Origin of the sequence: Bradyrhizobium sp. Ghvi (assembly GCF_900115265.1) — a bacterium.
Lineage (GTDB): Bacteria > Pseudomonadota > Alphaproteobacteria > Rhizobiales > Xanthobacteraceae > Bradyrhizobium.
In genome coordinates this window covers 574,993-631,468 of record NZ_FOVU01000004.1, presented here as the reverse complement: position 1 = coordinate 631,468, position 56,476 = coordinate 574,993, and the positions used below count along the sequence as shown (strand labels likewise).

Annotated in this window: 56 protein-coding genes and 1 pseudogene (2 of these 57 running past the window's edge); 33 read left to right on the top strand and 24 right to left on the bottom strand. The window is 64.2% G+C overall.

The genetic code is table 11. The features are described from left to right. From BM374_RS18545 to BM374_RS18525, 5 genes are all read left to right on the top strand, one after another. Positions 1 to 2,064, top strand: partial view of an RNA degradosome polyphosphate kinase gene (locus BM374_RS18545; protein WP_177248409.1) — the 3' portion only. Its footprint begins 126 nt before the window's first position; only the last 2,064 of its 2,190 coding nucleotides appear in the window; its start codon lies beyond the left edge, outside the window; it ends in the stop codon at positions 2,062 to 2,064. A gap of 15 nt (positions 2,065 to 2,079) precedes the next feature. Next, positions 2,080 to 3,582: an exopolyphosphatase gene (gene ppx / locus BM374_RS18540; RefSeq protein WP_092294613.1), complete on the top strand. Its 1,503-nt coding sequence runs from the start codon at positions 2,080 to 2,082 to the stop codon at positions 3,580 to 3,582. A gap of 104 nt (positions 3,583 to 3,686) precedes the next feature. Beyond that, positions 3,687 to 4,814, top strand: a complete 1,128-nt coding sequence (locus BM374_RS18535; protein WP_092294611.1) for an efflux RND transporter periplasmic adaptor subunit — start codon at positions 3,687 to 3,689, stop codon at positions 4,812 to 4,814. A 2-nt stretch (positions 4,815 to 4,816) separates the two neighbouring features. Continuing rightward, positions 4,817 to 7,891, top strand: coding sequence for an efflux RND transporter permease subunit (locus BM374_RS18530; RefSeq protein ID WP_092294608.1), 3,075 nt, complete (start codon positions 4,817 to 4,819; stop codon positions 7,889 to 7,891). Then, complete coding sequence (locus BM374_RS18525) at positions 7,888 to 8,199, top strand: DUF3240 family protein (protein WP_092294605.1); 312 nt, start codon at positions 7,888 to 7,890, stop codon at positions 8,197 to 8,199. The genes BM374_RS18530 and BM374_RS18525 overlap by 4 nt, the downstream gene beginning before the upstream one ends. A gap of 4 nt (positions 8,200 to 8,203) precedes the next feature. On the opposite strand, the gene BM374_RS18520 is transcribed toward BM374_RS18525, so the two are convergent. Next, positions 8,204 to 9,067 (bottom strand): TerC family protein, encoded by an 864-nt coding sequence (locus BM374_RS18520; RefSeq protein ID WP_092294603.1) that lies wholly within the window; start codon positions 9,065 to 9,067, stop codon positions 8,204 to 8,206. Positions 9,068 to 9,108: 41 nt separating this feature from the next. Then, the gene (ndk, locus tag BM374_RS18515; protein ID WP_092294601.1) at positions 9,109 to 9,531 is read right to left on the bottom strand and encodes a nucleoside-diphosphate kinase; all 423 of its coding nucleotides are present in this window, start codon (positions 9,529 to 9,531) and stop codon (positions 9,109 to 9,111) included. Here ndk and BM374_RS18510 point away from each other — a divergent pair. From BM374_RS18510 to BM374_RS18500, 4 genes are all read left to right on the top strand, one after another. Then, the gene (locus tag BM374_RS18510; protein WP_143270214.1) at positions 9,524 to 9,715 is read left to right on the top strand and encodes a hypothetical protein; all 192 of its coding nucleotides are present in this window, start codon (positions 9,524 to 9,526) and stop codon (positions 9,713 to 9,715) included. The two genes, ndk and BM374_RS18510, sit on opposite strands and share 8 nt — an antisense overlap. 140 nt (positions 9,716 to 9,855) lie before the next feature. Beyond that, positions 9,856 to 10,119: a sulfur globule protein precursor gene (locus tag BM374_RS18505; RefSeq protein WP_092294597.1), complete on the top strand. Its 264-nt coding sequence runs from the start codon at positions 9,856 to 9,858 to the stop codon at positions 10,117 to 10,119. A gap of 213 nt (positions 10,120 to 10,332) precedes the next feature. Further along, positions 10,333 to 10,506, top strand: a complete 174-nt coding sequence (locus tag BM374_RS38645) for a hypothetical protein (protein WP_177248386.1) — start codon at positions 10,333 to 10,335, stop codon at positions 10,504 to 10,506. 57 nt (positions 10,507 to 10,563) lie between these two features. Continuing rightward, positions 10,564 to 12,426 (top strand): ABC-F family ATP-binding cassette domain-containing protein, encoded by a 1,863-nt coding sequence (locus BM374_RS18500; protein WP_092294594.1) that lies wholly within the window; start codon positions 10,564 to 10,566, stop codon positions 12,424 to 12,426. A gap of 120 nt (positions 12,427 to 12,546) precedes the next feature. Here BM374_RS18500 and BM374_RS18495 read toward each other — a convergent pair whose 3' ends face one another. The 4 genes from BM374_RS18495 to leuC form a co-directional block, all read right to left on the bottom strand. Beyond that, positions 12,547 to 13,581 carry an alpha/beta fold hydrolase gene (locus tag BM374_RS18495; protein ID WP_092294592.1) on the bottom strand — a complete coding sequence of 345 codons (1,035 nt, stop codon included), beginning with the start codon at positions 13,579 to 13,581 and terminating at the stop codon, positions 12,547 to 12,549. A gap of 48 nt (positions 13,582 to 13,629) precedes the next feature. Beyond that, positions 13,630 to 14,967, bottom strand: a complete 1,338-nt coding sequence (locus tag BM374_RS18490) for a 2-hydroxycarboxylate transporter family protein (protein ID WP_244552625.1) — start codon at positions 14,965 to 14,967, stop codon at positions 13,630 to 13,632. Positions 14,968 to 15,039: 72 nt separating this feature from the next. Further along, complete coding sequence (gene leuD, locus BM374_RS18485; protein WP_092294590.1) at positions 15,040 to 15,648, bottom strand: 3-isopropylmalate dehydratase small subunit; 609 nt, start codon at positions 15,646 to 15,648, stop codon at positions 15,040 to 15,042. Then, complete coding sequence (gene leuC, locus BM374_RS18480; protein WP_092294588.1) at positions 15,645 to 17,072, bottom strand: 3-isopropylmalate dehydratase large subunit; 1,428 nt, start codon at positions 17,070 to 17,072, stop codon at positions 15,645 to 15,647. The genes leuD and leuC overlap by 4 nt, the downstream gene beginning before the upstream one ends. A gap of 126 nt (positions 17,073 to 17,198) precedes the next feature. Here leuC and BM374_RS18475 point away from each other — a divergent pair, with 126 nt between their 5' ends. Beyond that, positions 17,199 to 18,119, top strand: a complete 921-nt coding sequence (locus BM374_RS18475) for a LysR family transcriptional regulator (RefSeq protein WP_092294586.1) — start codon at positions 17,199 to 17,201, stop codon at positions 18,117 to 18,119. Positions 18,120 to 18,163: 44 nt separating this feature from the next. Here BM374_RS18475 and BM374_RS39430 read toward each other — a convergent pair. Beyond that, positions 18,164 to 18,478: pseudogene (locus BM374_RS39430) on the bottom strand (hypothetical protein); the annotation flags it as partial. Here BM374_RS39430 and BM374_RS18465 point away from each other — a divergent pair. Together BM374_RS18465 and BM374_RS18460 are read left to right on the top strand one after the other, a co-directional pair. Continuing rightward, entirely contained in the window at positions 18,411 to 19,394 is a 984-nt protein-coding gene (locus tag BM374_RS18465; RefSeq protein WP_244552624.1) for a class I SAM-dependent methyltransferase, read from the top strand. The pseudogene BM374_RS39430 and the gene BM374_RS18465 sit on opposite strands and share 68 nt — an antisense overlap. A 115-nt stretch (positions 19,395 to 19,509) precedes the next feature. After that, entirely contained in the window at positions 19,510 to 19,965 is a 456-nt protein-coding gene (locus BM374_RS18460; protein WP_092295025.1) for a GDSL-type esterase/lipase family protein, read from the top strand. A 167-nt stretch (positions 19,966 to 20,132) separates the two neighbouring features. Here the strand turns inward: BM374_RS18460 and BM374_RS18455 are convergent, their stop codons facing one another. The 3 genes from BM374_RS18455 to BM374_RS18445 all read right to left on the bottom strand — a co-directional run bounded on the left by BM374_RS18455 (position 20,133) and on the right by BM374_RS18445 (position 22,742). Then, a complete protein-coding gene (locus BM374_RS18455) occupies positions 20,133 to 20,627 on the bottom strand; it encodes a hypothetical protein (RefSeq protein WP_177248407.1) in 495 nt (164 codons plus the stop codon). A gap of 166 nt (positions 20,628 to 20,793) precedes the next feature. Beyond that, complete coding sequence (locus BM374_RS18450; protein WP_092294582.1) at positions 20,794 to 21,246, bottom strand: DNA polymerase III subunit chi; 453 nt, start codon at positions 21,244 to 21,246, stop codon at positions 20,794 to 20,796. Then, complete coding sequence (locus tag BM374_RS18445; RefSeq protein ID WP_092294579.1) at positions 21,243 to 22,742, bottom strand: leucyl aminopeptidase; 1,500 nt, start codon at positions 22,740 to 22,742, stop codon at positions 21,243 to 21,245. Before BM374_RS18445 ends, BM374_RS18450 begins: the two co-directional genes overlap by 4 nt. Before the next feature lie 338 nt (positions 22,743 to 23,080). On the opposite strand from BM374_RS18445, the gene lptF reads away from it, so the two are divergent. The 12 genes from lptF (at position 23,081) to BM374_RS18390 (ending at position 34,679) form a co-directional block, all read left to right on the top strand. Then, on the top strand, positions 23,081 to 24,250 hold the full coding sequence (gene lptF, locus BM374_RS18440) for an LPS export ABC transporter permease LptF (protein WP_092294577.1): 1,170 nt from the start codon (positions 23,081 to 23,083) through the stop codon (positions 24,248 to 24,250). Then, positions 24,247 to 25,344: an LPS export ABC transporter permease LptG gene (lptG, locus tag BM374_RS18435; protein WP_092294575.1), complete on the top strand. Its 1,098-nt coding sequence runs from the start codon at positions 24,247 to 24,249 to the stop codon at positions 25,342 to 25,344. Before lptF ends, lptG begins: the two co-directional genes overlap by 4 nt. Beyond that, positions 25,344 to 27,830, top strand: a complete 2,487-nt coding sequence (locus BM374_RS18430; protein ID WP_177248385.1) for an LPS-assembly protein LptD — start codon at positions 25,344 to 25,346, stop codon at positions 27,828 to 27,830. The genes lptG and BM374_RS18430 overlap by 1 nt, the downstream gene beginning before the upstream one ends. A 69-nt stretch (positions 27,831 to 27,899) precedes the next feature. Beyond that, complete coding sequence (locus tag BM374_RS18425) at positions 27,900 to 28,832, top strand: SurA N-terminal domain-containing protein (protein ID WP_177248384.1); 933 nt, start codon at positions 27,900 to 27,902, stop codon at positions 28,830 to 28,832. Continuing rightward, positions 28,832 to 29,854, top strand: a complete 1,023-nt coding sequence (gene pdxA, locus BM374_RS18420) for a 4-hydroxythreonine-4-phosphate dehydrogenase PdxA (protein ID WP_092294569.1) — start codon at positions 28,832 to 28,834, stop codon at positions 29,852 to 29,854. Before BM374_RS18425 ends, pdxA begins: the two co-directional genes overlap by 1 nt. Further along, complete coding sequence (gene rsmA / locus BM374_RS18415; RefSeq protein WP_092294567.1) at positions 29,854 to 30,708, top strand: 16S rRNA (adenine(1518)-N(6)/adenine(1519)-N(6))-dimethyltransferase RsmA; 855 nt, start codon at positions 29,854 to 29,856, stop codon at positions 30,706 to 30,708. The genes pdxA and rsmA overlap by 1 nt, the downstream gene beginning before the upstream one ends. A 25-nt stretch (positions 30,709 to 30,733) precedes the next feature. Further along, positions 30,734 to 31,792 (top strand): alcohol dehydrogenase, encoded by a 1,059-nt coding sequence (locus tag BM374_RS18410; protein ID WP_092294565.1) that lies wholly within the window; start codon positions 30,734 to 30,736, stop codon positions 31,790 to 31,792. Between the two features lie 74 nt (positions 31,793 to 31,866). Beyond that, on the top strand, positions 31,867 to 32,094 hold the full coding sequence (locus BM374_RS18405; RefSeq protein WP_092294563.1) for a hypothetical protein: 228 nt from the start codon (positions 31,867 to 31,869) through the stop codon (positions 32,092 to 32,094). Between the two features lie 277 nt (positions 32,095 to 32,371). Next, positions 32,372 to 32,563 (top strand): hypothetical protein, encoded by a 192-nt coding sequence (locus tag BM374_RS18400; RefSeq protein ID WP_092294561.1) that lies wholly within the window; start codon positions 32,372 to 32,374, stop codon positions 32,561 to 32,563. Between the two features lie 36 nt (positions 32,564 to 32,599). Continuing rightward, on the top strand, positions 32,600 to 32,776 hold the full coding sequence (locus BM374_RS38640; RefSeq protein ID WP_177248383.1) for a hypothetical protein: 177 nt from the start codon (positions 32,600 to 32,602) through the stop codon (positions 32,774 to 32,776). A gap of 56 nt (positions 32,777 to 32,832) precedes the next feature. After that, complete coding sequence (locus tag BM374_RS18395; RefSeq protein WP_244552623.1) at positions 32,833 to 33,000, top strand: hypothetical protein; 168 nt, start codon at positions 32,833 to 32,835, stop codon at positions 32,998 to 33,000. Between the two features lie 383 nt (positions 33,001 to 33,383). Beyond that, positions 33,384 to 34,679, top strand: coding sequence for a hypothetical protein (locus tag BM374_RS18390; RefSeq protein WP_177248382.1), 1,296 nt, complete (start codon positions 33,384 to 33,386; stop codon positions 34,677 to 34,679). Here the strand turns inward: BM374_RS18390 and gmk are convergent. The 9 genes from gmk to BM374_RS18345 form a co-directional block, all read right to left on the bottom strand. Further along, positions 34,612 to 35,271, bottom strand: a complete 660-nt coding sequence (gmk, locus tag BM374_RS18385; RefSeq protein ID WP_092294557.1) for a guanylate kinase — start codon at positions 35,269 to 35,271, stop codon at positions 34,612 to 34,614. The two genes, BM374_RS18390 and gmk, sit on opposite strands and share 68 nt — an antisense overlap. Before the next feature lie 3 nt (positions 35,272 to 35,274). Continuing rightward, entirely contained in the window at positions 35,275 to 36,162 is an 888-nt protein-coding gene (locus BM374_RS18380; protein ID WP_092295021.1) for a YicC/YloC family endoribonuclease, read from the bottom strand. A gap of 132 nt (positions 36,163 to 36,294) precedes the next feature. Then, the gene (gene mltG / locus BM374_RS18375) at positions 36,295 to 37,557 is read right to left on the bottom strand and encodes an endolytic transglycosylase MltG (protein ID WP_092294555.1); all 1,263 of its coding nucleotides are present in this window, start codon (positions 37,555 to 37,557) and stop codon (positions 36,295 to 36,297) included. A 126-nt stretch (positions 37,558 to 37,683) separates the two neighbouring features. Then, positions 37,684 to 38,949 (bottom strand): beta-ketoacyl-ACP synthase II, encoded by a 1,266-nt coding sequence (fabF, locus tag BM374_RS18370; protein WP_092294553.1) that lies wholly within the window; start codon positions 38,947 to 38,949, stop codon positions 37,684 to 37,686. 108 nt (positions 38,950 to 39,057) lie between these two features. Continuing rightward, on the bottom strand, positions 39,058 to 39,297 hold the full coding sequence (locus tag BM374_RS18365) for an acyl carrier protein (RefSeq protein ID WP_008130699.1): 240 nt from the start codon (positions 39,295 to 39,297) through the stop codon (positions 39,058 to 39,060). Positions 39,298 to 39,608: 311 nt separating this feature from the next. Then, positions 39,609 to 40,346 (bottom strand): 3-oxoacyl-[acyl-carrier-protein] reductase, encoded by a 738-nt coding sequence (fabG, locus tag BM374_RS18360; protein ID WP_092294551.1) that lies wholly within the window; start codon positions 40,344 to 40,346, stop codon positions 39,609 to 39,611. An 11-nt stretch (positions 40,347 to 40,357) separates the two neighbouring features. Further along, positions 40,358 to 41,317 (bottom strand): ACP S-malonyltransferase, encoded by a 960-nt coding sequence (fabD, locus tag BM374_RS18355; RefSeq protein ID WP_092295019.1) that lies wholly within the window; start codon positions 41,315 to 41,317, stop codon positions 40,358 to 40,360. Between the two features lie 172 nt (positions 41,318 to 41,489). Then, a complete protein-coding gene (locus BM374_RS18350) occupies positions 41,490 to 42,515 on the bottom strand; it encodes a fatty acid desaturase family protein (protein WP_092294549.1) in 1,026 nt (341 codons plus the stop codon). A 3-nt stretch (positions 42,516 to 42,518) separates the two neighbouring features. After that, complete coding sequence (locus BM374_RS18345; RefSeq protein WP_092294547.1) at positions 42,519 to 43,226, bottom strand: TetR/AcrR family transcriptional regulator C-terminal domain-containing protein; 708 nt, start codon at positions 43,224 to 43,226, stop codon at positions 42,519 to 42,521. A gap of 328 nt (positions 43,227 to 43,554) precedes the next feature. On the opposite strand from BM374_RS18345, the gene rpsF reads away from it, so the two are divergent. The 4 genes from rpsF to rplI all read left to right on the top strand — a co-directional run bounded on the left by rpsF (position 43,555) and on the right by rplI (position 46,032). After that, positions 43,555 to 44,022: a 30S ribosomal protein S6 gene (gene rpsF, locus BM374_RS18340; RefSeq protein WP_092294545.1), complete on the top strand. Its 468-nt coding sequence runs from the start codon at positions 43,555 to 43,557 to the stop codon at positions 44,020 to 44,022. Between the two features lie 5 nt (positions 44,023 to 44,027). Beyond that, a complete protein-coding gene (gene rpsR / locus BM374_RS18335; RefSeq protein WP_007592020.1) occupies positions 44,028 to 44,267 on the top strand; it encodes a 30S ribosomal protein S18 in 240 nt (79 codons plus the stop codon). A gap of 133 nt (positions 44,268 to 44,400) precedes the next feature. After that, a complete protein-coding gene (locus BM374_RS18330) occupies positions 44,401 to 45,378 on the top strand; it encodes a DUF2232 domain-containing protein (RefSeq protein WP_092294543.1) in 978 nt (325 codons plus the stop codon). 48 nt (positions 45,379 to 45,426) lie between these two features. After that, positions 45,427 to 46,032: a 50S ribosomal protein L9 gene (rplI, locus tag BM374_RS18325; protein ID WP_092294541.1), complete on the top strand. Its 606-nt coding sequence runs from the start codon at positions 45,427 to 45,429 to the stop codon at positions 46,030 to 46,032. A 35-nt stretch (positions 46,033 to 46,067) separates the two neighbouring features. On the opposite strand, the gene BM374_RS18320 is transcribed toward rplI, so the two are convergent. From BM374_RS18320 to BM374_RS18310, 3 genes are all read right to left on the bottom strand, one after another. After that, entirely contained in the window at positions 46,068 to 46,535 is a 468-nt protein-coding gene (locus tag BM374_RS18320; protein ID WP_092295017.1) for a PaaI family thioesterase, read from the bottom strand. Beyond that, on the bottom strand, positions 46,528 to 47,136 hold the full coding sequence (locus BM374_RS18315; protein WP_092294539.1) for a TetR/AcrR family transcriptional regulator: 609 nt from the start codon (positions 47,134 to 47,136) through the stop codon (positions 46,528 to 46,530). Before BM374_RS18315 ends, BM374_RS18320 begins: the two co-directional genes overlap by 8 nt. Positions 47,137 to 47,242: 106 nt before the next feature. Beyond that, entirely contained in the window at positions 47,243 to 48,205 is a 963-nt protein-coding gene (locus BM374_RS18310) for a hypothetical protein (protein ID WP_177248381.1), read from the bottom strand. A gap of 273 nt (positions 48,206 to 48,478) precedes the next feature. On the opposite strand from BM374_RS18310, the gene BM374_RS18305 reads away from it, so the two are divergent. The 3 genes from BM374_RS18305 (at position 48,479) to alr (ending at position 53,332) form a co-directional block, all read left to right on the top strand. Continuing rightward, positions 48,479 to 49,729: a cyclopropane fatty acid synthase gene (locus BM374_RS18305; RefSeq protein WP_177248380.1), complete on the top strand. Its 1,251-nt coding sequence runs from the start codon at positions 48,479 to 48,481 to the stop codon at positions 49,727 to 49,729. A gap of 754 nt (positions 49,730 to 50,483) precedes the next feature. After that, positions 50,484 to 51,992 carry a replicative DNA helicase gene (locus BM374_RS18295; protein WP_092294537.1) on the top strand — a complete coding sequence of 503 codons (1,509 nt, stop codon included), beginning with the start codon at positions 50,484 to 50,486 and terminating at the stop codon, positions 51,990 to 51,992. A gap of 56 nt (positions 51,993 to 52,048) precedes the next feature. Next, the gene (gene alr / locus BM374_RS18290) at positions 52,049 to 53,332 is read left to right on the top strand and encodes an alanine racemase (protein WP_092294535.1); all 1,284 of its coding nucleotides are present in this window, start codon (positions 52,049 to 52,051) and stop codon (positions 53,330 to 53,332) included. A 12-nt stretch (positions 53,333 to 53,344) separates the two neighbouring features. Here the strand turns inward: alr and BM374_RS18285 are convergent, their stop codons facing one another. Further along, entirely contained in the window at positions 53,345 to 53,563 is a 219-nt protein-coding gene (locus BM374_RS18285; protein WP_057758000.1) for a cysteine rich repeat-containing protein, read from the bottom strand. Between the two features lie 41 nt (positions 53,564 to 53,604). On the opposite strand from BM374_RS18285, the gene BM374_RS18280 reads away from it, so the two are divergent. Both BM374_RS18280 and BM374_RS18275 read left to right on the top strand, forming a co-directional pair. Next, positions 53,605 to 54,375, top strand: a complete 771-nt coding sequence (locus BM374_RS18280) for an exodeoxyribonuclease III (RefSeq protein ID WP_092294533.1) — start codon at positions 53,605 to 53,607, stop codon at positions 54,373 to 54,375. 256 nt (positions 54,376 to 54,631) lie between these two features. Beyond that, positions 54,632 to 55,363, top strand: coding sequence for a sulfite exporter TauE/SafE family protein (locus BM374_RS18275; protein ID WP_092294529.1), 732 nt, complete (start codon positions 54,632 to 54,634; stop codon positions 55,361 to 55,363). Here the strand turns inward: BM374_RS18275 and BM374_RS18270 are convergent. After that, positions 55,360 to 56,476 carry the 3' portion of a putative bifunctional diguanylate cyclase/phosphodiesterase gene (locus tag BM374_RS18270; RefSeq protein ID WP_244552622.1) on the bottom strand. It continues 917 nt past the right edge of the window, so the window shows 1,117 of its 2,034 coding nt (coding positions 918-2,034); its start codon lies off the right edge, out of view; its stop codon occupies positions 55,360 to 55,362. The two genes, BM374_RS18275 and BM374_RS18270, sit on opposite strands and share 4 nt — an antisense overlap.

Genomic DNA, 56,476 nt, shown 5'->3' with positions numbered 1-56,476 from the left:
GTTCTGGAGGAATCGGTCAACGCCAGTCATCCCATGCTGGAACGGGTGCGATTCCTGTCGATCTCGGCCAACAATCTCGATGAGTTCTTCATGGTCCGCGTCGCCGGCATCAAGGCCCAGGTACGCGAGGGCATTGCCGAACGCGCTCCTGATGGCCTGACCCCGTCCGAGCAGCTCGCATTGATCAACCGCACCGTTTCCCGGCTCGCCTCCGATCAGCAGGCTATCTGGCGCGACCTGCGTGGCACACTTGCCGAGGTCGGCATCGGGTTGATCGACGGCAAGGACGTCACCAAGGCGGAACGAACCTGGCTCGAGGATTATTTCCTCAACAACGTGTTTCCATTGCTGACCCCGCTCGCGATCGATCCCGCCCACCCCTTCCCGTTCATCCCGAGCCTCGGTTTCACCATCGCGCTCCAGCTCACGCGCGAGGTCGACGGCAAGCCGATGAACGCGCTGATCCGCATGCCCGGCAAGATCGACCGCTTCATCCGCTTGCCGGCCGAAGGCAAGGTCCGGCTGATCTCGCTGGAACAGGCAACGAGCCTGTTCATCAACCGCTTATTCCCCGGCTACAGCCTCCACGGCCAGGGCGCCTTCCGCATCATCCGCGACTCCGAGCTCGAAATCGAAGAAGAGGCCGAAGACCTCGTCCGCCTGTTCGAGACCGCGCTGAAGCGCCGCCGCCGCGGATCGGTAATCCGGCTCGAGATCGACGCCAAGATGCCGGAGGAGCTGCGCAGCTTCGTGCAGCACGCGCTGTCGGCGTCCGATGACGAGGTGTTCCTGGTCGACGGCGTGCTCGCCATGAATGAGCTGTCGCAGCTCACCCGCCTCGACCGGCCCGACCTCGAATTCACCCCCTACGTGCCGCGCCATCCCGAGCGCGTGCGCGAGCATGGCGGCGACATCTTCGCCGCTATCAGGCAGAAGGACCTGATTGTCCATCACCCCTACGAATCCTTCGACGTCGTGGTGCAGTTCCTGCAACAGGCAGCGCGCGACCCTGACGTCGTCGCGATCAAGCAAACGCTCTACCGGACCTCGAACAACTCGCCGATCGTGCGCGCGCTGGCGGAAGCCGCCGAAGCCGGCAAGTCCGTCACCGCGCTGATCGAATTGAAGGCGCGCTTCGACGAAGAGGCCAACATCCGCTGGGCGCGCGATCTCGAACGCGCCGGCGTGCAGGTCGTCTATGGCTTCCTCGAATTGAAGACACACGCGAAGCTCTCGATGGTGGTGCGCCGCGAGGGCGGTAGCCTTGCCACTTACGTCCACACCGGCACCGGCAACTATCACCCGGTGACCGCGCGTATTTACACCGACCTCTCCTACTTTACCTCGGAACCGACCATCGGCCGCGACGCCGCGCGCGTGTTCAACTTCATCACCGGCTACGCCGCGCCGAGCGATCTGGAAAAGATGGCCGTGTCGCCGCTAACCTTGCGCAAGCGGATCATCGAGCACATCCAGGGCGAGACCGAGCACGCGCGTCACGGCAAGCCCGGCGCGGTCTGGATGAAGATGAATGCATTGGTCGACCCTGATATCATCGACGCGCTCTACGAGGCCTCGCAGGCCGGCGTGCAGGTCGAGCTCGTGGTGCGCGGTATCTGCTGCCTCAGGCCCGGTATACCGGGCCTGTCGGAGAACATCCGCGTCAAGTCGATCATCGGGCGCTTCCTGGAGCACGGCCGAATCTACTGCTTCGGCATGGGCCAGGGCCTGCCGAGCGCCAAAGCGGCTGTGTATATCTCGTCGGCCGACATGATGCCGCGCAACCTCGACCGCCGTGTCGAGGTGCTGTGTCCGCTGCAAAATCCCACGGTGCATCAGCAGGTTCTCGAACAGATCATGGTCGCGAATCTGAAGGACAACGAGCAGAGCTGGCAATTGTTGCCGGACGGGTCTTCAACGCGTATGAAGGCCGCGAAGGGCGAGGAGCCCTTCAACGTGCATAACTACTTCATGACAAATCCGAGTCTGTCTGGCCGTGGAAAGTCGCTCAAGGAATCTTCGCCGCGGCGTCTCACACGCCGGAACGAACGCCATCAGTCTTGACCGGAGATTTTTGTCGTGAAACGGCCGCGCAAGCGTGGCGCTAGCGTCGCGGTCATCGACATTGGCTCCAACTCGGTTCGCCTCGTCGTCTACGAGGCGCTGGCGCGGAGCCTGATTTCGATCTTCAACGAGAAGACGCTGTGCGGCCTCGGGCGCGAGGTACAGAGCACGGGCCTGCTTGCGCCGGACGCCGTCGACAAGGCGCTGACGTCGCTGAAGCGTTTCCGCGCGCTGTGCCGCGTGATGCAGGTCGGCCGCGTGTTCGCGATCGCAACTGCGGCCTGCCGTGACGCCTCCAACGGCCCCGACTTCATCGCGAAGGCGGAGCGCATCTGCGCTGTGAAGATCGAGATCCTCTCGGGCCCGCGCGAGGCCAAGCTGTCCGCACTCGGCGTGATCTCGGGCGTCCATAATCCCGACGGCATCGTTGGCGATCTCGGCGGTGGCTCGCTGGAATTGATCGACGTACGCAGGAACAGCGTGCGCAGCGGCGTGACGTTGCCGCTCGGTGGTCTCGCGCTGCAGGACCTCGCCCATAAATCGCTCAAGCGGGCTGACCGCATCGTGCGCGAGTCGCTCGATGAAGTGCCGCAGCTCACGGCCGGCCGCAGCCGCACCTTCTACGCCGTCGGCGGCACCTGGCGCGCGCTGGCGCGCATCCACATCATCCAGAGCGGCTATCCGCTCCAGGTGATGCACGGCTATTCCATACAAGCGGCCGAGGCGCTGGACTTTGTCCGCCGGCTGCGGCGCCTCGCCGCCGCCGACATGCTCGCCGACATCGAGGTCGTTGCGGATGCGCGGCGCCCTCTCCTCACCTATGCAGCGCTCGTGCTCGAGCACATCATCCGCGTCGCAAAACCCAAGACTATTGTTTTCTCGACTTTCGGCGTGCGTGAGGGCCTGCTGCACGAGAAGCTGCCGGACTCCGAGCGCAACAAGGACGGCCTGATCTGCGCGGCCGAGGAGCTGAACCAGCTTCTGTCACGCTCGGCGCAGCACGCGCGTGAGCTGATCGCCTGGACCGACCGGCTTGCGCGCGTCGTGAAGCTGCGCGAGACCGAGGAGGACCGCCGCCTACGCCACACGGCTTGTCTTCTGTCCGACATCGGCTGGCGCGTCCACCCTGATCATCGCGGCGAGCAGACGCTGAGCCTCGTGGTCAACGCCAATTTCGGCGCAATCGACCACCGCGAACGCGCTTTCGTCGGACTGTCGGTGTTTTATCGCTATGCGGGCCTCAGCGAGGAGAACCAGCCGCCGCTGACCATGCAGGAATTGCTGACGCCGGCGCAGCTCGAACGCGCCCGTCTGCTCGGCGCTGCATTCCGCGTCGCGCATCTGATCTCGGCCGCGCGTCCGGGCGTGCTGCCGGCCACGCACTTCCGCAGCCGGGGGCGCAATCTGATGCTGGTGTTCGAGCACAAGCTCGGCGATCTCGTCGCCGACCGCGTCGGTAGTCGTTTCAAGCAGCTCGCCCGCCTGATCGGACGATCGGGCTCGATCGTCAGACGCTGAGCAGCGCTGCATTCTGTCGCAGACCGACGCCGGTTGATGCAGATCAACTCGAACGCGCCGTGCCGGATTAACGTGCCGCCACGTTGTTTCGGACCACCTCTACCATGCAACATGAGCTTCGCCTCCCGATCAGTGCTCGGAAAGTGGTTGTCTGCGTCCTGTTCGCGCTCGCTTTCGGCTTTTCGCTGCCGGTCTTTGGAGCGCAGGACGAGGTCAAGCTGAGCGAGCCGCAGGCGCGAAATCTTGGCGTGCGCGTCGCTCATCCGATCGCGAGCAGGACCGATCTGACGCTGCCCTACCCCGTCCAGATCGTGATCCCCACGCCGCAATTGTGGGTCGTCAGCGCACCGGTGGCCGGCATGGTCGCCAGCCTTCCCGTCGGCCGCGGAGATCGCATCTCGGCCGGCCAGCCGTTGGTCATCCTGGAAAGCCCAAGCTTCGTCTCCCAGCAGCGCGACTACCTGCACGCGACAGCGCAGGAGCTGCTGGCAACCCAGCAACTCAAACGCAACATGGATCTGTTCGAAGGCAAGGCCCTGCCGCAACGCGTGCTCGAGGCGAGCCAGGCCGAGGCCCGCCAGGCCACGCTCGTCGTCGCTGAACGCCGGCAGATGCTGCGCCTGAGCGGGATGTCCGACGAGGCAATTTCGCGGCTGGTCGAGGAAACCGCGATCAGCGCCACGCTGACGGTCAACGCGCCGCAGACCGCATCCGTGGTCGATCTCGTGGTGTCGCCGGGGCAGCGGCTCGAACAATCCGCGCCAATGGTCAAGCTGGCGCGGCTCTCGCCGCTTTGGGCGGAAATTGCGGTTCCTGCGGCCAGCATTCGAGCGATCCGCGCCGGCGCGAAGGTCGAGATCGAGGGCTATTCCACTCCCGGAAAGGTCGTTCTGGTGTCCGAGACGATTGATCCCGCCACCCAGACCATCCTGATCCGCGCGGAAGTCCCCAATGACGGCGAGCTGCATCCCGGCCAGACGGCCGCGGCTCGCATCGGCTTCCTCTCCGCCGGCGAAAGCGCCTGGGAGATTCCTTATGCCGGTCTCGTCCGGCGAGGTGAGCAGACCTCGGTCTTCGTCGCTTTCGATGGCGGCTTCCGGCTCGTTCCGGTCACGCTCCTTGCCGAAGACCAGGACCATGTCGTGATATCCGGCCCGATCACCGAGCGCGACGAGATCGCGATCGGCGGCATCTCGGCGCTCCGCGGCATTATCTCGGGATTGGGGCAATAATAATGCTCCGGCGCTTGGTCGCATTCGCGCTTTCGCAGCGACTGTTCGTTTTGCTGAGCGTATTGCTGTTGATCGGCGCCGGTGCCGTCCTGTTGCCCAGCCTGCCGATCGATGCGTTCCCCGACGTTTCGCCGGTCCAGGTCAAGATCATTATGAAGGCGCCGGGCCTCACCCCCGAAGAGGTCGAGCAGCGCATCACGGTGCCCGTCGAGCTCGAGCTGCTCGGATTGCCGAACAAGAAGATCCTGCGTTCGACCACGAAATATGCACTGGCCGATATCACCGTCGATTTCGAAGACGGCACCGATATCTATTGGGCGCGCAACCAGGTTTCGGAGCGGCTGTCGAACATCTCGCGCGATTTTCCTGACGGCGTGAGCGGCGGCCTTGCCCCGATCACTAGCCCCCTCGGCGAAATGTTCATGTTCACGATCGACAGCGACGAGCTTTCGCTCGCCGAGCGCCGCACCCTGCTCGACTGGGTGATCCGACCAGCCCTGCGTACAGTCCCCGGCGTCGCGGACGTCAACGCGCTGGGCGGTTACGTGCGCGCCTTCGAGATCGTTCCGCGCAACGACGCGCTGGCCGCCCGTGGCATTTCCTACGACCTGTTTCGCCGGGCGATCGAAGCGAACAGCCGCAACGATGGCGCCGGGCGGGTGAACCAGGGCGAGGACAGTGCCCTGGTGCGGATCGAAGGCAGCATCCGCTCGATCGAGGATATCAAGGCCATCGTCGTGGACACGCGCCAGGGGGTGCCGATCCTCGTCAACGACGTCGCGAGCGTCAAAGCCGGGACGCTGACACGTTATGGTGCGGTCACGTCGAATGGACGCGGCGAAACCGTCGAGGGGCTCGTACTCGGTTTGCGCGGCGCCAACGCGGGCCAGCTCGTCCGCGACGTGCGGGCTCGCCTTGCGGAGCTGCAACCCCCGCTGCCGAAGAGCGTCTCGATCAACGTGTTCTATGACCGCAGTCGCCTGGTCGATCGCGCCGTCGGAACCGTCGTGCGCGCGCTCGGCGAGGCCACCGTCCTCGTCATTGTCCTCTTGCTGCTTTTCCTCGGCAACTGGCGGGCCTCCCTGGTGATCGCTCTCAGCCTGCCGCTCGCCATCGTCATTGCGCTGATCGTCATGCGGCTGGTGGGAATGTCCGCCAACCTGATGAGTCTTGGCGGACTTGCGATCGCGATCGGCATGTTGATCGACGCGCTTGTTGTCGTGGTCGAGAACATCGTCGGCAATCTCGGCAAGCACGAACCCGGCAAGATGGCGCCGCTGATCCACCTGGTCTACCGCTCGGTCTGCGAAGTCCTGGAGCCGGTCGCCTCGGGCGTTCTCATCATCATCATCGTGTTCGTTCCTCTGCTGACGCTCCAGGGCCTCGAGGGGAAGCTCTTCATCCCCGTCGCGCTGGCGATCATTTTCGCGCTCGCCGGCTCGCTGCTGCTTGCGCTCACGGTGATTCCGGTCGCGACGTCCTTCCTGCTCAAATCGGCCTCACATCGCGATCCCCTGATCATTCGTGCGACCCAGCGCGTCTATGCGCCGGCGCTGGACTGGGCCTTGAGCAACGAGCGCAAGGTGATGACTGCGGCGCTGGTCGCCCTGCTCGCTGCAGGCTTTGCCTATGCAAAGCTCGGCAAGACCTTCATGCCGACGATGGACGAAGGCGATGTCATCGTCAGCGTTGAGACCCTTCCCTCCGTCAATCTCGACGAATCGCTTGCCATGAACCGAAGGCTGCAGGCCGCGCTCCTCGCAGTGCCTGACATTGCCGGCATTGTCGCGCGGACCGGATCCGACGAGCTCGGCCTCGACCCCATGGGCCCCAATCAGACCGACACGTTCCTCGTGCTGAAGCCGGCTGCCGAGAGACAGACCCACGATCGAGAGGCCCTGCTGCAGAATTTGCGTGAGGTTCTCTCCGGCTTTCCCGGCATCTCGCTCAGCTTCACCCAACCCATCGATATGCGCGTCCAGGAGATGATCAGCGGCGTGCGTGGCGACGTCGCGGTCAAGATCTTCGGCCCCGATATCGGCAAGCTGAACGAAACCGCGGCAAAGCTGTCGACCATGCTGTCCAGCATCGACGGCGCCGAGGACGTCTACACCACGCTCAACGAGGGCGCGCAGTACTATACGGTGTCCGTCAATCGAATGGAGGCCGGACGTCTCGGCCTGACGGTGGACGCCATCGCCAATTCGCTGCGTACCCAAATCGAGGGGCGAACGATCGGAACCGCGCTCGAGGAAGGACGCCGCACACCGATTCTCGTCCGTGGCAGCGAGACGACCAGGGAAGCGCCGACGCTGCTCGCGAGCCTTCCGCTGATGCTCGCATCCGGACAGCACGTCGCGCTGTCGCAGGTTGCCCGCATTCAGCGCGTGGACGGCCCGGTCAAGATCGACCGCGAAGATGGCGCTCGCATGAGCGTGGTTCGGGCCAATGTCCGAGGCCGTGACATGGTGGGCTTCGTCGAAGCGGCCCGTCAGAAGGTTGCGGCGGAACTGCAGCTGCCGGACGGTTATCGGCTGACCTGGGGCGGACAGTTCGAGAACCAGCAGCGTGCGTCTGCCCGCCTGTCGGTGGTCGTCCCCGTGGCGATCGGACTGATCTTCGTCCTGCTCTTCACCACGTTCGGCGCGATCCGCCAGGCCTTGCTCGTGCTCGTGAACATTCCCTTTGCCCTGATCGGCGGCGTTTTCGCGCTGGTCGTCGCCGGCGAATACCTTTCAGTGCCGGCGTCGGTCGGATTCATCGCGCTGCTCGGGATTGCCGTCCTCAACGGCGTCGTTCTGGTCTCCTACTTCAATCAACTGCGCGCCCACGGTCTGAGCGAGCATCGGATCGTGGTCGAAGGCGCCATGCGCAGGCTGCGGCCGGTGCTGATGACCGCGAGCATCACGGCGCTTGGCTTGATCCCGCTGCTGTTTGCCTCGGGTCCGGGATCTGAGGTCCAGCGACCGCTTGCCGTCGTCGTGATCGGAGGGCTGTTGTCCTCGACGGTGCTGACGCTGATCCTTCTGCCGATCCTGTACCGCCGCTACGGCGGCACGTCGAAGGTAGCCAAATGACCGACCAAAAGGTCTGCCTCACGCTGATCGTGCCGCATCGGCTTCGTGAAGAGGTGTTCGACTATCTCGCCGAACAGAGCGACCTTGTCTCGGGCTTCACGGCCTCGCACGCGGCCGGCCACGGCGGCGAAGTCAGACTGCACACGGCGGCCGAACGCGTCCAGGGCCACGCCGATCAAGCCATGGTGCAGGTGATAATGTTGCGGGATCATTCGACGCGCCTGCTCGACCGGCTCAGGGCTTCGTTTGCGGGAACCAGGCTCGTTTATTGGGCGACGCCCGTGACGGAGTTCGGCATCATCGACTGAACAATCAGCTTTCAGCCGACGCCTTGGCGTGCTGTTCGGAGGCCTCGAGTGCAGCCGCGCTCAGCCTGCGCCGGCGCCAGATCGAGCCGACAGACAGCACGACGATGACGCCGAGCGCGGCGCAGAAATATTCGGCGCCACCGCCGCCATGAGCGAATTGCGCCGGGATGTGCAGGCTACCGAGCATCTTGTCCACTGAAGCGCCGAACGGCCCCTCCGACAGGGAATGCAGCTTCGGTGCGATGCCGGGATCGGTCGCGATCACCTCGCCCGCGATCCAGCCGAGCAGCGCCGCACCGGCCCAAACCAGGATCGGCAGCTTGGAAAGCAGAGCCATGATCAGCGCCGCACCGGCGACGATCAGCGGCACGCTGATGGCGAGGCCGAGCACCAGAAGCGGCACGCTGCCATTGGCGGCGGCTGCTACCGCAATGACGTTGTCGAGGCTCATAATGATGTCGGCAATGACGACGATCTGCACCGCCTGCCACAGATGCGAGGCCGACTCGACGTCATCCTCATCCTCGTTTTCCGGCACCAACAGCTTTGCCGCGATCACGATCAGCGCGAGGCCGCCGATCAGCTTGAGGTACGGCAGCCCCATCAGGCTCGCGACGATGCCGGTGAAGACGATCCGCAGCAGCACGGCGGCGCCCGCACCGAGCACCATGCCCCACAGCCGGTGCCGCGGCTTCAGGCCGCGGCAGGCGAGCGCGATCACCAGCGCGTTGTCGCCGGACAAAAGGACGTTGATCCAGATGATCTTGCCGACCGCAATCCAGAAGGTCGGTTCGGCCATCTCATTGCGGAACTGGGTGAAGAATGCTCCGATCGTGGCGGGATCGAAGATCTGCCAGAGCCAGTTCACAACAAGTCCTTTCGCCCCGTCGACTTAATTCACGGGTTGGATCAGCCGACGATCTCGTTGCCCGAGAAGAACTGCGCGATCTCGATCGCAGCGGTCTCAGGAGCGTCCGAGCCGTGCGCGGAGTTCTCGCCGATCGACTTGGCGTAGAGCTTGCGGATGGTGCCATCAGCCGCCTTGGACGGATCGGTGGCACCCATGACGTCGCGATATTTGGCGACGGCGTTCTCGCCTTCCAGCACCTGGACCACGACCGGGCCCGACGTCATGAACTCGACGAGCTCGCCGAAGAAGGGACGCGCCTTGTGGACGGCGTAGAAGGTCTCGGCCTGTTCCTTGGTCATGCGGATGCGCTTCTGCGCGACGATGCGCAGGCCCGCCTTCTCGATCACGGCGTTCACGGCGCCGGTCAGATTGCGCGCGGTCGCGTCGGGCTTGATGATCGAGAAAGTGCGTTCGATGGCCATGATCTTGTCCTTGAAAGAGAAAAACGGTGGTTCGGAGTTGCGGGGCTTATATCGGCGCCTTCGCGATCCGGCAAGCGATCGCCGGAACGGGCTTCACGGGCGCTTCGCCGCAGGCCAAGGCCCGAATGGCTGTCCGAATTCCAACATGGATTACAACGATTTCACCCAGATGAACCCAATCTGAAGGCCCTGTCAGGGTTTGGTTCAGCCTCGCTGGCGTAGCGTCAGGCCCATCGAAACCAAAGCCTCCTGGCGAGGCGGACCGTTTCGGCGGCCTTTCCATCGGCGCGATAGCCCCGCGCCGGCAGTCTTGAGGAGATCACCATGTTGAGGAAACTTTCGCTCGCTGCAGTCGCCGCGGTCGCTCTGGGTGCCGCGCTGGCTCCTACCTCCGCCTCCGCTCACTGGCATGGCGGCTGGGGCTGGCACGGTGGTTGGGGTGGCTGGCACCACGGTTACGGCTACGGCTGGGGCGGACCGCGCTTCTATGCTGCGCCCGTCGCTTACGGTTACGGCGGCTGCTATGTGCGCCGGCTGGTCCCGACCCCCTGGGGACCCCGCTGGCGGCTGGTCAATCGCTGCTATTGAGCCCCCAAAGAACTTCCTGAGGTGCCGTTCCCCCCTGCGGCACCTTCCAAGAGAGGCCCCGGCGATCCCCCCGCCGGGGCCTTGTATTTGGACAGAGACGACGGATTCATACAATTTTTACTAGAATGCCGGGCATTTCCACGGCCGGCGAAACCATTTCGGGGGCCTATGACTTGGTAACGTGTCGTTATTTTGAAAACACGGAACCCTGCAATGGCTGGTTTTTCTGCCAATGACAGCGAACAGATCGACCGGCGCACCAGCCGCTCGATTTGCGATGCCGTAGGCGAGCGGCTGCAGCAGAGTCTCCGTCCCGAACCGCGCCTGCCGACGCATCTCGAGCAGCTCTTGAACGAGTTGCAGAAGCGCGAGCGCGATACGCACTAGTTTATTGATGACAGAAAAACGGGTTGCGTTCACCGCGGCTTGCGGTGACAAGGCCGCATGCTCACCATCACCGACCTCTCCGTTCGCCTTGCCGGACGCCTCCTGATCGACAGTAGCTCCGTGCAGATCACGCCCGGCTCGCGCGTCGGCATGGTCGGGCGCAACGGCACCGGCAAATCGACGCTGTTCAAGGTGATCCGCGGCGAGCTCGCGGCGGAGCACGGCTCGGTGACGCTGCCGCCGCGCTGGCGGGTCGGCAGCCTGGCGCAGGAAGCCCCTGATGGCCCGGAAAGCCTGATCTCCGTTGTGCTCAAGGCCGATCTCGAGCGCGACGCGCTGCTCGCTGAAGCCGAGACCGCCACCGATCCGCACCGGATTGCCGAGATCCAGACCCGGCTGGTCGACATCGACGCGCATTCGGCCCCGAGCCGTGCCGCCGCGATCCTGTCCGGCCTGGGCTTTTCCGCAGCCGACCAGATGCGTCCCTGCGCCGAATTCTCCGGCGGCTGGCGCATGCGCGTCGCGCTGGCAGCGACCCTGTTCGCGGCGCCCGACCTGCTGCTGCTCGACGAGCCCACCAACTACCTCGACCTCGAAGGCACGCTGTGGCTCGAGGATCACCTCGCGCATTATCCACGCACCGTGATCGTGATCAGCCACGACCGCGACCTGCTGGAGAGCTCGGTCGACCAGATCCTGCATCTGGAGCGCGGCAAGCTCACGCTCTACAAGGGCACCTATTCCTCGTTCGAGGAGCAGCGCGCCGCGCGCGAGCTGCTCGACGCCAAAGCCGTCAAGCGCCAGGAAGCCGAGCGCGCCCGCCTGCAGGCCTTCGTCGACCGCTTCAAGGCCAAGGCCTCGAAAGCGCGCCAAGCGCAGTCTCGCGTCAAGATGCTGGAGCGGTTGAAGCCGATCACGGCGCTGGTGACCGAGGACGTGCGCGAGATCACCTTTCCGGCGCCTGAAAAACTACTGTCGCCGCCGATCATCGCGGTCGACAACGCCTCAGTCGGCTACGATCCGGCAGCGCCGGTGCTCACGCGCATTACCTTGCGCATCGACAATGACGACCGCATCGCGCTGCTCGGCGCCAACGGCAACGGCAAGTCGACGCTGGTCAAGCTCCTCGCCGGACGCCTCGCGCCGTTCTCGGGCAAAGTGACGCGCGCCGACAAGCTGTCGATCGCCTATTTCGCCCAGCATCAGCTCGTCGAGCTGAACGAGGACGCCTCCACCTACGATCATGTCCGCAAGCTGATGGGCGATGCGCCCGAAGCAAAAGTGCGGGCCCGCGCCGGCGCGATCGGCTTCTCCGGCAAGGCGGCCGATACCAAGGCCGGCAAGCTCTCGGGCGGCGAGAAGGCTCGGCTGCTGCTGGGGCTCGCCACCTTCTTCGGACCCAACATGATCATCCTGGACGAGCCGACCAACCATCTCGATATCGACAGCCGCGCAGCGCTTGCCGAAGCGATCAACGAGTTTCCCGGCGCTGTCATCATGGTCTCGCACGACCGCTATCTGATCGAGGCCTGCGCCGACCGGCTCTGGATCGTCGCCGACCGCACCGTCACCAATTACGACGGCGACCTCGACGACTACCGCCGCATGGTGCTGTCTTCGCGCAATGCCGAACCCGCTCCGCGCGAGCGCAGCGTGCCAGGCGAGAAACAGCAGCGCCCGAGGTCGGACAATCGGGGCTCACTGAAGAAGCGCATCGCGGAAGCCGAGAGCGAGATCGCACGGGTCACCGAGATCATCGCCAAGATCGACACCGCCCTCGCCTTGCCCGACATCTTCACGCGCGATCCCAAGCAGGCCGCGCAATTGTCGAAGGCGCGCGCCAATGCGGCGGATGCGCTGGCGCGCGCGGAGGAGCAATGGCTCGAGGCGAGCGCGCAGTTCGACGAGGCGGCGGGGTAACCGCATCAAAATCCGCAAAACAACCCCATGCACAGTACCGGTGTTATGACACCGCACTCTTAAGCATTGATCTGAATGCCTTTTGCGGAGCGGCCGGCTCTGCCGACGCGCTCCCACACATCACGTGAAAAAGGCGTCGAGCTTCTGCAGCAGAAGCTCCGGCGCTTCCTCCGGCAGGTAGTGTCCGCAGGGCAGGCTTCCGCCTTGCACGTTGTTTGCTTTGGCGCGCCAGGTATCGAGCACGTCATAGGTGGACCCGACCACGCCCTTTTCGCCCCAAAGTACGAGCAGCGGGCAACCGATCCTCTTCTCCGAATCCGCCTCGTCGTGGATCAGGTCAATTCCGGCAGCGGCACGATAATCCTCGCACACGGCGTGCAGAGTTTCGCGGGTGTAGCACCGGCGGTACTCCTCGAGCGCGTCCGGATCGATGGCTCCCGGCGTCTTGTTCTGCTTGTTGATGTGGGTCTGAAGATAGAATTCGAGATTGTTGCCGATCAGGGTCTCAGGAAGCGGCGCCGGCTGGATGAGGAAGAACCACCACATGTAGCGCGTGGCGAATTCCTTGTTCGTCGTCGCATACATCGTCGCCGTCGGTGCGATGTCGAGCATGACCGCCCTGGAGACGGCCTGCGGATGGTCAAGCAGCAAACGATGCAGAACGCGCCCGCCGCGATCATGGCCAACAGCGTGAAAATGGTCGAAACCGAGCGCGCGCATCACTTCGACCTGGTCCCGCGCCATCTCGCGCTTGGAATAGGCAATGCTGTCCTTGCCGCCATCCGGCTTGCTCGAATCGCCATAGCCGCGCAGATCGGTCAGCACCACGGTAAAGCGCTCCGCCAGCCTGGGCGCGACCTTGTGCCAGCATGCGAGTGTCTGCGGATGGCCGTGCAGCAAGAGCAGCGGCGGTCCCTCGCCTTTCACGAGCGCGTTGATCTCGGCACCACTGGTCTTGACGCGCCTCTGTCGAAATCCCGGCAGCAGCTTCTGAAGCGCACTGGTATTCACCGTATTATTCTCCTGTTGTGCAAAGGCGCCTTGCGCCGCGATGACTGGACCGATGGCTCCCGTTGTCAGCGCCAGTGACACCAGACGGCGGCGTGTCAGGCCCGGCGTCGAAGGGCTCGGCAGATCTTGTTCATTTTCGAGCATTGAAACCTCCCTGGAATATTCGTCTGGCGCGGAGTCGATCCGTGCGGATCAAGACAACGACTTCATCAACAGCGCCGCGATCACGATCATGATCGCGCCGCCGACGCGCGTTGCGATCTGGGCAAACGCCATCAGGCCCATGCGATCGGCCGCCCCGAGAATGGCGACGTCGCCGGTGCCGCCGAGACCCGAGTGGCAGGCGGTCACGATTGCCGCCTCGACCGGATACATGTTGAGCCACTTGCCGACATAGAAGCCTGACGCGATCATGGCCAGCACCGTCGCGGTGCAGATCGCGATGTAGCCCGGGTTGAAGGATGCCGCGAGCTGCTCCCATTTGACCAATAACGTGCCCATCGCAACCAGGATGGCAAACGTCAGGTTCGTCGACATGAACTTGTTGATCTGATAAGCGCCGAGCTCCATCTCGACCGGCAGCATCTTCGTCAGCTTGAGGGCGACCGCCGCGATGATCATCATGATCGGACCTGGAATTCCCGTGAATGGCGCCAGGGTCATGCCGAGCACGAACAGCACGCAGGACAGCACGATTCCTGCGCCAAGCAATCCGAGGTCGATCGGCTGGTCGGATCGCGCCTCGCCAAGAATGTCGTCATCGCCGGTTCTGACCAGCATGCCCTGACCGCTCAGATCCCGACGCTTCTCGCCGAGGCGCGCGAGCAGGCCCGCACAAACGATCGCGACCACGTTGCCGAGCAGCGCCGCCGGTACCATCTGCGCAACGAGGTCGCCCTGCGGCCGCTGCAATATCTCCGAATAGGCGATGGAAAGCGGCAGCACGCCCTCTGCGAGGCCGCCGCCGATGATCGGGATGATGATGAAGAAGAACGCCTCCTTGGGGCTATGGCCGAACAGCATAGCGATGGCGATACCGGCCGATACGGCCGCGAGCGTCCCGATCAGAAGCGGAACGAACATGCGGATGAAGCCCTGGACCAGCACACGATAGGGCATGCCGAGGATCGAGCCTGCGACGAGACAGGCGATGAAGAAATATTGGAAATTGGCTGTGCGGAAGGTCGTGGCGATCGCTTTCAGCGCCGCCTCGGGCATCAAGCCGTAGCTCACGATTGCCGCCGGAACGAACAGACAGAGAATCGCAGTGCCGCCGATCTGCTTCAGCACCGGAATGGTCTGGCCGAGCTTGCCAAGCAGGAAGCCGAGCAGCATCAGGAGCGACAGACCGCCGATCACGTCATTGGGCAGTTTGCCGGAATACACGGCAGCCGCACAGACTACCGCAGCGGCAATGTAGACGCCGATCGGCAACGGACCGATCCTGAGGGCGGCGCGTGTTGCCGGCGTTCTGATCTGTGACGAAGCAGCCGGTGGCGCAACCGAAGCTCGGTATGTCGTATCAGCCAAGAGTCCCTCCACTGTTTGTCATTTTTCGTTGGTGACGCGGTCCGGCACGCGTCGAAATGTTCGATCCGGAGTTCAGAACATCCAGGGGCTGGCCGCGCGATGGCGCGCCTCGAACGCGCGGATGTCGTCGGCGTGAATCAGTGTGGACGCGATGAAATCGCGGCCGGTCAGAAAGGCTTCCTTCCTCGCCGGCTCGATCTCGAACGGCATCCTCCGGCGGCCGCAATCAAAGCGGATCGTCTGGGCCGCAAGGTCCACGGCAACGTCATTGCGGGTGCGATCGGCGATGACCGAGGCGAGCGCCGTCACCCTCTCGGGATCGAGCGAGATCGTCAGGAGGCCGTTATTGGCGCAATTGTCGTCGAAGATGCCGGCAAAACTGGTGCCGATCAGCGCGCGAATACCGAGCTGCTGGAGTCCCCACACCGCATGCTCGCGGCTCGAGCCGCAGCCGAAATTCGGGCCGACGACCAGAAAGCAGGCGTCGCGATAGCCGTCCTGGTTCAGGATGAAATCCGGATTGGCCTTGCCGCCACTGAAGCGCAGCAGGTTGAAAGCGCCCTCGCCCAGGCCGCTGCGGTCGACCCCCTTAAGAAACATTTTTGGCATGATCACGTCGGTGTCGACGTTCGGCGCCATCATCGGTGCGGCAATCCCCGCGACTTGATCGAACGGCATCATTGGCGTGATCCTCCCAGCAGCGAGCGTACGTCGGTGATGCGGCCGGTGACGGCCGCGGCGGCCACCATCGCCGGGCTCATCAGATGCGTCCGGGCGCCCGGTCCCTGGCGCCCCTCGAAGTTGCGGTTGGTCGAGGACGCGCACCGCTCTCCCGGCTTCAACACGTCGTCGTTCATCGCAAGGCACATCGAGCAGCCGGATTGCCGCCATTCGACCCCGGCGTCGGTGAACACCTTGGCAAGGCCTTCCGCCTCTGCCTGGGCCCTGACCTGCGTCGAACCCGGCACCACGATCGCCCGCACGCCTGCCGCGACGCGGCGGCCGCGAAAGATCTCGGCCGCATCGCGCAAGTCTTCGATCCGCGCGTTGGTACAGGACCCGATGAAAGCGAAGTCGATCGGAACGGATTGAATGGACGTCCCCGGTGTCAGGCCCATGTAGCTCAGCGCGCGCATGGCCGCGGCCCTGCGATCGGGCGCTGCCTGTTGCACAGGATCGGGCACATTGTCGGTCACCGCGATCGCCTGATCGGGGCTGGTGCCCCAGGTCACCAGCGGCGCAACCTCGGAGATGTCGAGCGTCACTTCGCGGTCGAATTTGGCAGCGGGATCGGAAGACAGTGTGAGCCAGCTCGCTGCGGCGCGCTCCCACATTTCCCCCTTGGGGGAGCGCGGACGTCCTTTCAGATAGTCCAGCACCTTCTGATCCGGCGCGATCACCACACCGCGCGCGCCCGCCTCGACAATCATGATCGACATCACGATCCGGCCCTCGACGCTCATGTCGGAGACGACGGGACCGCTGAATTCCACGGCATAGCCTGTCGCGCCGTCGGCCCCGATCCGCCGGATCACCTCCATGACGATGTCCTTCGGCGTCACGCCGAACGGCGCCGCCGTTCCGGACAGGTGGATGCGCATCGTCTTGAGGCGGCGATAGCGCACCGTCGAGGTTGCGAGATAGTGCTCGATGTCGGACGTTCCAATGCCGTAGCCGAGGGCACCGAACGCCCCATAGGCCGTGCTGTGGCTGTCGCCGGCTGCGATCACCATGCCCGGCATGACGAGCCCCTGCTCGGGGGCAACGACGTGCTCGATGCCCTGGCGGGGATCGAGAATGTCGAAATATTCGATGCCGAATTCCCTCGCGTTCTCGGCGAAGTAGTCGACCTGCCGCGTCGATGCATCATCGGGCATCGCGCGGACGCGCCGCGCCGCCGTGGGGTTGACGTGGTCAACCACCATGAGTGCCGCCCTGGGATTCCAGACCTTGCGTCCTGCCGCGCGCAGGCCGGCAAAGGCTTGCGGGCTGGTGTATTCGTTCAGGACGGTGCGATCGACATAGAGCAGCACGAGACCGCTGTCATCGAGATTGCGGACGACATGGGCATCCACCAGCTTGTCGTACAGCGTGCGCGCGGCCATTTGCGCTTCCTCCGGAAAAATCTCGCTGCACGGTGCCGCCCGCGGCACTGGAAATCCAATGTCGTGTTCTGATATCGTTATGCAAATCGTGCATAAGCATGGTTTATCCTGTCAGGAGGCCGTACAATGGAGATCAACTGGCTGCACGATTTCATCGCGGTGGCGACCACGCGCAGCTTCTCGCGCGCAGCAGAGCAGCGCAATTGCTCGCAGCCCGCGCTGAGCCGCAGGATCCAGGCCCTCGAGGTCTGGACGGGCGCGCCGCTGCTGGATCGCACCACGCACAGCGTCAATCTGACGCCGGCTGGCGAAGGCTTTCGCGAAACGGCCGAAGACGTGCTGCGCCGGCTGGCCGCCGGCCGGCTCGACGCCCAGGAGCGGGCGCGCGGCGCATCCGACGTGCTGAAATTCGCATCGACCAACGCTTTGTCGCTAACCTTCTTTCCCGATTGGCTGCGCGGCATCGAGACCGAGCTGTCATTCGTTCCGAACGTGCAGCTCGTGGCAAATCACATGGAGGCCTGCGAACGCATTCTGCTCGCGGGCGATGCGCACTTCCTGCTCTGTCATTACCATCCGTCGGCAACGACGACGCTGGCCCCGTCGCATTTTCGCTCGCTGCATGTCGGCGACGACAGGCTCATTCCCGCATCGGTGCCGGTTTCAAATCGCAGCCGCAGGCCCCGCTTCCGGCTTCCGGGGACGGACAATGCTCCCGTCCCGTTCCTGAGCTTTCGTCCGGAGTCGGGCATGGGCCGCATCCTGGAAGCTGTGCGCGCGACCTCGCCTCGGGACGTGCATTTGCGCACGACATTCACCTCGCATCTCGCCAAGCTGCTGGTAACGATGGTCCAGGCCGGTCGCGGCATGGCGTGGCTGCCGGAAAGCCTGATCACCGATCAGCTCGCCTCCGGCGAGATCGTCGCAGCGGGCGGCGAGGAATGGTACGTGCCAATCGAAATCCACGTGTTCCGGCCGAAGCTTCGCCTTGCGAAGGCCGCAGAGGCGTTCTGGCAGCACATAGTGAAAGGCGGTCGTCAGGCCTGACGCGGACTAACGGCTGGTGCTCCTGCATTGGCTGAGCCGCAGGACTAAACGGCCGGCATAGGCGCATTTGTGGCGCCGCTGGAAGCGCGAAAGGCCGCGTCCGCGCCTTCGGCTGCGGGCCCAAAGTCACCTCTCAGCGCCATCAATGCTCGGCGCTCTTCTTCGATTTCGTACAAGGTGCGAAAGCCCAGCTTTCTCAACACCGGAACCGGAGGGCACCATCCTTGGATCGCGTGTTGAAATAGAAAGGTAGTCACCAGCGCCGGAAGCGCGAGCCAGCGTCGACTATTTGTGGTCGCCAATGCAATGCCTGCGAATCCGATCACCGCGGCATTGGCTTCGATCGCTCTCTCGATGTCCTTGGGCTTTGTCGGTATGGCCACGAGCAGTGTTCACGGGAATCTGTGCGCCTTCGTGCTAGCAAGTCCATGCGATATTTTCGAAAGAAGCATATTCATAGAGAAAATTTTTGAGGGAGATCGAGCGATGTCGTCACCCGAACCGATCAAATTCACCGATGGCGCGGCTTACGAGCGCTTCATGGCGCCGTGGAGCCGATCAGCCGGCACGTTTTTCCTCGACTGGCTGGCGCCGCGTCCGGGACTGGCCTGGGCGGATATCGGTGCCGGCAATGGCGCGTTCACCGAGCTCCTTCTTGCGAAATCCGCCCCTTCCTCCGTCTGCGCGATCGATCCATCCGACGCCCAGATTGCGACCGCGCGGCAAAAGTTAGCGGCAAAGCAGGTCGAACTGTCGATCGGCGACGCGATGTCCCTGCCCTACGACACAGGCCGCTTCGACGTCGCAGTGATGGCCTTGGTGCTGTTTTTCGTCCCCGACCCGCGCAAAGGCGCCTCGGAAATGGTTCGCGTCACCAAACCCGGCGGCATGGTTGCATCCTATACTTGGGATGTTATGCGCGGCGGCACGCCGACGCAGCCGCTGTGGGAAGAGCTGGATGCCCTTGGCATCCCCGCAGCGCGCCCGCTGAGCGCCGACATCTCTCGTTTCGAAATGCTCAAGGCGCTCTGGGCCGAGCTTGGTCTGCGCGATATCGAAACCCGCGAGCTGGTCGTCGAGCGGACATTCGCCGACTTCGACGATTACTGGCTCTCCATGGTGGTCAGCAGCCCGGCGGGCGTGTCTGCAAAGCTGTCGGACACCCAGCGCGAAGAGCTGAAACGACGGCTTCAGGCGCGACTGCCCGCAAGCGCGACCGGAGCGATCACGGTTCATGCCTCCGCCACTGCGATCAAAGGGCGCAAGGCTGCTTAAAGCTTGCCCAATTGGGTGATGCGGTAGAGTGTGCTTGCGGCTTAAATGACCACCTCAGGGGGATATGAAAAAGATGCGCGTGAATGCCAGACTGCTTGCTTCGATTGCGGCTCTCATGATGCTCTTGCCCGTTGGCATCGCTCATGCCGCAACCGTCGTCGCCCTTGGCGCCAGCAACACCGCCGGCAAGGGCGTCTCGCCGAGCGAAGCGTACCCGGCCCAACTCGAGGCCATCCTTCGCGCGAGAGGACTTGACGTCACCGTCATCAATGCCGGCATCAGCGGCGACACCACCGGAGGAATGATGGCCCGGCTCGATAGCGCAGTGCCAAAGGGGACGCGGGTGGTCATTCTCCAGCCCGGCGGGAACGACCTGAGAAAGGGCGCGCGCAACTACACGACTGAGCTCGTAAGCCGCTTGAGGACCATGGGTGTCAAGGTCGTCATGCTGCCAAACACGATGTTGCGCGGCAAGCCGCACCAAGTCGACGGGCAACATCTCACGCCGGAAGGCTACCGCATGCTGGCGCAACAATTGGCCGGGCCCGTCAGCAGTGCATTGCGTAACTAGCTGACTGTTCCGTTTCGACGGGAGCCGATTAGACAAGGGGCGGTTCGCGCGAAGCGCCTACCGCGTCATCGAACGGACGTGGTGACCTTCGGCCCAGCGATTTTCGACTAGCGTTCCGGAATCGTCGCATTAGCGATCCGGAACGTAGCGTAGCGGGCGAGGAACGCCTACGTCGCCGCCTTCTTCTTCGCCTTCGGCTTCACCGGCTTCGCAACGACTGGCGGCTCGGGATTGCCTTCGATCGCCGACAGCCGTCCGGAGGTGAAGGTGTAAATGCCCGCGCGCGGTCCGGTGGTCCAGGTCACCACCGCGACGCGCCGGCCGGCGGCGTCATTGGAGATGTTGACGTTCGAGGGCGCGCCGATGCCGCGCACCACGTCGCATTCGGTATGACCGAGCGCGACCGTGCCGCCGACGGGCGCCGTCGTCGAGGCATTGGCGTCGGCGGGTCCAGGCGGCGGCGCCATGCCAGGACAGGCACCATCGGCGCTGACGAGATCTTCAGGTCCCACCGGCTTGTCCGGCGTCAATGGCGGCGACTCGATCGAGATGTTCTTGATGAACAGGCGGCTCGGCTTGTTGAACCATTCAGCGTCTTTCGCCGACGCGAGCATATCGGATGCGCCCGAGCAGCCCGCCAGCAGCGGCGCAACAGCGGCCAACGCAACCATGAGCGACTTTGGAAGCTTTTGATGTCGCACGATAAACCAAATTCCCCGCATGAAGGAGCAGCCCTAAGCGATTGTCCCAACATCACTTTGCGGCACGAAGGTGGCCGAAACCAATCTGCCCGAGAAAGTCCAAATTATCATTAATTGCGAATGGTCGCTAATTCCGGCGCTGCCACCGGCCCCGCTCGTCGGCCTGCCAATAGGTGACCTCAAATCCGCGCGTCTTGCAATCGGTCCAGGTGCTGCGGGCGGCCGCGAGCGCGTCCGGATCGTCGCCGTTGAACAGCAGCACCATGCGCTCATAGGCTTCCGCGTCCTCCGGCAAAGCGGCGTTGTCGACGAGGAAACGGACGTTGGCCCCGTTCGGATTGTCCGCCTCGATCGCCAGCACGATGGGCTGCTCGGCCACATCGTTCACCCGCCATGTCGCATGCGGCAGGAAGGAATCGTCGCGATAGGTCCACAAATGCGCGTCGAGCGCATCGGCGCGCTCCGGCGAGGTCGACTGCACCACGACGCACCAGCCGCGCTCGAGCGATTTCTCGAGAAGCGGCGGCAAGACGTTCTCAACCGTCATGTTTTGCAGATGGTAAAACAGCACTTCCGTCATTTGCGCTCGTAATGATCTGCCACCAGACGATCGAGCAGACGGACGCCATAGCCGGAGCCCCAGCTCTGATTGATGTCAGTCTTCGGCGCGCCCATCGCGGTGCCGGCGATGTCGAGATGCGCCCAGGGCGTGCCATCGACGAAGCGCTGCAGGAACTGCGCGGCGGTGATCGAGCCGCCATGCCGTCCGCCCGTGTTCTTCATGTCGGCAAACTGGGAATCGATCAGCTTGTCGTATTCGGGGCCGAGCGGCATGCGCCAGACCTTCTCGCCGACCTCGATGCCGGCCGTCAGCAGGCGTTCGGCGAGTTCGTCATTGTTGGAGAACATGCCGGCATGCTCGGTGCCGAGCGCGACCATGATCGCGCCGGTCAACGTCGCCAGATCCACCATGAATTTCGGCTTCAGCTTCTTGGCGACGTACCAGAGTACGTCGGCCAGCACGAGGCGGCCCTCCGCGTCGGTGTTGATGATCTCGATGGTCTGGCCTGACATCGAGGTGACGATGTCGCCCGGCCGCTGCGCGTTGCCGTCGGGCATGTTCTCGACGAGTCCGATGGCGCCGACCACGTTGACCTTGGCCTTGCGCGCCGCGAGCGCGTGCATCAGGCCGACGACGCAGGCCGCGCCGCCCATGTCGCCTTTCATGTCCTCCATGCTGCCGGCCGGCTTGATCGAGATGCCGCCGGTGTCGAAACAGACCCCTTTGCCGACGAAGGCGACCGGTGCCTCGCCCTTCCTGCCGCCGTCCCAGCGCATGATCACTGTACGGCTCGGTCGCACCGAGCCTTGGCCGACACCGAGCAGCGCGCCCATGCCGAGCTTCTGCATCGCCTTGACGTCGAGCACCTCGATTCTGACGCCGAGCTTGCGCAGCTGACCGGCGCGGCGGGCGAACTCCTCAGGGTACAGCACGTTCGGCGGCTCGTTGACGAGATCGCGCGCGATGATGACACCGTCGACGACCGCTGCTGCCGAAGCAAAGGCCTTCTTCGCCGCGGCCGCATCGCCGACGGCGAGCGAAACATCGGCGCGCAAGGCGCCCTCCTCGCCGTCCTTCTTCCTGGTCTTGTAGCGGTCGAACTTGTAGGCGCGCAGGCGCACGCCCGAGGCAATCGCGACCGCCTGCTCGCTGCTCATGGCGCCGGTGGCGAGTTCCGCCACGATGGTCATGGCCGCAGAGCCGGCCTTGAGCTTGCTGGCGGCCAAGCCGCCGAATTTGAGGAAGTCGTTCCCCTTCAAGCCGGAGGCCTTGCCGGTCCCGATCACGATCAGGCGATCAGCCTTCAGGCCCTCGGGAGCCAAAATGTCCAGGGCCGCGCCGCTTTTGCCTTTGAATGAGGCGGCAGCCGCCGCCCGCTTCACGAGCTCGCTCGCGGCACCGAGCGCCTTGGCCGTCGCCGGGCCGACCTTCAGAGCCTCATCACAGAACACGACCAGAATGCCACGGGCGGCGGACGCCATTGGGACAAAGCCGACCTTGATGGCATCGGACATGGGTAACTCCTCAAAAACATGGGGCTTTTTACCGATCAACCGGGACGGCCGCGGGCCGGAGTTGAACGGCGATTCACTCGTCTTTCCCCACTATGGGCCAGAGGCGCGGTCAAAGCCAAGCACCGCCCGTGGCAGGGACGCCACATTGAGGGAAATATTAACCATATGATGAGGGCGCCATGGGTCAGCCATTTTGTTGACGGATCAAAGGGATGCTAGTGAGAAAGTAAGCCTCCGGAAGAGGCGGTTGGCCGGCCTTGGGGATCCCTGTCAGGGATTGGTCGGAGAGTCCGAATTCCGGTGTGCGCTGGGGCTTGGTGGGAATCGTGCGGTAGCGCATGGGGTCGATCGACAGGTATATTTTCCGCACGACGCTGGCGTCGTTTGCGCTCGTCCTGGTCAGCCTCACCGGCGTGATCTGGATTACGCAGGCGTTGCGCGGCATCGACCTGATGACGAGCCAGGGTCAGACCATCATGACCTTCCTCGGCATTACCAGCCTCGTGATCCCGGCGCTGGTGCTGATCATCTCGCCGATCGCGCTGATGATCGCGATCTCGCACACGCTGAACAAGCTGGCGACCGATTCCGAGATCATCGTGATGAATGCCGCCGGCCTCTCGCCGTTCCGGCTGTTCTATCCGTTCTTCTGCGCCACCTGCGTCGTGGCGCTGCTGGTCGCCTTCATCTCCGCCTATCTCGCGCCCGACGGCATGCGACGGATCAAGCAGTGGGATGCCGAGATCACCGCCGACGTGCTCACCAATATCCTGCAGCCGGGCCGCTTCGCCCAGCTCGACAAGAATCTGACGATCCGGATCCGCGAACGGCTGCCCGGCGGCATTCTCGCCGGCATTTTCATCGACGACCGCCGCGATCCGAACGAGCGCGTCTCGATCGTCGCCGAGCACGGCGAGGTCGTGAAGAACGAGAATGGATCGTTCCTGGTGCTCAAAGACGGCAATCTGCAGCGCTTCGAGGCCGGCAAGCGCGACCCTGCGCTGGTGGCATTCGGCCGCTACGGCTTCGACATGTCGAAGTTCGGCAACCAGGGCCACGATGTCACCCTCGGCATTCGCGAGCGCTATCTGTGGGAGCTGCTCTCGCCGTCCGAGGACGACCCGGTCTACAAGCAGATCCCCGGGCAGTTCCGCTCGGCGCTGCATGACAGCCTCCTGGCGCCGATTTATCCCTTCGCCTTTGCCGCGCTGACCTTCGCTTTTCTCGGCGCGCCGCGCACGACGCGACAGAGCCGCAACTTCTCGATCGGTGGCTCGGTGCTCGCCGTGTTCGGCCTGCGCATGGCGGGATTTGCCTGCTCGGTGATGGCCGTGAAATCGCCGGGTCCGGTGTGGGTCCAGTACGCGATGGTGCTTGGGGCGATCGGCGTCGGCTTGTGGATGATCATCGGCGGCATCGTGGTCGAGCCGCCGCCGGGCCTGATGGAGGCCATCAACAGGTCGAATGCGCGCATCGCGCGGCTGTTCGGACGGCCGGCCGCCGCATGAGCATGCTCACCAACACACTGGGGCGCTATTTTGCCGGCCGCTTCGTGGTCGCCGCACTCGGCGTGTTCGCGAGCATTTTCCTGCTGCTGGTGCTGGTCGACTACATCGAGATGGTGCGCAAGACCTCGGGGCTCGCATCCGCCTCCGCGATCATGGTGGCCGAGACCTCGCTATTTCGGGTGCCGCAGCTGCTGGAGAAGCTGACGCCGTTCTGCATGCTGATCGGCGCCATGATCTGCTATCTCGATCTCTCCCGTCGACTCGAGCTCGTGGTCGCGCGCGCCGCCGGCATCTCGGCCTGGCAAATTGTCGCGCCGGCGCTCGGCAGCGCGCTGCTGATCGGGGTGATCGCCACCGTCGCCTACAATCCGACGTCGGCGAATCTGCGCGAGCTCTCCAAGCGCATGGAAGCCGAGCTGTTCGGCTCGGCGCCCGGCGGCGGCATCCAGGACGCCTCGGGCTTCTGGCTCAACCAGGTGACCAGCGACGGCCAGACCATCATCAACGCGGCACGCAGCGAGCAGCAGGGCGTCCGGCTGACGGGCCTGACCCTGTTCCGGTTTGACACAGAACAGCACTTCAAGGAGCGAATCGAGGCGCGCGAGGCAATGCTCGAGTCCGGCCATTGGCTGTTCAAGGGCGTGCGCCGCTTCACGCTCGACGCGCCCCCGGTCGATCAGGCCAGCCTGGAAATTCCGACGACGCTCACCGAGGCGCAGGTTCGCAACAGCTTTTCCACACCCGAGACTGTGTCCTTTTGGCAACTACCGAGCTACATCCGCTCGTCGGAGAGCTCGGGGTTCGCGACAGCGGGATATCGACTCCAGTATCACAAGCTGCTGGCACAGCCGTTTTTGCTCGCCGCCATGGTGATGCTCGCGGCTTCCGTGTCGCTGCGCTTCTTCCGGATGGGTGGCGTACAGAAGATGGTTTTGAGTGGCGTGGGCGCAGGCTTTCTGCTCTACGTGCTGTCGAAAGTGACTGAAGACTTGAGCAAGGCTGAGTTGATGCATCCGATCGCTGCGGCGTGGTTGCCCGTAGTGGTGGGCGGCCTCACCGGCTTTTTGGCCTTGCTGTACCAGGAGGACGGTTAGTGACTGCCGTCCATCGAGGACCCGTGTCTGGATCGACATCGTGCACCCGCGTGCGCGCGAACGGATGCGGCTTGTCTGTCCGCAAGGTCCTGCTTGCGCTTGTCGCGACCGTATCGCTCGCCGGCATGATGGATCTTGCCGCGGTGACGCCTGCCGCCGCCCAGAGCTTCACCTACAATCCGCGGCCGCCGCGCCCGGTTCCGCCCAAGGCCGCCAATGACGGGCAGATGCTCGTGCAGGCGACCGAGGTCGATTACGACTACAACAATTCGCGCGTCTCCGCGGTCGGCAATGTCCAGCTGTTCTACAACGGCACCAGCGTCGAGGCCGACCGGGTGATCTACGACCAGAAGACCAAGCGCCTGCATGCCGAAGGCAACATCCGCATGACGGATGCCGAAGGCAAGATCACCTATGCCGAGATCCTGGATCTCTCCGACGACTACCGCGACGGCTTCGTCGATTCGCTGCGCGTGGACACCGCCGACCAGACCCGCATGGCCGCGACCCGCGCCGACCGCTCGAGCGGCAACTACACGGTGTTCGAGAACGGCGTCTACACGGCCTGCGCGCCGTGTAAGGACGATCCGAAGAAGCCCCCGCTCTGGCAGGTCAAGGGTGCCCGCATCATCCACGACCAGCAGGAGAAGATGCTGTATTTCGAGACGGCGCAGCTCGAATTCTTCGGCGTGCCGATCGCCTACATGCCCTACTTCTCGACGCCCGATCCGACCGTGAAGCGCAAGACCGGTTTCCTGATGCCGGGCTTCACCTCGAACACGCCGTTCGGCTACGGCGTCGAAGTCCCGTTCTATTGGGCGATCGCGCCTGACATGGACGCGACCTTCAATCCGCGCATCACCTCCAGGCAGGGCGTGCTGTTCCAGGCCGAATTCCGCCAGCGCCTGATGGACGGCGCCTACCAGGTCCGCGTCTACGGCATCGACCAGCTCGACCGGAACGCCCTCGCCGGCCAGCCCGGCGATCGTCAGTTCCGCGGCGCCGTCGAGACCAAGGGCCAGTTTGCACTGAACGACAAGTGGGTCTGGGGTTGGGACGGCGTCCTGATGTCCGACTACTATTTCTTTTCGGACTACCGGTTGGCGCAGTATCGCGATCCGCAGGGCTCGTTCCTGTATCTGCCGACGGATGCGTTGTCGCAGCTCTATCTGACCGGCGTCGGCAATCGCAGCTTCTTCGACGCGCGCACGATGTACTGGCTGAGCTTCTCGGGTAACCAGCAGCAGGTCCCGGTCGTCTATCCCGTGATCGACTACTCGAATGTGCTCAACTATCCGATCTTCGGCGGCGAGGTCTCCTACAAGACCAACTTCGTCAACCTGACGCGCAACGACGCTGCGTTCGACCCGATCACGACGACCGCCAACACCAACGGCCTGTGCACGACGACCTCGGCCGATCCGCTCGCGCGGACGCCCTCGCAGTGCCTGCTGCGCGGCTTCCCCGGCACCTACACCCGCCTGACGGCGGAAGCACAGTGGCGCAAGTCCTACACCGATCCCTTCGGCGAGATCTGGACGCCGTTCGCGATCCTGCGCGCCGACGCGATCAACTCGGACGTCTCCAACCAGCCGGGCGTGTCGAACTACCTGCCGGTCGGCAACACCCAGGCGTTCCGCCTGATGCCGACCGTCGGCCTCGAATACCGCTACCCCTTCATCAACGTTCAGCCCTGGGGCTCGACCACGATCGAGCCGATCGCGCAGGTCATCATCCGCCCGAACGAAACCTATGCCGGCAGGCTTCCGAACGAAGATGCGCAGAGCATGGTGTTCGACACGACGAACCTGTTCAGCGTCGACAAGTTCTCCGGCTACGATCGCGTCGAGGGCGGCGGCCGCGCCAATGTCGGCGTTCAGGCCACCACGCAGTTCGACAGGGGCGGCGCCGTCAAAGTGCTGTTCGGGCAGTCCTACCAGCTGTTCGGCATGAACTCCTACGCGGTCCAGGATACCATCAACACGGGCCTGGATTCGGGCCTCGACAAGCCGCGCTCCGACTATGTCGCGAGCGCCGCCTACTCGCCGAACAGCACCTACACGTTCAGCGTCCGGTCCCGCATGGACGAGCAGACCTGGAACGTCCAGCGCTTCGAGGCCGAAGGCCGCGCCAACTTCAATCGCTGGTCTGTCAGCATGATGTACGGCAATTACGCGCCGCAGCCGGAACTCGGCTATCTGACCCGCCGCGAGGGCATCCTGACCTCCGGCTCGATCAAGGTCGCGACCAACTGGGTGGTAACGGGTTCGGCGCGCTGGGATCTCGAGGCCAACAAGATCAACCAATATGTGCTCGGCGCCGGCTATGTCGACGATTGCTTCGTGCTGGCGGCGAACTACGTAACTTCGTATAGCTATTCTGCGGGCACCACGCCGCCCGTGCTGAGCCACGCGTTCATGTTCCAGATCGGCCTGCGCACGCTGGCGACCTCGACCGGGTCCAGCAGTTCCGCCGGCCTCCAGTGAACCCGTTTGAAGTGCCAGCCGCCTGTACCCGATTGCAGGATCATCTCGGCTGACATGCGAGCGACAACCATGACGACCACATTGCCTGTCTTCCGCCTCCTCCTTCTCGTCCTCGGTGCCGTGCTCGTTCTGGCCGGCGCGCCGGCACGGGCGCAGAACATCGTCGTTATGGTCAACGGCGAGCCCATCACCGATTTCGATATTGAGCAGCGCACCAAGCTCGATCAGTTGACGACGCAGAAGACCCCGAGCCGGCAGGAGGTCATCAACACGCTGATCGACGACAAGATCAAGCTGAAGGAAGGCAAGAAGTACGGCGTCGATCCTGCCGCTTCCGACATCAACCAGTCCTACGAGGGCATGGCGCAACGCATGCGCATCTCGCCCGAGATGCTGACCAAGTCGCTCGAGGTCAAGGGGGTGCGACCCGACACGCTCAAGAGCCGCATGAGGTCCGAAATGGTCTGGACCAGCCTCGTGCGCGGTCGCTTCAAGGAGAAGCTGATCGTTGGCGAGAAGGACGTCGCCGACAAGGTCCGACAAGGCGGGGACGAGAAGCTCCAGATCGAAGGTACCGAATACAAAATGCAGCCGATCGTGCTGATCGTGCCGCGCGGCTCGTCCTCTGCCTTCCAGGAGACGCGGATGAAGGAAGCCGAGCAATATCGCGCGCGCATCGGAAGCTGCGAGGAAGCCAACTCGCTGTTCCGCTCGACGCCGAACGCCACCATCCGCGAAACCGTCACCAAGACCACCGCCGACCTGCCCGAAGCGCTCCGCAAGGTGCTCGACGACACCCCGATCGGCCACCTCACGGCACCCGAAGTGACCAAATCCGGCATCGAGATGGTCGTGCTGTGCTCGCGCAAGCCGACCACGATCGATACGCCGAAGAAGCGCGAGATCCAGCTGAAGATGTATACCGAGAAGTACGAGAAGACGCAGAAAGCCTATCTCGATGAGCTTCGCAAGGCAGCGATGATCGAATATCGCAACCGCTGATGGCCGCTCCCGCAAAGCCCCTTGCACTGACGCTCGGAGAGCCCGCCGGCATCGGCCCCGACATTACCATCGCAGCCTGGCTCAGGCGTCGCGAGTTGGACCTGCCGGCTTTCTACCTGCTCGGCGATGATGCGTTGATCGCGCAACGCGCCAGGCTGCTGGGCACGGCGCTTGGCGCCGAGGCCAGGATCGCCGCGGTGAGCCCGGGTGAAGCTGAAGCCACCTTCGCCGACGCCCTGCCCGTGGTTGCGACCGGCGAACACGCCACCGCCGCTCCCGGCAAGCCGGACGCATCGAGCGCACCGGCCGCGCTCGCCTCGATCCGCCATGCCGTCGCCGACGTGCGCGCAGGGCTCGCCAGCGCCGTCGTCACCAACCCGATCGCCAAGAGCGTGCTCTACCGCGCCGGCTTCCGCCATCCCGGCCACACCGAATTCCTCGCCGAGCTCGCAAGCAAGGACGGCCACGTGCCGCAGCCGGTGATGATGCTGTGGTCGCCGCGGCTCGCCGTGGTGCCGGTGACGATCCACGTGTCCCTGCGGGATGCTCTCGCCCAGCTGAGCAGCGATCTGATCGTCTCGACCGTGCGCATCGTCGCGACCGAGCTCAATTCCCGCTTCGGCATTGCCCGGCCGCGCGTCGCGATCTCAGGGCTCAACCCTCACGCCGGCGAGGACGGCTCGCTCGGCCACGAGGAGCAGACCGTGATCGCGCCGGCGCTCAAGGTTCTGCGTAACGACGGGATCGACGCCAGGGGCCCACTGCCCGCCGACACCATGTTTCACGAAGCCGCGCGCGACACCTATGACTGCGCGGTCTGCATGTATCACGACCAGGCGCTGATCCCGATCAAGACGGTGGCGTTCGACGAGGCCGTTAACGTCACGCTCGGCCTGCCCTTTATCCGCACCTCGCCCGATCATGGCACCGCCTTCGATATCGCCGGCACTGGCAAGGCGAACCCCGCGAGCCTGATTGCCGCACTCAAGCTTGCGAGCCGCATGGCGGCTGCGACAAGCTGATGAGTGCGATCGACGACCTCCCGCCGCTACGCGAGGTCATCCGCCAGCACGCACTGTCGGCGCGCAAATCGCTCGGCCAGAACTTTCTGCTCGACCTCAACCTCACCGCACGCATCGCGCGCGCCGCGGCGCCGCTCGAAGAGAGTACCATCGTCGAGATCGGTCCGGGCCCCGGCGGGCTGACGCGTGCCCTGCTCGCGCTCGGCGCCAGACGCGTCATTGCGATCGAGCACGACGAGCGCGCCATACCCGCACTTCAGGATATTTCCGCGCGCTACCCCGGACGACTCGAGATCGTGCATGGCGACGCCATGACCTTCGATCCGCGGCCGCTGCTTGCATGCGAGCGCGGCAAGATCGTCGCCAATCTGCCCTACAACATCGCGACCCAGCTCCTGATCAACTGGCTCACCACCGAACCCTGGCCGCCCTGGTACGACATGATGGTGCTGATGTTTCAGCGCGAGGTCGCCGAGCGCATCGTCGCGCGCGAGGACGAGGAGGCCTATGGCCGGCTCGGCGTGCTCGCCAACTGGCGCTGCGAGACCAAGATCCTGTTCGACATTTCACCGTCCGCCTTCGTGCCGCCGCCAAAGGTCACCTCATCCGTTGTGCGGCTCAAGCCGCGCGCGGAGCCTCTGCCCTGCGATCGCAAGATGCTCGAACAGGTCGCGGCCGCGGCCTTCGGCCAGCGCCGGAAAATGCTGCGCCAGAGCCTGAAATCGCTGAGTGTCGATCCGGCGCGACTTGCGGCCGCCGCAGGCGTCGATGCGACGCGGCGCGCCGAGACCATTCCCGTCTCCGGCTTTGTTGCCATGGCGCGTGAATTGGCGGATATACGCAGCGAAACCTGACAATTTGAATTCCGGAGGAAAGAAAATGGCGTTGATGCGTCGGCAGTCCCTCGTCAAGTTCGATGCGCCGCTGTGCGAGACCATCGTCGACACGCCAAAGCCGCAAGGACGAGAGGTGCTGGTGCGCATCGAGCGCTGCGGCCTGTGCCATTCCGACCTGCACATCCAGGACGGCTATGCCGATCTCGGCGGTGGCAAGAAGCTCGACACCACGCGTGGCATGACGCTGCCCTTCACGCTCGGCCATGAGATCGCCGGCGTCGTCGACGAAGTCGGGCCTGACGTGCCGGCGAGCCTCGTCGGCACCAAGAAGGCGGTGTTTCCCTGGATCGGCTGCGGTCAGTGCCGCGATTGCAAGAACGGCGACGAGAACCTCTGCGCAAAGCAGCGCTTCCTCGGCGTCTCCATCGATGGCGGGTTCGCCACCCACGTGCTGGTGCCTGACGCAAAATATCTGCTCGACTACGATCCCCTGCCCGTCAACCAGGCCGCGACGTTGATGTGCTCGGGGGTCACCGCCTATGGCGCGCTCAAGCGCCTGGTCGACCGTCCCCGTCAGCGTAACCTCTTGCTGATCGGCCTTGGCGGCGTCGGCATGATGGGCCTGTCATTCGCGCAGGCGATGTTCAAGCAGCCGATCACGGTCGCCGATCTCAGCGGCGCCGCGCGTGAGACCGCGCTGAACAACGGTGCTGCCAACGCCTACGATCCGTCAGAGCCCGACGTGGTCAAGCGCATCCTGAAGGAGACCGACGGCGGCTTCGACGAGATCGTCGATTTCGCCGGCAATGAAAAGTCGATGGCGTTTGCGGTGGCAGTTGCCGCGCGCGGCGGCAAGGTCGTGGTCTCCGGCCTGATGGGCGGCCAGTTCACGCTGCCGATGGTGCAATGGGTCTACAAGCGCTTGACCGTCGAAGGCTTCATGGTCGGCACACTCGCCGAGGCCCATGAGCTAATGGCGCTCGCCCGCGCCGGCAAGATCAAGCCGACGCCGATGCGCGAGGAGCCCATGGGCGACGTCCAGAAATGGATCGACGAACTGCGTGCCGGCAAGGTGGTCGGCCGCATCGTGCTGAAGAACTGAGTTACGACCGGCGGCGGGATGCGCCTCTCGCCGACGGTCACGGAACGGCTGCCGCCCCATCGCGTTGGCAGCGTATGTCCATTCGTTGCACGGTCGAGAGCGCATTCTTCATCGCCTGGAGCTTCCTCGAGAAGAGCGGCGAGCTCGGCCCGCCTGACAGCTCCGCGAACATCATTCTCGATGCCATCGAAGTGCAGCTCAAGACCGGCGAACGTCGGCCGCTGATGCTTGCCAACAAGGCGATCGACGCGTACCGGAACTTGAACAGACCATCGCGGGCGCGCGAAGCACGCCTCGGGTAGCGGCTCCGTAGTTCTCCGGCCAAGAACGAAGTTCGAGGCGTGGCAACCGTGCAACGCGGCATAGTCACCAGCGATGCCCGCGCCAGCAATGTTGATTAGCACCGAGAGCTCCGCGCCCGGAAGGCGGAGATGTCCTTCGATGGATCCTCATCCGACGAGCAGAACAAGTCGCGCGCTGGCACTGCGCACCGCCACAATTAGGTCAGATCCGCGCATGGAACGCCCCGCGCGTCCAACGCGTTGGCCTTTGTCAAGGCAACGACGGAGTCCGAATCGTATGACGAAGCCGCTGACAAAAACCGTGCAGCCTGTTCCCGGCGAGAACCAGTGTCACAAGGGTGCCGGCAGCGCGCCGACAGTTCCGGTCGACACCACCAGAGGTCATCGTGACGACGAGAAGCAGAACATTCGTGAGCAGGCCGCGCACGGCAACCTCACCCAGAACACCAGCAACCGGCGCATGGGATAGGCGCAGAAACCAGGGGGATGAAGAGGAGATACGAAATTGGTCACTCCCAGCAAATGGTACGATCCGATCTCGGAACGCTGGATCGTGCCGCGCGAACAGCACGTCGAAGTCGTATCCTCCCACGCGACCGAGAACCACGTCCGCGAGCTTCAGAGGAATGTCGAAATCCAGCGCATTTGGCGCGCACTGGTCGATTGCTGCGCAAGCAAGTGATGCTGTTACCCGTGTGAGACGCTGCAGAAGCGTCCGCCGTATATCCATCTCGCTGTATGACCGAGCCTGCATCCTCCGCCAGACCTGTCGCCGCCGCGATCCGCTACCTCGCGATCATTGCCGGCGCCGCCTGCCTGTTGCTCACCGCGATCTGCTTTGCCCTTGCGTGCCAAATCTTCATCGAGACCGGCTTTTTGCGCAGTCGTATACGATGGTGGGATTGATCAGCGGCGTGCTGGGGATCTTGACGCTGAAGCTGGCGAGCGCGTGGAGGTAAGCTTCCGCAGTCGTCCGGAGTGAGCTCCTGCGAAACCTGTCACATCCCGACTGAGCTCTCCCACGAGCAGATCCGTCTTGGGCTCCGTAGGGCGATCAACGACCGAAGGCTCGCCCAGATTCTGCTGCGAGAAGTGCTGCAAAGCTCTCCGGCAACATGGAACTGCGGACCGCCCTGCCGCCTTCGAAATGGCCAAATTCCCGATGGAACAAACACAACGCGGGCCCGATTCAGGCCACATCGTCTCCGGATTTGCGGCTCATTGCCACCTAAGTCTTTGTAGAGAAAGGGCCGGTAACGAGTTGCGTCATGCGTAACCGGGAGACCAGGATGGGCAACCGCACCGCAAAATTTACGTCCGCGCTGATTGGCAGCATCATTGCCGGCGCACCCTTGGCCGCCGTGTCGCAGAACGCGCCGACTGCGCCCAGCGCGGCAAGCACAGCTGCCGCAGGCACAGCAACAGCAAGCGCGACAAACGCCGCGGGCGACTGCCTGACCTCGCCAAAGGGCGTCGCACCGAAGGGGCAGCACTGGTTCTACCGGGTGGAGCGCGCGACCAAACGGCAATGCTGGTATCTGCGCGCGGAAGGTAGCAAGGCGACGCAAAGCGCGCAGGCGACGCAGAGCGCGCAGGCGACGGCCGATGCGACGAATGCAGCTCCCGCCGCGCCGGCATCGGTGCAGAATGCGCGTGCCGAGTATGTCGCACCGCAGTCCAGCCCCGCAACGAGCGCACCAGCACCGGCCACAACGTCACCGCAGCAGGCGCTTGGCACTACCACGGATGGCAGTGCATCACAGCCCGTGACCGACACACGCTGGCCCGATGCCGCCACGGCAGCCGCGCCGCAATCTGCACCCGCCTCCGCACCTGCAACGAGTTCTGCTCAGCCAGGCGCGCAACCGGCCCCGGCCCCGGTGGCGCTCGCTGCCGCAGATAGCGCGGCCACCAAGCCGACCGGCTCGGTTCAGATGCTATTGCTCGTCGTCGGCGGCGCGCTGGCGCTGGCCGGCCTGCTCGCCAGCCTGATCTACCGCTTCGCCGGTGGACGCGCGCGCGTGCAGACGTCCGATCGCCGCGTCAATTGGGACTATCGGCAGGATCGCGACGACAGCCGCGCGCCGTGGCTCAACGCAGCACCGACACCCGGGCCACGCGTGGCGCGGCCGCTTCCGGTAGACTTCGACGCCGTGCGTCCGCAAGCGCCACAAATCGCCGCATTCAGCGACGCGATCGGCCGGATTGCAGCACAGGGCCGTCCTACAGAGCTCGCGGCCGCAGAACCTGACGAAGCCGAGATCGACTATTTCGACGGCGAGATCGAGACGCCGGCGCCGCTGCTTGCTGCCGACAGGCATGACGAAGACGAGACCGATCACGAAGTGGCCGATCACGACCTGGCCGATCTGGCTGCGCACCAAGAGGACGTACGCGACGCGAACACGCATGAGAACCATGCGCCCGACGAAACGGCCGTCGACATCGATATCATCACGTCGATGCTGGAACGGCTGGCGGCGCAAGGGCCGCGGCTGTCGCAACCCGGCTTCGACCCTAGCCTTGAAGCTGACCTTGCAGCGCTCGCACGAAGCTCACGAGGCCGGTCCGCCGCTCGCGCTTGAGGCGTTCGGCCTTCAGGATCGACTGCACCTCGGCGAAGGCGTCATCGACATTGTGGTTGATGACGATGTAATCGTACTCGGCCCAGTGGCTCATTTCGTGGCTGGCGCGGCTCATGCGCTTGCGGATCACCTCGTCGGAATCCTGCGCGCGCGAATGCAGCCGCTTCTCGAGGTCCGCCGCGGACGGCGGCAGGATGAAGACGCTGACGACGTCGGCGCGCGCCTTCTCGCGCAGCTGCTGCGTGCCCTGCCAGTCGATGTCGAACAGCACGTCCTGCCCGGCCGACAGCGCGGCCTCGACGGGGCCGCGCGGCGTACCGTAGCTGTTGTCGAACACGGTCGCCCACTCCAGCAGCTCGCCGGCCTTCACCATCGCCTCGAACGTGGCCTTGTCGACGAACGAATAGTCCTTGCCGTTGACTTCGCCCGGCCGCATCGCCCGCGTGGTCGCGGAGACCGACATTTTCAGGCCCGACATGCGTTCGATCAGCAAGCGCGACAACGTCGTCTTGCCCGCGCCTGAAGGCGAGGAAAGCACGAACATCAATCCGCGGCGCTCGACCCCATCAGTTCCGTGACCGCTCGTCGTCATCGATCACTCCAGATTCTGCACCTGCTCGCGGAACTGCTCGACCACGTTCTTCATGGCGAGGCCGGTATTGGTCAGCTCGATATCGTTCGACTTCGAACAGCAGGTGTTGACCTCGCGGTGAAACTCCTGCGCCAGGAAGTCGAGCTTGCGGCCGATCGGGCCGCCCTTGCCGATCAGCTCGCGCGCCTGCGCGATGTGGGAGGCGATGCGGTCGAGCTCCTCGCGGATGTCGGCCTTGGTGGCGATCAGGATCGCCTCCTGCATCAGGCGGTCGGAATCGAAACGGTCAGTGGTGTCCAGCAGCGCGGCGATCTGCTCGGCGAGCCTCGCCTTGATCGCTTCGGGCTTGCGGCCAGGAGCGGCCTCGGCCCTTTTTGCCAGCTGCTCGACCTCGTCGACTCGCTGGGTCAGGATCTGGCCGAGCGAAATCCCCTCCCGCTTGCGCATCGCAACGAGTTCGTCGAGCGCCTTGTCGAAGGCTTCGGCTGCGGCGGCGCGCGCCGCCTTGTCCTCCTCCTCGTCGCCCTCGGGCTCGGCGACCTCGACGACACCCTTGATGGCAAGCAGGCCGTCGATGCTCGGCGCCACGGCATCAACCTTGCCGGAGATGACTGCGGCAGCCTTCAGCACCGCGTTGAGCACGTCCTCATTGACGCGCACGGTAGCGGCCGCGTTGGCGCGCTTGACGTTGAGATTGGCGTAGACGGTGCCGCGCGAGAGCAGCTCGCCGGCGCGCTTCTTGGCATGGGCCTCAAGCTCGTCGAAGCCCTGCGGCAGCCGCACCCGCAAGTCAAAGCCCTTGGCGTTGACCGACTTCAATTCCCATTCGAACGTGTACGGCCCGCTTGCGCCGTGGCTTCGGGCAAAGCCGGTCATGGACGACAGCGCCATCAGGTCAAATTCTCCAACAAGCATGGGATTCGCGAGGCCATCAGGCCACGGGAATCTTAAGACTATTTTGCACGAAAATGGAATCCGCAATGTCCGCAGGCCGATCTGCACCGGCCCGGGGCTGGATCAGACCTAGCGTTGGATCACCGGCGGCGATGGCTGCATCGCGCCTTGGCGGGCGGGTGCCGCTGGCCGGGCTGGCGGCCTCCTCTGGGGCGGCTTGGGTGTGGTCGCAGTGGGCGCAGTATCTGCGGCTGCGGGCGGTGGAACGGCGGGCGGTGGCGCATCCTCGGCCGGCTCGACCGTGTCGTTCTGGATCTGCTTTTCCATCGCGCGGAGCTTCGCGACGTTCTTCTGATGCGCGTCGTAGGTCTCGGTGAAGGCATGCCCGCCCGAGCCGTCGGCGACGAAATAGAGGTCGCGGGTGCGGGCCGGGTTGGCGGCGGCCTCCAGCGAGGCGCGACCAGGATTGGAGATCGGACCGGGCGGCAGGCCCTCGATCACATAGGTGTTGTAGGGCGAAGGCTGCGTGATCTCGCTGCGCTTGATCGGACGTCCCAGAGTGCCCTTGCCGCCGACGAGACCGTAGATGATGGTCGGATCGGATTGCAGCTTGATCTTCTGCTTCAGCCGATTGACGAACACGGCGGCGACGCGGCTGCGCTCGTCCGGCTTGCCGGTCTCCTTCTCGACGATCGAGGCGAGCGTCACCAGCTGCTCCGGCGTCTTGACCGGCAGGTCCTGGCTGCGGCGTTCCCAGATCTCCGCGAGCACGCGCTTGTGCGCCTGCTGCATGCGCTGGATCACCTGTTCACGCGGGGTCCCGCGCGGGAACTTGTAGGTCTCGGGCAGCAGCGTACCTTCGCGCGGTACTTCGCGCACGCTGCCGGTGAAGATGTCGTTGTCGGAGAGCCGCGCCACGATTTGCTCGGAGGTCAGGCCCTCCGGAATGGTGACTGCGTGCTGCACCACCTTGCCCTCGACGATGGTGGCGATGACGTCGCGCAGGCTCGCGTTCTTCTGGAACGAATATTCACCCGGCTTCAGGTCCGAGCTCGCCTTCAGGGCGGCCACGGCGCCGATGAACACCCAGGGATTGACGTCGGTCACGCCTTCCCGGTTCAGGGTCTCGGCGATATCGCGCTTGCCGGCACGCTGGGGAATGTTGACGATCTTGTCTTCCTTCAGCGGTCCGGGCGATTCAAGCACCTGCCGGCCGTAATAATAGGCCGCGCCCGCGCCGATCATACCGATCAAAAGCAGAGTGATGATGGCGTTACCGACCACGACGAACGGATTGCGCGCCCGCTCCGAACGCCTCGGCGGCGGCGGGACCTGCTCGGGCTCGAGCGCTGCCCGCGGACTCCGGGGCGAAATGGGCGGCCTTTCACTCATCGAAGCAACCTGAATCCTGCCGGTTCAATCGCAGCCTGACAATCACTTGCCGAGCCAAATGCACGCGCCCACGGATATGACTATCGCCGAATACGGCAAAACGGTGGATTCGTCGTAAACGCAAAACTATTGGGCCAGACGCCGGACGATCACCGACGCATTGGTACCGCCGAAACCAAAAGAATTCGACAACGCGACGTTCACGTCACGCTGCTTCGCCTTATGTGGCACGAGATCGATCGCGGTCTCCACCGACGGATTGTCCAGATTGATGGTCGGCGGGACGATATTATCGCGAATCGCAAGAACGGCGAAGATCGCCTCGACTGCGCCGGCCGCGCCGAGCAGATGGCCGGTCGAGGACTTGGTCGAGGACATCGCAACCTTGGATGCGGCATTGCCGAGCAGCCGCTCGACCGCGCCAAGCTCGATCTCGTCGCCGAGCGGCGTCGATGTGCCATGCGCGTTGATGTAGTCGAGGTCGGATGCCGTCAGACCGGCGCGCTTGAGTGCAGCCGACATGCTGCGGAAACCGCCATCGCCGTCGGGCGACGGCGAGGTAATGTGATAGGCGTCACCCGACAGACCGTAGCCGATCACCTCGGCGTAGATCCGTGCGCCGCGGCGCCGGGCGTGCTCGAGCTCTTCCAGCACCAGGACGCCGGCGCCCTCGCCCATCACGAAGCCGTCGCGGTCCTTGTCATAGGGGCGGGAGGCCTTCTCGGGCGTCTCGTTGAAGCCGGTCGAGAGCGCACGCGCGGCGTTGAAGCCGGCTATGCCGATCCGGCTGATCGGCGACTCCGCACCGCCGGCGACCATCACGTCAGCATCGCCAAGCGCAATCAGGCGGGCGGCATCACCGACCGCATGGGCGCCGGTCGAGCACGCCGTGACCACGGAATGGTTGGGTCCCTTCAAGCCATGTGCAATCGAGACGTAGCCGGAGGCGAGATTGATCAGGCGGCCAGGAATGAAGAACGGCGATACCCGGCGCGGGCCGCGCTCCTTCAAGAGAATGGCGGTGTCGGCTATGCCGTTGAGGCCGCCGATGCCGGACCCGATCATGGTGCCGGTCGCGCATTTGTCCTCTTCGGTCTCGGGATGCCAGTTGGCATCGTCGAGGGCCTGGCCGGCGGCAGCCATGCCGAAAATGATGAAGTCGTCGACCTTGCGCTGGTCCTTCGGCTCCATCCACTTGTCGGGATTGAACGTGTCGTTGCTGCCGTCGCCGCGTACGACGGTGCAGGCGATCTTGGTTTGCAGATCGGAGACATCGAAGCTTTCGATCCTGCGCGCACCGCTCTCGCCGTTGAGGATGCGCTTCCAGGTCGGCTCGACGCCGCAGGCGAGTGGCGACACCATGCCGAGACCAGTAACGACAACCCGCCTCATATCCGAAAACTCCGCATCGAAAGATTCACGGCCAATAACAAGAAACCGGCTGACCGCTGCGAAGCGGCCCGTCCGGTTTCAATGTTGTCCCCGCGAAAATGAAGAGCCTTAGCTCTTCGCGTTCTTCTCGAGAAACTTCGTGGCGTCGCCGACGGTGAGAATCGTCTCAGCGGCATCGTCCGGAATCTCGCACCCGAATTCTTCTTCGAACGCCATCACCAGTTCGACGGTGTCCAGACTGTCGGCGCCGAGGTCGTCGATGAAGCTCGCCGCGTCGACAACCTTCTCGGGTTCAACACCAAGGTGTTCGACCACGATCTTCTTAACCCGCTCGCCAATGTCACTCATTGCATAACCTCGTGTTGTTCCCTGTAGACCCGACCCCCCGGGACGATACGAGCCGTCGTGGTCGTTGACTGCCTTCGCTTACGAACTTTGATTTGGCCACACCTTAACCCGATGCGACCAGGCGAACGACGGCCAAGGCTCCGCATCGCCAATATACAGGGTTTCAAAAACCTGCAATGGCGTTCTTTGCCCATCCGTTGAGCGTCCGGTTATCATACTTCAAGTGCCTTGACTACACGCCTCATTTCGCTCCGGAAACGGCCGTTTGCCGCATCCTGCATTGCCCATGTGGGCAGTGCGAAACGAGGCCGTCAGATCATGGCCATGCCACCGTTGACGTGAATGGTTTGGCCGGTGACGTAGGCCGCTTCGTTCGAGCTGAGATAGACGGCGGCTGCCGCAATGTCCTCGGGCGTACCCAGACGGGCAGCCGGAACCTTGGCCAGAATGGTCTCGCGCTGCTTGTCGTTGAGCGCGTCCGTCATCGGCGTCTTGATGAAGCCAGGCGCGATGCAGTTCGCGGTAACGCCGCGCTTGGCGTATTCGGCGCCGAGGGTCTTGATCATGCCGATCAGGCCAGCCTTCGACGCGGTGTAGTTGCCCTGCCCGGGATTGCCGGTGACGCCGACGATCGAGGTGATCGCAATGATGCGGCCGAAGCGCTTGCGCATCATCAATTTGGTGGCGGCGCGCGCCAGGCGGAAGGTCGCGGTGAGGTTGACGTTGATGACCTCGTCCCAATCCTCGTCACGGAGCTGAACGAACAGATTGTCGCGAGTGATGCCGGCATTGGCTATGAGGATGTCGACCTGGCCCATCGCCTCTTCCGCAGCCGGCACCAGCGCCTCGACCTCGTCGGCCTTGGAGAGATTGCAGGGCAGGACATGAGTGCGCTCGCCAAGCCGGCCGGCAAGCTCATCCAGCACCTCCTTGCGTGTTCCGGAGATCGCGACGGTGGCGCCCTGCGCGTGCAGCGCCTGCGCAATCGCGCCGCCGATGCCGCCGGTCGCGCCGGTGACAAGCGCCTTTTTGCCAGTCAGATCGAACATCGCGTACTCCTCTAGCCCTGCTTCGCAGCGGCCAATGCATCCTTGGCGGCGGCAATATCATTGGGACCGCCGACCGCAACACCGACAGCGCCGTCGGCAATGCGCTTGACGAGCCCCGTCAGCACCTTGCCCGCGCCGATCTCGAAGAAACGGGTAACGCCCTGCCCAGCCATATAGGCAACCGACTCGCGCCAGCGCACAGTGCCGGTGACCTGCTCGACCAGGCGGCGGCGGATCTCGTCGGGATCGGTGATGGCGCTGGCCAGCACGTTCGACACCAACGGCGCAGCCGGCGCCTTGATCGTGACCTTGGACAGCGCCTCCGCCATGGCGTCGGCCGCGGGCTGCATCAGCTTGCAATGGAACGGCGCGGACACCGGCAGCAGCATCGCGCGCTTGGCGCCCTTGGTCTTGGCAATCTCGACGGCACGGTCAACCGCAGCCTTGTCGCCGGAGACGACCACCTGCCCGCCGCCATTGTCATTGGCGGCCTGGCAGACCTGACCCTGCGCCGCCTCCTTGGCGACCTCCATGGCCGCGTCATAATCGAGGCCAAGCAGCGCGGCCATCGCGCCGGCGCCAACAGGCACAGCTTTTTGCATCGCGAGACCGCGAATGCGAAGCAGGCGCGCGGTGTCCGAGAGGGTCAGGCTGCCGGCCGCGGCCAGCGCCGAATATTCGCCGAGCGAGTGGCCGGCCACGAAGGCCGCATCCCGCTCCACGGAAAACCCGGCCTCAGTCTCCAACACGCGCAAAGTGGCCACAGACACCGCCATCAGGGCCGGCTGGGCGTTTTCGGTGAGCTGAAGGGTTTCGGCCGGACCATCCCAGATAGTCGCCGTCAGCTTCTCCCCGAGCGCGGCATCGACCTCGTCAAACACGGCGCGCGCCACCGGAAAGGCGTCGGCCAAGGCCTTGCCCATACCGACTGCCTGGGAACCCTGCCCAGGAAATGTGAATGCTGCCGTCATCGGCGCTCCCTGCTTGTCGGGCGTGACCACTCTCAAGAACCGGCAGCCGATTACGCACGGCCTTAGATCATGGTTCCGGATCATGCTTCAAAGGGGGCCGTAGACACTGTCCAGGGCCGGAATGTCAAGCCAAGATAGGAACTTCGGCCAGCATTCACTTGGGGAGCGGCCCCTAGAACCCGCCGTTGGTCTGGTTGGCGTCGACCGCTGCCCCAGCGCGCACACGCCGCGCGCTGTTGACGAGTTGGCCGGGACGATCATCCCGATCAGGCTTGGCGGTCGCGAGCCGGAGCACCGCAGCGTAGCCCGGCTGCACCTCCATACGGCCGGCATGCCGGCTCTCGCTCAGCAGACGATGCACCTTCGGCAGATTGTAGCAGGGCACGTAGAACAGAAGATGATGCTCGAGGTGGTAGTTCACGTAATACGGCGCGATGAACAGCCGCTCGAGGAAATTGGCACGCGTCGTGCGGGTGTTGCGCAGGGGATCGCTGCTGTCAGGCACGACAGCATGCTCGGCGATGTTGCGGATGCGGGTGATGACCATCATCCAGGTGAGTAGCGGTACCAGCCACAGCAGCGGATAGGCCCACCATGCGCCCGCCGCCGCAAGCGCGATAAGCATCGCGGCGTTAACGAGGCATTGCGGGCCGAGCTTGTCCCAGAAGTGGGTGGCGCGCTGACGCCATGGCCACTCCTTCGGACCGAGAGCGTTGAGCAATTGCGCCTTGCGCTGCTGGTAGCCGGTCTGTCCGGTGATGTCGCGAATGAACTTGCGGCGATAGCTGAGCCTGGTGATCGGAAACGGCGCCGACAGCACCAGATCAGGATCGTCCTCCTGCTGGGTGCGGGCATGGTGCTGCAAATGATAGCGCCGGTAGCTGCGCGTCTCCGCAAAGAGCGGATAGGCGCAAAACCATTGGCTCAACGCCAGATTAGTCTTCTCGTCCGCGGATAGACATCCATGCGCGCCGTCGTGCATCAGGATCGCGAGGCCCAACTGGCGCGAGCCGATGATTGCGACGGCGAGAATGTAGGTGACCGGATTGGGCCACCATGCCACCAGGGCGATCGCAGCAATGATCAGCGTCCAGGCGTGCGCGATCATCGCAACGCCCTTCCACGTCACGCGCTGTCGTACGTCGGCCAGTTGATCGTCGGTCAGGAAATCGCGGGCACGCATGCGAAGCGCTGTCATGACCTACCTCTCCTTGTTCGGATGGCTCGATGCATCGTGCTCGTCGTCGACGAGACGCAGCAGCGCACTGTCGCCAGCGGATTTCGCCTGCTCGCCAAGCACGCGCAGCATCTCGGCGCAGAGCGCCTCCGGCGAACGGCCCATGGCGCAGCCCTCGAGAATGATTCCGATGGCGACGGCCCAGAACCGCCGCGAGCTTTCGTCAGGTGCGCGCAGCGAGCGCCAGCCATGGCGCGCCACCTGGCCCGCATAGGCGCGCGCGCCTTCAGAATGCAGGCGCTCGATGGTGCGCTCGACCAGCGGCGCCAGGTCCTGGCGCCGCCGGGTCAGTGTCAGCGCCTCGGCGAAGAAGGCAATCGAATCGCTCGCCGTCACTGTCTCGACCAACGTGCGGGTGTACTCGCCCGGCGTGTGCGCGTTCAGTGCCGCCTGCTCGGTGGCCCGCGCCAAATACAGCAGATCACGGCAGGCGCATTCGACGAACAGCGCCTCCTTGGTGCGGAAATAATAGGTGATCTGGCTCGGGAACGCGTCCGCCGCGGCTGCGATGTCGGTGATCGCGGTGCCTGACAGCCCCCGCTCCCGAAACAAGGGGCTCGCCGCATCCAACAGCAGGGACCGCATCTTGCGGCCAGCGGAGCGTGTCGCCCGCGCCGCATGTTTGGGGTCGCCAGCCGCCTTAAGCGGCTCCTGGGCCGACTTTTCCACCATCGGATCTCTCGCTCGATTATTTGTATGACATACAAACAAATAAATCAAGCCGGAGGACCGGTGTCAGTCCGCAGCGGGACGATCCGGGCCGAAAGCGAAGCGCTCAACCTTGCCAAGTCGGCCAAAATCCGTATAACGCGCGCATCCGCAGACCCCGGCCGGGAGCTGAACGGACGGTCTCAGCAAATCCTCCGTGGTTTTGGTGTGGCAGGGCCAGTCGGCCCGTCGTCCCGTGTTTCCGCCTTCTGAGCTTAATCCCAGAGTCCTTTCCGAAGGTCTCTTAAGGGCTTGACGCCGGGTGATGCGCCAACACGAGGAAAGGACCACTATGGCTCTCTATGAGCATGTTTTTCTCGCGCGCCAGGACGCGAGCACGCAGCAGGTCGAAGAGCTGACTGCGCAGATGACCGGCATCGTCGAAGGTCTCGGCGGCAAGGTCACCAAGACCGAGAATTGGGGCGTTCGCTCCCTCACCTACCGCATGAACAAGAACCGCAAGGCGCATTTCGTGCTGCTCAACATCGATGCGCCGTCCGCGGCCATTGCCGAGATCGAGCGCCAGGAGCGCATCAGCGAAGACGTGATCCGCTATCTCAGCGTCCGCGTCGAAGAACTCGAGGAAGGCCCGTCTGCGATGATGCGCAAGGCCGACCGTGATCGCGAGCGTGACGACCGTGGCGGCGGCTTCCGCGGTGAGCGCGAAGGCGGCTTCCGTGGTGGCGATCGCGACGGCGGCTTCCGCGGTGATCGTGGCCCGCGCCGTCCGCGCGACGAAGCTGAAACGGATGGGGAGTAAGAACAATGGCTGAAGCTGGTGCACGCCGCCCGTTTTTCCGTCGCCGCAAGAGCTGCCCGTTCACGGGGGCCAATGCGCCGAAGATCGACTACAAGGACTCCAAGCTCCTGATGCGTTACGTCTCCGAGCGCGGCAAGATCGTGCCGAGCCGCATCACGGCGGTGTCCGCGAAGAAGCAGCGTGAACTCGCCCGCGCGATCAAGCGCGCGCGGTTCCTGGGCCTGCTGCCCTACGTCATTCGCTGACACGACCGCTTTCGACCGGCGACGATTGCCGTCGCCGGTCGTGATCTTCTGAACTCATAAGGCCTCCGGGTCGTCCGGTCGCCGATGGTTGGGGCAAAGCGCCTCTAACCGCTCGAAGGGAGCGGGACAGCTGATGATGGTATTTGGACTGATAGCCCTGATCGCCGGCGCCGCGTCGGCGCTGATGTTCGCCTCGATCGTGTCGGGCGCGCTGATCTCGCTCGTCCTGTTCTATCTGGCACCGCTGCCGCTGATGGTCGCCGCGATCGGCTGGGGCCCCCTCCACGCGACTCTGGGCGGCATCGCCGCTGCGATCGGCCTTGGCGCTATCTTTGGCCTGCCTTACTGTCTCGCCTTTGCCGTCACCGTCGCACTGCCGGCCTGGTGGCTCGGCCATCTTGTCTTGCTCGGCCGACACGTGTCGAGCGCGACGCCCGGGCTCGCCGTCGCGGCGCCAGCAGAACCCGAAATCGAATGGTACCCGGTCGGCCGCATCCTGTTGTGGGTCGCGGGCTTCGCCGTGCTGACCACGATCGCCGCTCTGCTCACGCTCGGTAGCGACGCCGAGACCATCACGGGCACGCTGCGACGTGGTCTGATGCGCATCCTCCGCACCGCCGATCCGCAGGCCTCCGGTGAGGCCGACCAGTTCATCGATGCCTTGATCCGCATCGCGCCGGCTGCTGCCTCTATCGTCTCGATGATGACGCTCACACTCAACCTTTGGCTCAGCGCCAAAGTGACGGCTACATCAGGCCGGCTGCGCCGCCCTTGGCCGGACCTGAAGACGGCCGAATTGCCGGCGATGACGCTCGCGGTGCTCTGCATCGCACTCGCCTTCTGCTTCAGCGGCGGCCTGCTCGCGATCGTCGCGCAGATCACCACGGCGGCATTGATGATGGCTTACGCGCTGACCGGCTTCGCCGTGCTGCATACGCTGACGCTCGCGCTGAAGAGCCGCACGTTCTGGCTCGGTTCAACCTATGCCGTCGTCGTCGTGTTCGGCTGGCCGGTGATCGCGATGGTCATCCTTGGCCTCGCGGACGCCGTGTTCGGTTTGCGCCAGCGCTTCCTTCGCAACCGACAACCGCCGCCATTGCCGATATCTTAAGTCCAACCCGAAACCTGAAAACCCAGAGCACTTCAAAGGAGAACGAATATGGAAGTCATTTTGCTGGAACGCGTGAGCAAGCTCGGCCAGATGGGCGAAGTCGTGAAGGTTCGCGACGGCTACGCCCGCAATTTCCTGCTCAAGCGCGGCAAGGCGCTGCGCGCCACCGCCGACAACCGCGCCAAGTACGACGGCATGAAGGCCGAGCTGGAAGCTCGCAACCTCGCCTCGAAGGGCGAGGCGTCCAAGGTCGCCGAGAAGATCGAGGGCAAGAACATCATCGTGATCCGTCAGGCTTCGGAGGCCGGCCAACTGTTCGGCTCGGTCACCGTGCGCGACGTGGTTGTCGCCTTCGAGGCTGACGGCGTTACGCTCGCCCGTCCGCAGGTGCAGCTTGACGCGCCGATCAAGACCATCGGCAAGCACTCGATCACCGTCGCCGTTCACCCCGAGGTCGAGGTCGTAGTCACTGTCACGGTTGCGCGCAGCCAGGACGAGGCCGAGCGCATCAACCGCGGCGAGGACATCTCCACCCGCAACGAGGACCGCGACGCGGCCGCCGAGGCGATCGCGGCCGCTGGCGAGTTCTTCGATCCGGAAGCCCAGCACGACGAGGTCGAGCCGACGCCGGCTGCGGACGAGACCGAGAAGTAAGCTCGCATTCGCGTGGGCTGCGAAGCCCGGCTGCCTCAGGCAGCCGGGCTTTTCGTTTTGAGCGCGACATCCTCGCTCAGCATCGCGATCGAGGCGAGCGCCGTAGCCGTATGTTTCTCAACGCCGTCGCTGACGCAGAACACATCGGCCGCGACTACCGAGACCTGGCGGCCCGGCTTGATCACCCTCGCACGGCAGATCAGCTTGTCGCCGACCGCCGGCGACAACAGATTGAGCTTGTATTCCGCCGTCAGCGCCGCCTGACCGCGCGAGGTCGCCGCCGCAATGGTCGTGGCATTGTCGACCAGGAAGGCGGTGACGCCGCCATGGAAGAAGCCGTGCTGCTGCAACAGCTCCGGCCGGCGCTCGACCGCGATGGTGCAGGTACCACGCGACATCTCCGACAGCTCCGCGCCGACCAGGTTCATAAAACCCTGGCGGCCGACACTGGCGTGGATGCGCTCAGCAATCGGAATGAAATCGGGATCGGCCTCGTTACTCATCATGCCACTCCTTGTTGGCGCGTTCCGGCGGTACCAGCGCACGGATGGCGCAGGCGATCAGCGCGTCGGCTTCGGTGCGTGGATCAGCGCGATCGCGTCGCGACAGAAAGGCGCGGCAAAAGATCTGTGCCGGCCCGATGAGTTGACTGACGAACATCGCTGGAGTCATCGGCAGAAGGTCGCCGCTAGCGAGCAACGGCGCGCGCCAGCGCTCGATGCCTTCAGCAAGCCGCGCATTCTGGGCGCGCTGGGCTTCGCGGACGTTCTCGCTCCATTCGTTGCGCGATATCTCGAAGAGATAGCGCGCCTCTCGCCGGCTCAGCACGACCCAGTCGAGATGGGCGCGGATCAAGCGATCAATGCCCTGCTTCGCATCGGGCGACGGATCAAGCGCTGCGAGCATCGCGCCATGATAATGCCGTAGCACCTCCAGCAGCAGTGCGCCGGCGAGCTCCTGCTTGGAGCCGAAGACATGAAAGAAGCTGCCGTTGGAAGCCCGGGCCCTGGCGCGGATCGCGGCCACCGTCGCGCCTTCGAAACCCAACCGGTCGAACACCGCGAGCCCTGCCGCCAGCAAATCCTCGCGCACACCGGATGACATCGGAGCCTCCTAGAGCATGACTCTAGAGTATTGCTCTAATCGCGGTCAAGATGACGCTGAGGCCGCGCTGGGCGCAGCCTTCGCAGATCAACAAGACGGTTTTTGGTTATCGCGAGATCGGCGGAGCCGGCGGACCGGAGGACTCAGCGGGCGACGGCCCAGCGGCGGGCGCAGACGGGGCCGGCTCGGAGCTGGGCCCGGGCTCGGCCGGTTTGGACGCCGCGGCTTCGGCAGCCTTGGGAGCAGCGGCCGGCTCAGTCGGCTTAGCGGCCGCCGCCGGCGGCGCCGGCGTGACTTGCGGAACCGGATCAGGCCGCAGAGCCGGCGCCTCGCTGCCGCTCGGCTCGATCTTGGCGCTCTCCGGCTTGGCCTCGGCGGGCTTCTCGGCCGGCTTGGCGCTGTCGGGCTTGGACCCTTCACGGCCGGAATCGACCTTGTCACTCTCGGTCTTGGATTCCACCTTGGAATCGACCTTCGGCGCAGGGGTGCCGTCGCCCTCCGGCTTGCCGCGCTTGCTCATGCGCTTGCCCTTACGGCCCGCTGGCGGCTGTTCGGTAGTGGCCTCAGGCTTTAAGCCTTCCTTGGCATCTTCCTCGCTCCGTCGCGCGGCGCGCTTCTGGCGCCCCTCGGGCGCCGTGGGTGCACCCTCGGTCTCCGGCTTGGCTGCCTCTTGCGGGCGCTGGCGGCGGCCCTGATGCTCAGGCGACTGGGCCGGATTTGTGTTGGCGTCCTTCTCCTTGGCGCCTTCCTTCTTGTCCCTGCCCTCCTTACCATCCTTTGCCTGGTAACGGACGTCGGCGGCGCCATTGGAGACAAGGTAGGACGCCAGCACGCCGGCCATGTCCGGGCTGGTGGTGTAGTGCTGACGCAGGAAGCCCGGCAGCGAGCTCGGCGAGACCGTCTTCAAAAGCCCTCGCGGGCTCTTGTGGCAGGCGTTGCAGGTCTGCGCGAAGAGTTGGGACGGGGCCTTGCCGGCCTCGAGGTTCGTCGCCTGCGCCAGAACGGCATCGGTGGCACCGAAGCCGACCAGAAACAGCACCGTGGCGAGGCTGAGCGCTCGGCTCGACATTCCCATCATCTCCATTGAAATCCGATAGATAAGGCCGGCACCCGGCGTAGCAGCGGTCACCTTTTAGCCGATTGCGCCGCGAATGGAAGCGCACTCAACAGGCATGTGAACACGCCATTTTCGAATATCGGCTTTGAACACAACGCAATAGCGGGCTGGTAACAGGGTGCTTAGATTTACATGCGAACGCATGGGAACCAACGGATTTTCCAAGCGTCGATGTGACGGCCGGGTAGTGGCATCTTTTCGGGTTCGCTCGAGAGGTTGGTGTCGATGGACCGCTTGTTGCGTAGGTTCTTGTCTCAATTCATCCGCCGCGGGTCGATGACGGTGACCACGGCCGCCGGATTGAAATTCAGCGTCGGTGACGGCTCCGGTGAGCCGGTCGAAGTGCGCTTTGTCACAGCCGACGCACAAAGGAGAGTCCTCATCAATCCCGAGCTGGGGCTTGGCGAGGCCTATATGAACGGTGAGTTCGTCGTCGAGCGCGGCAGCATAGCTGATGCCTTGGCGATCCTGCTCGATCAAGCCGACCTGTTGCCGCACTGGGCAAAACCCTGGTGGCACCTGCGTTATCTCGTCAGGCACCTCAGACAGTTCAATCCGCGGAACCGCTCGCGCAGCAATGTCGCGCATCACTACGATCTCGATGCGAGGCTCTATTCACTCTTCCTCGACGCCGACAAGCAATACAGCTGCGCCTATTTCGAGACGCAGGACGCGACGCTCGACGATGCGCAGCTCGCCAAGAAGCGGCACGTCACAGCGAAGCTACTGGTCAGCCGCGGTCAGCGCGTGCTCGACATCGGTTCGGGCTGGGGCGGGCTCGGACTCTATCTCGCCGAGATCACGGGGGCCAACGTCACCGGCGTCACGCTGTCGACGGAGCAGTTGCAAATCGCGAACGCAAGAGCCGCCGAAAAGGGGCTCACGCAACAGGTGCGATTCCTGCTCCAGGACTATCGCGACATCGACGGGCAATTCGACCGCATCGTTTCGGTCGGCATGTTTGAGCACGTCGGAGCCAGGTTCTACACCACCTATTTCCGGCGCTGCGCCGAGTTGCTGAGCGACGACGGCATCATGCTGCTGCACTCGATCGGCCGCTCGCAGGGACCGGATTCGACCAATCCCTGGATCGCCAAATACATCTTCCCGGGCGGCTACATCCCCTCGCTCTCGGAAGTGTTGCCCGCGATCGAAGACGCCGGCCTCCTGGTCTGCGACATCGAGATCCTGCGCCTGCATTATGCCGAAACGCTAAAAGCCTGGCGGGAACGCTTCATGGCGCGCCGTGAGGAAGCCGTACAACTTTACGATGAGCGCTTTGCGCTGATGTGGGAATTTTATCTCGCGGCCTGCGAGATGACGTTCCGCAAGCAAGGGATGATGAATTTCCAGGTCCAGCTCACCAAGCGCCAGGGCGTGGTCCCCATGACGCGCGACTATATCGCGCGCGAAGAAGCCCGGCTGCGTGCTCTCGAGGGCGGCGCCAAACCGAAGCTGAAGCTCGCTGGTGAATAGAACCTAGTGGCGCAGGGTCGATATCTGCGAGATGCGGTAAGAGGCTGGTAAAGCCAGTTGCGCCCTCAATTCCACGAGGATCTCGGGAGCGACCGGCTGACACCGGATCTTGGGTTGCGCGGCATGCTCCATGGTCGCGATCAGCCCGGACAGCCAAAGCCGACTGCCTGCCTCGCTACGCCACATCCGGGGCTGCCGTTCTGGCCGCATCGCCTGCCTCATCTTTCTCTGGTCGGGTCCCTGGGTAATCCCCTGGCCGGGCCGCCCGTTCCCTCTCCTACCCCGAAAGAATCCGGGGAGATGTGATCTGGTTCACATTCCTCTCGACGGCCCTGCCTTAGACCGTCGTCATGCGCAAAGAGACTCAAACCTCATTCGACGTGCAGGACGACATCCGCACAGATTACGCCCTGATCGCCACCGGCGTCGGCGCGGCCCTGGTTGCGCTGGTCTATCTCCTGCTGGTCTGAACCCACACTGGGCACCAGTGCGCCCTGTTGCGCTCTCAAATAGGTCTGCACCTTAATTCATTAGGTTCACCGCATCCGGATTTTTCGTGACGGGATCACGGCCGCTTCCGGTCCGACCCAAGTTCCGCGAAAATCCGTCAAGCGCGGCGCATGCTCCGGCTGCTAATCATCCACCATTTTTAAGATCGGTTGATAGCGGCGAGCTTTTGCTTCCGCTTTCGCCTGCAGCGGCGCTTTATCCCGGCCCCGCATCCGCCCAAGAAAATTGCTAAGCACGTCCGACCATGGCCCTGACTGATTCGAACGTTCTCAAACTCGCACCCGACGCCGGAACTCCCGCGTACCGGAGCGCGCCGCACAATATCGAGGCCGAACAGAGCCTTCTGGGTGCGATCCTGGTCAACAACGATGCTTTTTACCGCGTCTCCGACTTTCTGGAGGCCAAGCATTTCTTCGAGCCGCTGCACCAGACCATCTTCGAAACCGCCGGCAGCCTGATCCGGATGGGCAAGATTGCGACGCCCGTCACGCTGAAGACCTTCCTGCCCGCCGACACCGATGTCGGCGGCATGACGATCGGCCAATATCTCGCGCGCCTCGCCGCCGAGGCGACCACCATCATCAACGCCCAGGACTATGGCCGCACCATCTACGACCTGTCGCTCAGGCGCGACCTGATCGGCATCGGCGAGGACATGGTCAACGTCGCCTATGACGCGCCGGTTGATTTCCAGCCGCGGGCGCAGATCGAGGACGCCGAGCGCAAGCTGTACGAGCTCGCCGAATCCGGCCGCTATGACGGCGGCTTCCAGAAGTTCTCGCAGGCATTGACCGTCGCGGTCGATCTCGCCGCAAAGGCCTTCCAGCGCGACGGAAAGCTGTCCGGCATCTCGACGGGCCTGCGCGATCTCGACACCAAGATGGGCGGCCTGCAGCACTCCGACCTCATCATCGTCGCAGGCCGTCCCGGCATGGGCAAGACGTCGCTGGCGACCAACATCGCCTACAACGTCGCGCAAGCCTATGTGCCAGAGCTCCAGGCCGACGGCACCATGAAGGCCGCCAATGGCGGCGTGATCGGCTTCTTCTCCTGCGAAATGTCCGCCGACCAGCTCGCCACGCGTATCGTGGCCGAGCGGACCGGCATTCCCTCCTCCCACATCCGCCGCGGCGGCATCTCGGAAGCAGACTTCGAGAAGATCCGCCAGGTGTCGATCGAACTGCAGTCGCTACCGTTCTATGTCGATGCCACCGGCGGCCTGTCGATTGCGCAGCTGATGGCACGCGCGCGCCGGCTGAAGCGGCAGAAGGGCCTCGATCTGCTCGTGATCGACTACATTCAGCTGCTCTCCGGCTCGGGCAAGCGCGCCAGCGACAGCCGCGTGCAGGAGATCACAGAGATCACTACCAGCCTGAAGGCGCTGGCGAAGGAGCTGAATGTTCCCGTGATCGCGCTGTCGCAGCTCTCGCGTCAGGTGGAATCGCGCGACGACAAGCGGCCGCAGCTGTCTGATTTGCGTGAATCCGGCTCGATCGAGCAGGACGCCGACGTCGTGCTATTCGTATTTCGCGAAGAATATTACCTCGCCATGAAGGAACCCCGTCCCGGCACCGAGGAACACGCCAAATGGCAGGCCGACATGGAGCGCACGGTCGGCCGGGCTGAAGTCATCATCGGCAAGCAGCGTCATGGTCCGACCGGCACTGTCGAGCTCCACTTCGATGCCTCGGTCACCCGCTTCGGCGACCTTGCCCATGACGGCCAGCTGCCGGATCGTGGTGGCGAGTACTAGGTCATTGACCAGTTCCGTGGGTTGAACCCCGCAGGCCTCTTGCGTAAAACGGCGCCATGACAAAGGCGTCCGACCCCAACATGATCCCGCAATCCGGCCTTCTTTCCACGGAGGCCAATCAGGCCGCTGCGCTCGCAGCTTATGGCGGCGTGCTGACCGTCGATCTCGACGCCATCATCGCCAACTGGCGCAAGCTCGAGAAGACGGCGGTGCCGGCCGAGTGCTCGGCGGTGATCAAGGCCGACGCCTATGGATGCGGCACCGCGCAGGTCGCGCAGGCTCTGAACAAGGCCGGCTGCAAGACCTTCTTCGTCGCCACCATCGAGGAGGCCCGCACCGCCCGCGCGGCGGTGCCGGACGCGGTGATCTACGTGCTTGGCGGCTATTTCCAGAACACCGGCGAGCACTACGCCAAGATCAATTGTCGTCCCGTGATCGGCGACCTCAACGAGCTCGCCGAATGGGACGTTTTCTGCCGCCGCACCGGTTGGTCGGGCGGCGCCGCGATCCATATCGACACCGGCATGAACCGGCTCGGCCTGACGCTTGCGGAGGCGCAGGCCATCATCCCCCGCATCAATGCCGGCGATCACGGCATCACGCTGGTGATGAGCCATCTGGTCTCGGCCGAGCAGCTCAACAGCCCCGTCAACGCCAAGCAGCTTGCGGCCTTCCGCGGCATCGCCAGCGAATTCTCCGGAGTCCCGGCGGCGCTCGCGAATTCCTCGGGCATTTTCCTCGGCGCGCCGTTCCAGTTCGATCTGGTGCGGCCGGGTGCAGCGCTCTACGGCGTCAATCCGACACCGGAGGCCGACAATCCGATGCAGCAGGTCGTCGACCTGAAGGCACGCATCGTGCAGACCCGCAATGTCGAGCGCGGCGAGACGGTCGGCTATGGCGGCACCTGGACCGCGCGGCGGCCGACCAAACTTGCGATCATCGCGGTCGGTTATGCCGACGGCTATTTCCGCGCCGCCAGCTCCAACGACGGCACACGTGGCGCCGAGGTCATCGTCGCCGGCAAGCGCTGTCCTGTGGCAGGTCGTATCTCCATGGACCTGATCGCGATCGACATCACCGATGTGCCGCCGAACGCGGCGCGGCGCGGTCATATGGTCACGCTGCTCGGCGAAGGCATCACCGTCGACGAACTCGCGCACCATTTCGGCACGATCGGCTATGAGGTGCTGACCAGCCTCGGCCACCGCTACGCCCGCGTCTACAAGGGCGGCAATGTGGTCGAGCCGCTGACGAAGCCGGAGCCTGCGCAGGCAGCCGAACATTCGCCCTCCCCGCCGCCAATCGAGCAGCCGGCGGCTCCGCCGTCGCCGCCGGGCTGAGCACCTCGCCGCTTACTTCTTCTTCCTGCTGTCCAGCGCTGCCTTACAGGTCGTGCTGAGCTGATCGCGCTTGCCGTTGAGGCAGGCCACGATGCCGCCGCCGGGCGCGATACCGGCGCAGAATTTATCGTAGTCCGCCTTGCATGCGCCGCGCGTATCAGCCGATTGTGCGGATGTGGCCCCGGAGAGTGCGACGACGAATGCGATAGCGGCAAAGCTCAGCTTGGACATTGTATCTCCGGTGTGGGGACGATTGAGGCGATCAGCTCTACATGAAGATTGCGACATTCAACATCAACAACATCAATCGTCGCCTGCCCAATCTGCTGGCATGGATCCGCACGGCGAAGCCCGATGTCGTCGCGCTTCAGGAATTGAAGGCAAGTGATGGCGAATTTCCGGCAGAAGCGATCGAAAAAGCCGGTTATGGCGCAGTCTGGCGTGGGCAAAAAACCTGGAACGGCGTCGCCATCCTCGCCCGCGGCACGGAGCCCGTCCTCACGCGCGACCGGTTGCCGGGAAAACCTGGGGACCTCGAAGCCCGTTACATCGAGGCCGCCGTGCGCGGGATCATCGTCACGAGCATCTACCTCCCGAACGGCAATCCGCAGCCGGGGCCGAAATTCGACTACAAGCTCGACTGGTTTGCGCGGCTGAAACGCCACGCCAAGGCCTTCATCAAGCAGGACCTGCCCGTGGTGCTCGCCGGCGACTACAACGTCGCACCCACGGAGATCGACATCTATCCGACGCGCTCATGGGACAAGGATGCGCTCATCCAGCCGAAGAGCCGCGCGGCGTTCGCCTCGCTGGTCGAGCAAGGCTGGTGCGACGCAATTCGCGAACTGCATCCGGATCAGCGCATCTACACGTTCTGGGACTACAAGCGGAATCGCTGGCCGCGCGATGCGGGCCTGCGACTCGACCATCTGCTGCTGAGCCCTGCCCTCACCTCGCGCCTGGTCAAAGCTGGTGTCGACAAGAAGGTTCGCGGCGAGGATGGCGCCAGCGATCACGCGCCGGCGTGGATCGTATTGCGGTGACGGCCTCACCACAGATTCTTTAGCCGGCCCCTGCTGCCAACACGCTGTCAGCAGTGCTGACGCCCGAACAACATCATGAAAACAACCCCATGCACAGTAGCCGCCTCCTGCCAGATCAATAGCTTACGGTTATTCCGAAATTTATTTTGACTCGTCGGGCAAAACACTGGCAGGATGTCATCACGAACGACGCCCGTCCGCTGCCAGCAGCGCCGATCGGGAATTCCTCAATTCCCCGATTGCTGGAGATCCCTCCTTGGCCTTCCTCTTCGTCCTCTCCGTCGGCCTCGTCGCCGGCACCATTTCCGGCATCGTCGGCACGGGCTCGTCGATCATGCTGATGCCGGTGCTGGTCTATGCCTACGGGCCGAAGGAGGCCGTGCCGATCATGGCGGTCGCCTCCGTGATGGCGAATCTCTCGCGGATTCTCGCGTGGTGGCGCGAGGTCGACTGGCGGGCCTGCGCGGCCTATTCGGTCACGGGCGTTCCGGCCGCGGTGCTGGGCGCCCGGACGCTGCTCGCCCTGCCCTCACATGCCGTTGGCCTTGCCATCGGCATCTTCCTGATCGTCATGGTGCCGGTGCGGCATTGGCTGGCGCGGCACGAACTCAAAGCCAATCTCTGGCATCTGGCGATCGGCGGCGCGATCATCGGCTATCTCACCGGCATCGTGGTCTCGACCGGACCACTCAGCGTGCCGCTGTTCCTGTTCTACGGCCTTTCCAAAGGCGCCTTTCTCGCGACCGAGGCGGCCTCTTCCCTCGGGCTCTATTTCGCGAAATCGGTCACCTTCGAACGCTTCGGCGCGCTCACCGGCGAGGTCTTCGTGAAGGGCCTGATCGCAGGCTCCTCGCTGATGTCAGGGGCCTTCGTCGCCAAGCGCTTCGTGCTACATCTGAAACCGGAGATGTTCCGCCTGGTGATGGATGCGATCATGCTCGCGGCCGGGCTCTCCATGCTCTGGAACGCGACGCAGCCGTCAGCTTAGGCGAACTCGGGCGCAATCGACGGGCAGTCTGCCAGCACCCGATCATCGCCGCTCCCGGTTTCCGCAAGCCCGCGCAGCACGGCATCGAGCGGCTGCGGCTTGTGATACAGAAAACCCTGGCCGAGCCTCACGCCCATCTCGCGCATGGCCTGCGCCTGCTCCGCGCGTTCGATGCCTTCCGCAATCAGGGTGAGCCCGAGCGTGCCCGCGAGCGAGGCGATGACGCCGACGATCGCCTTGTCTTCGGCGCTGTCGGGGATTTCGCGGATGAACGCCTTGTCGATCTTGACCTTGTCGAGCGGAAACCGCCGCAAGTGGGCGAGCGAACTGTAGCCCGTGCCGAAATCGTCGAGCGCAATGGTTGCGCCCAGGCGCCGCAGGCGGCGCAGCGTATCGGATGCGCTGGCGATATTGTTGATCAGCGACCCCTCCGTGATCTCGAGCTCCAGCGACGAGGCCTCGACATCGAACCGGTTGCAGGTGTCGCGCAATTCGGCCGCGAACGAATGATCGGCCAATTCGGAGGGCGGCAGATTGAGCGCGATCCGGATGTGCGGCTTGCCGGCAGCGGCCAGCTGCTGCAACGCGCGGCAGGCGTCGGTCAGCACGTAGCGCGTCAGCCGCGCATTATTTCCGCTGCGTTCGATCAGCGGCAGGAATTCGCCGGGGCCGATCACGCCGTACTCGCAATGACGCCAACGAATGAGTGCTTCCAGGCCGATCACCTCCTCGCTCATCATGTCGACCTGGCTTTGATACCAGACTTCGAATTGCTGCTCGGCGAAGCCCGTGGGAATTGCGAGCTCCAGATCCCGGCGGCGTCGATAGTGACGCTGGAGCGCTTCATCCAGCACCGCTACCGTGCCAGGCGCCTTGCTCTTGGCGTGGTAGAGCGCAATGTCGGCCAGCGCCGGCAGATGCGACAGCTCGGGGTCGTCGGCGCAGCGCACGGCAAGGCCGATGCTGGCGCGCGGCACGACCTGCTTGTCATGCAGCAGGATCGGCGCGGAAATCGCCTCCAGCAATTGCCGTGCGAACGCCATTGCGGCCGCTTCATTGCTGACCTCGGGGCGAATGACCACGAACTCATCGCCGCCAAGCCGCGCGACCCAA

Coding starts and splice junctions, on each gene's coding strand:
- BM374_RS18535 (WP_092294611.1), top strand. CDS start 3,687: ATGCAACATGAGCTTCGCCTCCCGATCAGTGCTCGGAAAGTGGTTGTC.
- BM374_RS18530 (WP_092294608.1), top strand. CDS start 4,817: ATGCTCCGGCGCTTGGTCGCATTCGCGCTTTCGCAGCGACTGTTCGTT.
- BM374_RS18525 (WP_092294605.1), top strand. CDS start 7,888: ATGACCGACCAAAAGGTCTGCCTCACGCTGATCGTGCCGCATCGGCTT.
- BM374_RS18510 (WP_143270214.1), top strand. CDS start 9,524: ATGGCCATGATCTTGTCCTTGAAAGAGAAAAACGGTGGTTCGGAGTTG.
- ndk (WP_092294601.1), bottom strand. CDS start 9,531: ATGGCCATCGAACGCACTTTCTCGATCATCAAGCCCGACGCGACCGCG.
- BM374_RS18505 (WP_092294597.1), top strand. CDS start 9,856: ATGTTGAGGAAACTTTCGCTCGCTGCAGTCGCCGCGGTCGCTCTGGGT.
- BM374_RS38645 (WP_177248386.1), top strand. CDS start 10,333: ATGGCTGGTTTTTCTGCCAATGACAGCGAACAGATCGACCGGCGCACC.
- BM374_RS18500 (WP_092294594.1), top strand. CDS start 10,564: ATGCTCACCATCACCGACCTCTCCGTTCGCCTTGCCGGACGCCTCCTG.
- BM374_RS18495 (WP_092294592.1), bottom strand. CDS start 13,581: ATGCTCGAAAATGAACAAGATCTGCCGAGCCCTTCGACGCCGGGCCTG.
- leuD (WP_092294590.1), bottom strand. CDS start 15,648: ATGATGCCGTTCGATCAAGTCGCGGGGATTGCCGCACCGATGATGGCG.
- leuC (WP_092294588.1), bottom strand. CDS start 17,072: ATGGCCGCGCGCACGCTGTACGACAAGCTGGTGGATGCCCATGTCGTC.
- BM374_RS18475 (WP_092294586.1), top strand. CDS start 17,199: ATGGAGATCAACTGGCTGCACGATTTCATCGCGGTGGCGACCACGCGC.
- BM374_RS18460 (WP_092295025.1), top strand. CDS start 19,510: ATGATGCTCTTGCCCGTTGGCATCGCTCATGCCGCAACCGTCGTCGCC.
- BM374_RS18450 (WP_092294582.1), bottom strand. CDS start 21,246: ATGACGGAAGTGCTGTTTTACCATCTGCAAAACATGACGGTTGAGAAC.
- BM374_RS18445 (WP_092294579.1), bottom strand. CDS start 22,742: ATGTCCGATGCCATCAAGGTCGGCTTTGTCCCAATGGCGTCCGCCGCC.
- lptF (WP_092294577.1), top strand. CDS start 23,081: ATGGGGTCGATCGACAGGTATATTTTCCGCACGACGCTGGCGTCGTTT.
- lptG (WP_092294575.1), top strand. CDS start 24,247: ATGAGCATGCTCACCAACACACTGGGGCGCTATTTTGCCGGCCGCTTC.
- BM374_RS18425 (WP_177248384.1), top strand. CDS start 27,900: ATGACGACCACATTGCCTGTCTTCCGCCTCCTCCTTCTCGTCCTCGGT.
- pdxA (WP_092294569.1), top strand. CDS start 28,832: ATGGCCGCTCCCGCAAAGCCCCTTGCACTGACGCTCGGAGAGCCCGCC.
- rsmA (WP_092294567.1), top strand. CDS start 29,854: ATGAGTGCGATCGACGACCTCCCGCCGCTACGCGAGGTCATCCGCCAG.
- BM374_RS18410 (WP_092294565.1), top strand. CDS start 30,734: ATGGCGTTGATGCGTCGGCAGTCCCTCGTCAAGTTCGATGCGCCGCTG.
- BM374_RS18405 (WP_092294563.1), top strand. CDS start 31,867: ATGTCCATTCGTTGCACGGTCGAGAGCGCATTCTTCATCGCCTGGAGC.
- BM374_RS18400 (WP_092294561.1), top strand. CDS start 32,372: ATGACGAAGCCGCTGACAAAAACCGTGCAGCCTGTTCCCGGCGAGAAC.
- BM374_RS18395 (WP_244552623.1), top strand. CDS start 32,833: ATGACCGAGCCTGCATCCTCCGCCAGACCTGTCGCCGCCGCGATCCGC.
- BM374_RS18390 (WP_177248382.1), top strand. CDS start 33,384: ATGGGCAACCGCACCGCAAAATTTACGTCCGCGCTGATTGGCAGCATC.
- gmk (WP_092294557.1), bottom strand. CDS start 35,271: ATGACGACGAGCGGTCACGGAACTGATGGGGTCGAGCGCCGCGGATTG.
- BM374_RS18380 (WP_092295021.1), bottom strand. CDS start 36,162: ATGGCGCTGTCGTCCATGACCGGCTTTGCCCGAAGCCACGGCGCAAGC.
- mltG (WP_092294555.1), bottom strand. CDS start 37,557: ATGAGTGAAAGGCCGCCCATTTCGCCCCGGAGTCCGCGGGCAGCGCTC.
- fabF (WP_092294553.1), bottom strand. CDS start 38,949: ATGAGGCGGGTTGTCGTTACTGGTCTCGGCATGGTGTCGCCACTCGCC.
- BM374_RS18365 (WP_008130699.1), bottom strand. CDS start 39,297: ATGAGTGACATTGGCGAGCGGGTTAAGAAGATCGTGGTCGAACACCTT.
- fabG (WP_092294551.1), bottom strand. CDS start 40,346: ATGTTCGATCTGACTGGCAAAAAGGCGCTTGTCACCGGCGCGACCGGC.
- fabD (WP_092295019.1), bottom strand. CDS start 41,317: ATGACGGCAGCATTCACATTTCCTGGGCAGGGTTCCCAGGCAGTCGGT.
- BM374_RS18350 (WP_092294549.1), bottom strand. CDS start 42,515: ATGACAGCGCTTCGCATGCGTGCCCGCGATTTCCTGACCGACGATCAA.
- BM374_RS18345 (WP_092294547.1), bottom strand. CDS start 43,226: ATGGTGGAAAAGTCGGCCCAGGAGCCGCTTAAGGCGGCTGGCGACCCC.
- rpsF (WP_092294545.1), top strand. CDS start 43,555: ATGGCTCTCTATGAGCATGTTTTTCTCGCGCGCCAGGACGCGAGCACG.
- rpsR (WP_007592020.1), top strand. CDS start 44,028: ATGGCTGAAGCTGGTGCACGCCGCCCGTTTTTCCGTCGCCGCAAGAGC.
- BM374_RS18330 (WP_092294543.1), top strand. CDS start 44,401: ATGATGGTATTTGGACTGATAGCCCTGATCGCCGGCGCCGCGTCGGCG.
- rplI (WP_092294541.1), top strand. CDS start 45,427: ATGGAAGTCATTTTGCTGGAACGCGTGAGCAAGCTCGGCCAGATGGGC.
- BM374_RS18320 (WP_092295017.1), bottom strand. CDS start 46,535: ATGAGTAACGAGGCCGATCCCGATTTCATTCCGATTGCTGAGCGCATC.
- BM374_RS18315 (WP_092294539.1), bottom strand. CDS start 47,136: ATGTCATCCGGTGTGCGCGAGGATTTGCTGGCGGCAGGGCTCGCGGTG.
- BM374_RS18310 (WP_177248381.1), bottom strand. CDS start 48,205: ATGTCGAGCCGAGCGCTCAGCCTCGCCACGGTGCTGTTTCTGGTCGGC.
- BM374_RS18305 (WP_177248380.1), top strand. CDS start 48,479: ATGGACCGCTTGTTGCGTAGGTTCTTGTCTCAATTCATCCGCCGCGGG.
- BM374_RS18295 (WP_092294537.1), top strand. CDS start 50,484: ATGGCCCTGACTGATTCGAACGTTCTCAAACTCGCACCCGACGCCGGA.
- alr (WP_092294535.1), top strand. CDS start 52,049: ATGACAAAGGCGTCCGACCCCAACATGATCCCGCAATCCGGCCTTCTT.
- BM374_RS18285 (WP_057758000.1), bottom strand. CDS start 53,563: ATGTCCAAGCTGAGCTTTGCCGCTATCGCATTCGTCGTCGCACTCTCC.
- BM374_RS18280 (WP_092294533.1), top strand. CDS start 53,605: ATGAAGATTGCGACATTCAACATCAACAACATCAATCGTCGCCTGCCC.